The organism is Kribbella monticola, from assembly GCF_003261635.1.
In the GTDB taxonomy this organism is placed as follows: Bacteria; Actinomycetota; Actinomycetes; order Propionibacteriales; family Kribbellaceae; genus Kribbella; species Kribbella monticola.
In genome coordinates, this window is record NZ_QFXK01000035.1 from 561,742 (window position 1) to 604,389 (window position 42,648).

Annotated in this window: 38 protein-coding genes; 25 read left to right on the forward strand and 13 right to left on the reverse strand. The window is 68.7% G+C overall.

Translation table 11 applies throughout. The annotated features are described in order from the left end of the window. Window positions 1-53 precede the first annotated feature (53 nt). Together DIZ26_RS28700 and DIZ26_RS28705 are read right to left on the reverse strand one after the other, a co-directional pair. Window positions 54-836 carry an inositol monophosphatase family protein gene (locus DIZ26_RS28700; RefSeq protein WP_112247026.1) on the reverse strand — a complete coding sequence of 261 codons (783 nt, stop codon included), beginning with the start codon at window positions 834-836 and terminating at the stop codon, window positions 54-56. Window positions 837-1,129: 293 nt separating this feature from the next. Beyond that, window positions 1,130-1,759 (reverse strand): TetR/AcrR family transcriptional regulator, encoded by a 630-nt coding sequence (locus DIZ26_RS28705; RefSeq protein ID WP_112247028.1) that lies wholly within the window; start codon window positions 1,757-1,759, stop codon window positions 1,130-1,132. A gap of 69 nt (window positions 1,760-1,828) precedes the next feature. Between DIZ26_RS28705 and DIZ26_RS28710 the strand changes: the two genes are divergently transcribed. The 3 genes from DIZ26_RS28710 (at window position 1,829) to DIZ26_RS28720 (ending at window position 4,936) form a co-directional block, all read left to right on the forward strand. Then, complete coding sequence (locus DIZ26_RS28710; protein ID WP_112247030.1) at window positions 1,829-3,295, forward strand: flavin-containing monooxygenase; 1,467 nt, start codon at window positions 1,829-1,831, stop codon at window positions 3,293-3,295. A 70-nt stretch (window positions 3,296-3,365) separates the two neighbouring features. Next, window positions 3,366-4,679, forward strand: a complete 1,314-nt coding sequence (locus DIZ26_RS28715; RefSeq protein WP_112247032.1) for a hypothetical protein — start codon at window positions 3,366-3,368, stop codon at window positions 4,677-4,679. Beyond that, window positions 4,676-4,936: a hypothetical protein gene (locus DIZ26_RS28720; protein ID WP_157979839.1), complete on the forward strand. Its 261-nt coding sequence runs from the start codon at window positions 4,676-4,678 to the stop codon at window positions 4,934-4,936. Before DIZ26_RS28715 ends, DIZ26_RS28720 begins: the two co-directional genes overlap by 4 nt. 40 nt (window positions 4,937-4,976) lie before the next feature. Here the strand turns inward: DIZ26_RS28720 and DIZ26_RS28725 are convergent, their stop codons facing one another. After that, complete coding sequence (locus tag DIZ26_RS28725; protein ID WP_232828658.1) at window positions 4,977-5,744, reverse strand: MerR family transcriptional regulator; 768 nt, start codon at window positions 5,742-5,744, stop codon at window positions 4,977-4,979. A gap of 104 nt (window positions 5,745-5,848) precedes the next feature. On the opposite strand from DIZ26_RS28725, the gene DIZ26_RS28730 reads away from it, so the two are divergent. The 6 genes from DIZ26_RS28730 to DIZ26_RS28755 all read left to right on the forward strand — a co-directional run bounded on the left by DIZ26_RS28730 (window position 5,849) and on the right by DIZ26_RS28755 (window position 13,902). Then, window positions 5,849-7,660, forward strand: coding sequence for a hypothetical protein (locus DIZ26_RS28730; RefSeq protein WP_112247037.1), 1,812 nt, complete (start codon window positions 5,849-5,851; stop codon window positions 7,658-7,660). 70 nt (window positions 7,661-7,730) lie between these two features. After that, complete coding sequence (locus DIZ26_RS28735) at window positions 7,731-8,744, forward strand: alpha/beta fold hydrolase (protein ID WP_112247039.1); 1,014 nt, start codon at window positions 7,731-7,733, stop codon at window positions 8,742-8,744. A gap of 165 nt (window positions 8,745-8,909) precedes the next feature. Next, the gene (locus DIZ26_RS28740; RefSeq protein WP_112247041.1) at window positions 8,910-10,073 is read left to right on the forward strand and encodes a CaiB/BaiF CoA transferase family protein; all 1,164 of its coding nucleotides are present in this window, start codon (window positions 8,910-8,912) and stop codon (window positions 10,071-10,073) included. Between the two features lie 196 nt (window positions 10,074-10,269). Further along, window positions 10,270-11,826 carry a sugar ABC transporter ATP-binding protein gene (locus tag DIZ26_RS28745; RefSeq protein WP_112247043.1) on the forward strand — a complete coding sequence of 519 codons (1,557 nt, stop codon included), beginning with the start codon at window positions 10,270-10,272 and terminating at the stop codon, window positions 11,824-11,826. After that, window positions 11,823-12,884, forward strand: coding sequence for an ABC transporter permease (locus tag DIZ26_RS28750; protein ID WP_232828659.1), 1,062 nt, complete (start codon window positions 11,823-11,825; stop codon window positions 12,882-12,884). The genes DIZ26_RS28745 and DIZ26_RS28750 overlap by 4 nt, the downstream gene beginning before the upstream one ends. 10 nt (window positions 12,885-12,894) lie before the next feature. Then, a complete protein-coding gene (locus DIZ26_RS28755) occupies window positions 12,895-13,902 on the forward strand; it encodes a substrate-binding domain-containing protein (protein WP_112247045.1) in 1,008 nt (335 codons plus the stop codon). Window positions 13,903-13,977: 75 nt separating this feature from the next. Here the strand turns inward: DIZ26_RS28755 and DIZ26_RS28760 are convergent, their stop codons facing one another. Then, complete coding sequence (locus tag DIZ26_RS28760; protein WP_112247047.1) at window positions 13,978-14,970, reverse strand: LacI family DNA-binding transcriptional regulator; 993 nt, start codon at window positions 14,968-14,970, stop codon at window positions 13,978-13,980. Window positions 14,971-15,089: 119 nt separating this feature from the next. Between DIZ26_RS28760 and DIZ26_RS28765 the strand changes: the two genes are divergently transcribed. From DIZ26_RS28765 to DIZ26_RS28775, 3 genes are read left to right on the forward strand one after another with little or no spacing between them, the layout of a single operon-like run. Further along, window positions 15,090-16,520 (forward strand): NAD-dependent malic enzyme, encoded by a 1,431-nt coding sequence (locus tag DIZ26_RS28765; protein ID WP_112247223.1) that lies wholly within the window; start codon window positions 15,090-15,092, stop codon window positions 16,518-16,520. 5 nt (window positions 16,521-16,525) lie between these two features. Beyond that, complete coding sequence (locus tag DIZ26_RS28770; RefSeq protein ID WP_232828660.1) at window positions 16,526-16,900, forward strand: VanZ family protein; 375 nt, start codon at window positions 16,526-16,528, stop codon at window positions 16,898-16,900. Beyond that, the gene (locus tag DIZ26_RS28775; protein ID WP_112247049.1) at window positions 16,897-17,454 is read left to right on the forward strand and encodes a YqgE/AlgH family protein; all 558 of its coding nucleotides are present in this window, start codon (window positions 16,897-16,899) and stop codon (window positions 17,452-17,454) included. Before DIZ26_RS28770 ends, DIZ26_RS28775 begins: the two co-directional genes overlap by 4 nt. Before the next feature lie 25 nt (window positions 17,455-17,479). Here the strand turns inward: DIZ26_RS28775 and DIZ26_RS28780 are convergent, their stop codons facing one another. From DIZ26_RS28780 to DIZ26_RS28790, 3 genes are all read right to left on the reverse strand, one after another. Then, complete coding sequence (locus tag DIZ26_RS28780) at window positions 17,480-17,752, reverse strand: DUF3039 domain-containing protein (RefSeq protein ID WP_112247051.1); 273 nt, start codon at window positions 17,750-17,752, stop codon at window positions 17,480-17,482. An 86-nt stretch (window positions 17,753-17,838) separates the two neighbouring features. Beyond that, window positions 17,839-18,480, reverse strand: a complete 642-nt coding sequence (locus tag DIZ26_RS28785) for a response regulator (protein WP_112247053.1) — start codon at window positions 18,478-18,480, stop codon at window positions 17,839-17,841. Continuing rightward, window positions 18,477-19,595 carry a sensor histidine kinase gene (locus DIZ26_RS28790; RefSeq protein WP_157979840.1) on the reverse strand — a complete coding sequence of 373 codons (1,119 nt, stop codon included), beginning with the start codon at window positions 19,593-19,595 and terminating at the stop codon, window positions 18,477-18,479. The genes DIZ26_RS28785 and DIZ26_RS28790 overlap by 4 nt, the downstream gene beginning before the upstream one ends. A gap of 130 nt (window positions 19,596-19,725) precedes the next feature. Here DIZ26_RS28790 and DIZ26_RS28795 point away from each other — a divergent pair, with 130 nt between their 5' ends. Continuing rightward, window positions 19,726-21,555 carry a right-handed parallel beta-helix repeat-containing protein gene (locus DIZ26_RS28795; RefSeq protein WP_198676318.1) on the forward strand — a complete coding sequence of 610 codons (1,830 nt, stop codon included), beginning with the start codon at window positions 19,726-19,728 and terminating at the stop codon, window positions 21,553-21,555. Window positions 21,556-21,614: 59 nt separating this feature from the next. Continuing rightward, the gene (locus tag DIZ26_RS28800; RefSeq protein ID WP_112247057.1) at window positions 21,615-23,417 is read left to right on the forward strand and encodes a DEAD/DEAH box helicase; all 1,803 of its coding nucleotides are present in this window, start codon (window positions 21,615-21,617) and stop codon (window positions 23,415-23,417) included. Window positions 23,418-23,495: 78 nt separating this feature from the next. On the opposite strand, the gene DIZ26_RS28805 is transcribed toward DIZ26_RS28800, so the two are convergent. Further along, window positions 23,496-24,332, reverse strand: a complete 837-nt coding sequence (locus tag DIZ26_RS28805; RefSeq protein WP_112247059.1) for a helix-turn-helix transcriptional regulator — start codon at window positions 24,330-24,332, stop codon at window positions 23,496-23,498. 101 nt (window positions 24,333-24,433) lie between these two features. Between DIZ26_RS28805 and DIZ26_RS28810 the strand changes: the two genes are divergently transcribed. Further along, complete coding sequence (locus tag DIZ26_RS28810; RefSeq protein WP_112247229.1) at window positions 24,434-25,162, forward strand: SDR family NAD(P)-dependent oxidoreductase; 729 nt, start codon at window positions 24,434-24,436, stop codon at window positions 25,160-25,162. Window positions 25,163-25,189: 27 nt separating this feature from the next. Next, window positions 25,190-26,425: an MFS transporter gene (locus DIZ26_RS28815; RefSeq protein WP_112247061.1), complete on the forward strand. Its 1,236-nt coding sequence runs from the start codon at window positions 25,190-25,192 to the stop codon at window positions 26,423-26,425. 30 nt (window positions 26,426-26,455) lie between these two features. On the opposite strand, the gene DIZ26_RS28820 is transcribed toward DIZ26_RS28815, so the two are convergent. Next, window positions 26,456-27,196: a hypothetical protein gene (locus tag DIZ26_RS28820; RefSeq protein WP_232828661.1), complete on the reverse strand. Its 741-nt coding sequence runs from the start codon at window positions 27,194-27,196 to the stop codon at window positions 26,456-26,458. Between the two features lie 55 nt (window positions 27,197-27,251). On the opposite strand from DIZ26_RS28820, the gene DIZ26_RS28825 reads away from it, so the two are divergent. Next, complete coding sequence (locus DIZ26_RS28825) at window positions 27,252-27,896, forward strand: IclR family transcriptional regulator (protein WP_112247065.1); 645 nt, start codon at window positions 27,252-27,254, stop codon at window positions 27,894-27,896. Between the two features lie 87 nt (window positions 27,897-27,983). Here DIZ26_RS28825 and DIZ26_RS28830 read toward each other — a convergent pair whose 3' ends face one another. Next, window positions 27,984-28,472, reverse strand: a complete 489-nt coding sequence (locus DIZ26_RS28830) for an Lrp/AsnC family transcriptional regulator (protein WP_112247067.1) — start codon at window positions 28,470-28,472, stop codon at window positions 27,984-27,986. A gap of 148 nt (window positions 28,473-28,620) precedes the next feature. On the opposite strand from DIZ26_RS28830, the gene hppD reads away from it, so the two are divergent. The 7 genes from hppD to DIZ26_RS28865 all read left to right on the forward strand — a co-directional run bounded on the left by hppD (window position 28,621) and on the right by DIZ26_RS28865 (window position 35,077). After that, on the forward strand, window positions 28,621-29,823 hold the full coding sequence (hppD, locus tag DIZ26_RS28835; RefSeq protein ID WP_112247069.1) for a 4-hydroxyphenylpyruvate dioxygenase: 1,203 nt from the start codon (window positions 28,621-28,623) through the stop codon (window positions 29,821-29,823). Between the two features lie 163 nt (window positions 29,824-29,986). Continuing rightward, window positions 29,987-30,457 carry a DUF2690 domain-containing protein gene (locus DIZ26_RS28840; RefSeq protein WP_112247071.1) on the forward strand — a complete coding sequence of 157 codons (471 nt, stop codon included), beginning with the start codon at window positions 29,987-29,989 and terminating at the stop codon, window positions 30,455-30,457. A gap of 43 nt (window positions 30,458-30,500) precedes the next feature. Further along, on the forward strand, window positions 30,501-31,886 hold the full coding sequence (locus tag DIZ26_RS28845) for an FAD-binding oxidoreductase (protein ID WP_112247073.1): 1,386 nt from the start codon (window positions 30,501-30,503) through the stop codon (window positions 31,884-31,886). A 133-nt stretch (window positions 31,887-32,019) separates the two neighbouring features. Continuing rightward, complete coding sequence (locus DIZ26_RS28850) at window positions 32,020-32,616, forward strand: hypothetical protein (protein WP_112247075.1); 597 nt, start codon at window positions 32,020-32,022, stop codon at window positions 32,614-32,616. A gap of 6 nt (window positions 32,617-32,622) precedes the next feature. Further along, entirely contained in the window at window positions 32,623-33,321 is a 699-nt protein-coding gene (cseB, locus tag DIZ26_RS28855; protein WP_112247077.1) for a two-component system response regulator CseB, read from the forward strand. 4 nt (window positions 33,322-33,325) lie between these two features. Further along, a complete protein-coding gene (locus DIZ26_RS28860; protein ID WP_112247079.1) occupies window positions 33,326-34,570 on the forward strand; it encodes a HAMP domain-containing sensor histidine kinase in 1,245 nt (414 codons plus the stop codon). Between the two features lie 81 nt (window positions 34,571-34,651). Then, on the forward strand, window positions 34,652-35,077 hold the full coding sequence (locus DIZ26_RS28865; protein WP_112247081.1) for a hypothetical protein: 426 nt from the start codon (window positions 34,652-34,654) through the stop codon (window positions 35,075-35,077). Window positions 35,078-35,182: 105 nt separating this feature from the next. On the opposite strand, the gene DIZ26_RS28870 is transcribed toward DIZ26_RS28865, so the two are convergent. From DIZ26_RS28870 to DIZ26_RS28880, 3 genes are all read right to left on the reverse strand, one after another. Continuing rightward, entirely contained in the window at window positions 35,183-38,983 is a 3,801-nt protein-coding gene (locus DIZ26_RS28870) for an endo-alpha-N-acetylgalactosaminidase family protein (RefSeq protein WP_232828662.1), read from the reverse strand. Window positions 38,984-39,175: 192 nt separating this feature from the next. Further along, window positions 39,176-40,375: a fumarylacetoacetase gene (gene fahA, locus DIZ26_RS28875; protein WP_198676319.1), complete on the reverse strand. Its 1,200-nt coding sequence runs from the start codon at window positions 40,373-40,375 to the stop codon at window positions 39,176-39,178. Continuing rightward, window positions 40,372-41,223: a hypothetical protein gene (locus DIZ26_RS28880; protein ID WP_112247085.1), complete on the reverse strand. Its 852-nt coding sequence runs from the start codon at window positions 41,221-41,223 to the stop codon at window positions 40,372-40,374. Before DIZ26_RS28880 ends, fahA begins: the two co-directional genes overlap by 4 nt. Window positions 41,224-41,297: 74 nt before the next feature. Between DIZ26_RS28880 and DIZ26_RS28885 the strand changes: the two genes are divergently transcribed. Then, complete coding sequence (locus DIZ26_RS28885; RefSeq protein ID WP_112247087.1) at window positions 41,298-42,500, forward strand: homogentisate 1,2-dioxygenase; 1,203 nt, start codon at window positions 41,298-41,300, stop codon at window positions 42,498-42,500. The last annotated feature ends 148 nt before the right edge of the window (window positions 42,501-42,648 follow it).

A 42,648-nucleotide genomic window follows, 5' to 3' on the forward strand; every position in this document is an offset into this window, starting at 1 on the left:
CTTCGCCGCCGCCCACCTCCTGGGACCCGCGCCGGCCACGTAGTACGACAGGATCAGCGGAGATAGGGGGCGATGATGTCGAGAAGAGCCCCGTGCGTTCGTGCGTCGGCGGCTGCGATGAGGCCCGGGCCGGAGTGGACGGGGAGTCCGCGCAGGTCGGTGACGATGCAGCCGGCTGCCTGGCAGAGCGCGATCCCGGCAGTGAAGTGGACGCTGTCGCGGAGGTTGCCGTCGGTCACATAGGCGGCGCGTCGTCCGGCCGCGACCCAAGCGACGGCCAAAGTCGTCGACAAGACGCGCTGGGCGAACGTCTCCCGGAACGTCGGATCGGTCAGCAGCTTCGAGCCGAGAAATCCGCCGTCGGTGATCGGATCGAGATTGACGTCGACCAGTCGCGAGTCCGCCGAGGGCGCCAAGGGCGAGTCGGAGCCATTCCGGCGTACGCGGGCGGTTTCGCCGTCGGTCCAGAAGGTCTCGCCGGACACCGGATCGGCGACCGCGGCGACGTCACCCTGCAGTGCCACGTTGACCGAGAAGAGCGGCGTACCGGCGGCGAAGTTGAGCGTGCCGCACAACGGGTCGACCAACCATCGCCTCGGAGCATCGGCATTGCCGCTCGCGCCGTACTCCTCCCCGACGATCGCATCCTGAGGCCGTGCCCCCTGGATCACCTCGAGAATCGCCTTCTCCGCCGCGAGGTCCGCATCGGTTGCGAAGTCCGTCGCCGACTTCACATGCCGCCCCACCGGAGTGCCGTACTGACTCCGCACCACCGCAGCCCCAGCCTCCACCGCCGCAATCGCCAACTCCACATCAGACCCGCTGTGCTCACCCATATCCCCATCCAACACTTGCGCGAGGCCAGCCGGCGGACACCGCCTACCTGTCGGCGCCTGTGTACCGATCGACAGGAGGTAGCCAATCTCGGGCCTGCCTCCCACGCTCCGCCGCGCCTTCTCCGGCAGGCTTTTGAGGAGCACCTCCTGTCGGTAAGAACAACATCCGAGCGGTCGGCGCACGTACGGCTGCACCTTCAGCCGACCGGTGGCGGATCCGCAGTTCCTTCGGCCAACTGAGCGAGACGTCCTTGAGGGCAGGCGCGGAGCGGGCTGCTTTTCCGGCGTACGGGTTAAGCGCGGAGGGTGTTGAGGCCTTGCCAGAGGAAGGTCATCAAGGTGGTGGCGGTTTGGGTGGGGGAGGGTGGGGCGGGGTGTTTGGTGCGCCAGATGGCGAGGCGTTCGGTGGCGCCGGAGATGGATTGGGCGACGATCTGGATCTCGTCCTCGGTGAAGGCGTGGCCCGCGGGGAGGTTGAGGCGGACCATGGTGGCGATCAGTTCGACGAAGTCGGCGCGGACCTCGTCGGCGGCCTGGGCTGCCGGGCCGGCGGCGAGCATGCCTTCGTCGACGAGGACGGACCAGGCGCGTGGGTGGTCGTCGAGGAACGAGAACCATTCGACGAAGCCGGCCTTCATCGCCTCCTCGGCGTCCGGGGCGGCGAGAACGGCCTCGGAGACGGCGTCGAGGAGCTGGGCGCGCAGGCGGGACAGGCAAGCGAGGAAGAGGCCGTCCTTCGAACCGTAGTACTGGTAGATCAGCGGCTTCGAGACGCCGACCTCGGCGGCGATCTCGTCCATCGAGGTGCCCTGGTAGCCGCGCTCGCCGAAGATCCGCTCGGCCGCGTCCAGGATCTCCCGCTCCCGCGCAGCCCGGTCCCGCCGCCGCTTCGGCGGTACTGCGTGGTCAGTGGTCGAGGTCACTTGCGAAGTCTAACTGACTCCGAGTAACTTACTGGGAGTAACTTGACTCCCGACGCTCGGAGGTTCCCGATGGCGACCGTGCAGGACACCTCGACACATCACCGGATCGTGGTGATCGGGACCGGGTTCGCCGGGATCGGGATGGCGGTCCGGCTGAAGCAGGCCGGGTACGACGACTTCGTCGTACTGGAGCGGGCCAAGGACGTCGGCGGGACCTGGCGGGACAACACGTACCCGGGCTGCCGGTGTGACGTCCCCTCGCATCTCTATTCGTTCTCCTTCGCGCCGAACCCGGACTGGTCGTCGACCTTCTCGCCGCAGCCCGAGATCGAGGAGTACCTCCGCAACGTCACCGACGGCTTCGCGGTCCGCCCGCACATCCGCTTCGAGCACGCGGTCCAGGCGGCGCATTGGGAGGACGGCCACTGGCGGATCCACACCAGCCAGGGCGAGTTCACGGCCGACCTGCTGCTGTCCGGAATGGGGCCGCTGGCCGAGCCGTCGTACCCGAAACTCAAGGGAATCGAGAACTTCGAGGGCGACGTGTTCCACTCCGCGCAGTGGAATCACGATCTCGACCTGAGTGGACGCAAGGTCGCGGTGATCGGGACGGGCGCATCGGCGATCCAGTTCGTGCCGGCGATCCAGCCCGAGGTCGAGGAACTTCACCTGTTCCAGCGGACACCGCCCTGGGTGATGCCGCGGCCGGATCGCCGGATCACCGCGGCGGAGAAGCGGATCTACAAGGCGTTTCCCTTTGTGCAGAAGGCGGTTCGCGCCGGTATCTACTGGTCGCGCGAGTCGCTGGTCCTCGGTTTCGCCAAGCTTCCCGGCATCATGAAGCAGGGTCAGAAAATCGCCGAGCGCCACCTCGCCGAGCAGATCCGCGATCCCGAGTTGCGCGCCAGGCTAACGCCCGACTTCACCCTGGGCTGTAAGCGGGTGCTGATCTCCGACGACTACTACCCGGCCGTCGCGCAGCCGAACGTGGAGGTGGTCACCGAGGCGATCCACGAGGTCACCCCGACCGGCATCGTCACCGACGACGGCGTCAAGCACGAGGTCGACACGATCATCTACGGCACCGGGTTCCGGGTCACCGACCTGCCGGTGATGGACATGCTGCACGGCCGCGACGGGCTGACCCTGCGCGAGGCCTGGAGCAACGGGATGGAAGCACACCTCGGTACGGCGGTCAGCGGCTTCCCCAACTTCTTCCTGCTGATCGGGCCGAACACGGGTCTGGGGCACAGCTCGATGGTGTTCATGATCGAGTCGCAGATCGCCTACATCCTGGACGCGATCAAGACGATGGATGCCGAGGGCATCAAAGAGGTCGAGGTCCGGCCGGAGGTGCAGCGCGAGTTCGTCGACGGCGTCCGCTCGTCGATGCGCAACACGATCTGGACCCGCGGCGGCTGCACCAGCTGGTACCTCGACGCCGAGGGCCGCAACACCACTCTCTGGCCGTCCTTCACCTTCTGGTTCCGCCGGCTGACCAGCCACTTCGACCGCAGTCAGTACCGGACCGCCTAGCAGCCCTTCACTATGTGACATCGATCGTGTTACATTCGATCGGTCACATACCTGGTCGAAGGGTGCGCCGATGATCCCGCTGCACGGCATCGGCGGCCGGGGCGACCTCCCGGTCCCGCTGTGGCTGGCCGTGTACTCGGCCGGCGCGGCCGTGGCGGTGTCGTTCTTCGCCCTCGCCGCCTTCTGGTCCCGCCCACGCTTCGAGCCGGCCGGTCGGTCCGCCGGTACGACGCTCGCCCGGCTGACCGCGATCGTCGATGGGCGGCCGGCCAGGTGGTTGCTCAAGGCAATCGGCCTCGCGGCCCTCATGTTGTTGCTGGCGACCGCTTGGTTCGGCAGTTCCGACCCCTCGCTGAACCCGGCGCCGACCTGGTTGTACGTGTGGATCTGGGTCGGCATCATCCCGGTATCGCTGCTCCTCGGGCCGATCTGGCGGCTCGCCAACCCGCTCCGCACCTTGGCGACGGCGATCCCGCGTACGGCGTACCGGCGACTGCCGCAGGGCATCGAGTACTGGCCGGCTGTTGCTGGGCTCGCCGCGTTCCTCTGGCTGGAGCTCGTCTGTCCGGAGGGCTCGGAGCCGCGAGTGGTTGCGATCTTCGTGACCACCTACGCTGTCGCCAACGTTGCTATGGGCATCGTCTTCGGTCCACGCTGGTTCGCGATCGGCGACAGCTTCGAGGTGTACGCCGAAGTGCTCGCCAAGCTGAGCCCGCTCGGCCGCAACGACCAACATCAACTCGTACTGCGCAACCCGCTCGCCGGGCTGGCCACGATCCCGCAGCAGCCGGGCGTCGTCGGTCTGCTGTGCCTGCTGCTCGGATCCACCGCCTTCGACGGCATCAGCCGATGGTCCGCCTGGACAAGCCGCACCGGCCAACTCAGCCATACCGGGCACCTCGTGGTCTACACGATCGGCCTGATCGCGGCTGTCGCGGTGGTCTCCGGCCTGTTCCTGCTGGCGGCGCGATCCACTGGCACCTCGATGGTGCGACCGGGTGCTGTCGGTGACGCCGGGCTGCCTGGCGCGTTCGTGCACTCGCTGGTGCCGATTGCGATCGGGTACGCCGTGGCGCACTACTTCTCCTTTGCCTTGTTCCAAGGGCAAGCGGGCGTACTGCTGGCGTCCGATCCGTTCGGTCGTGGGTGGGATCTGCTCGGGACCAAGGGGATGCAGATCGACTATGCGTTCCTCGGGACCGGTCTGATCGCCGCGGTACAGATCGGTGCGATCGTGCTCGGCCACATACTCGGGGTGGTGGCCGCTCACGATCGCGCCGCTCAGCTGTTCCGGCGTCGCCAGTTGCGGCGCGCGCAGTACCCGATGCTGGCGGCGATGGTCGCCTTCACCGCCGGCGGGATCGCACTGGTGACGGCCTCATGATCGCCCTGCATATGGGCGGCATCCCCGAAACGGCGATGTTCCTCGGGCCGATCCTGCTCATCATCGCCTTCATCCGCATCGCCCGCCGCAACGAAGCCGAGTCCACCGACGAAGACGACTGGGATGCCGACATCGGCGACCTCGGTGATCCCGGCGAGGCAGCCGACGGTGGCGGGCAGACCGACGGCGCGGCAGATTTCAGCGCGGCTGTGACGGACCTGGCCGGAGCCGCCGAGCGCTCGCGAGCGCCGCGCTGACGGCCGCCGTGCGGCGGCGTCTCCTGACCCGTACGCCGGGCTAGCCGGTGGAGGGCACGGTGTCGGGGGCGACCCCGAGTTCCTCGTAGGCGACGGCTTCGATCTCGCGGCCCATCGCTTCGCGGAAGGCAGCGACCAGGGCCTGGCCGGCCAGCGGGATGATGCCTTCGAGGGTGCGCTGAATCTCCGGCCACCCCTCGGCCGGCAGCCCGGCATCGGCGAACTGGCGCCAGACCGTACTGCGGAACAGTTCGACATAGATCTTCGCGACCGCGTCCGCGTGGTCCAGCAGTTTCGGCAGCATCTCGAAGATCGCGTCCAGTGGGACGCCGAGCTTGATCACCTCGAGGCCGGTGCGGAGCAGATCCGGGTTCGAGATCCGGAGCCGGCCGTCGTCCTGCCGTTCGGCGATGCCGAGGTCGACCAGCTTGGCGATGGTGTCGGGGTTGTGCGGGATGCCGGCCCGCTCGGCCAGTTGCTGCTCGGTGATGACCTCGGGTTCGGCCGGCGTCCACGGGCTGACCAGGGTCTCGAAGACGCCGAGCGCGAGGGCGCCGTCGGGGAGTTCGCTCATCATCCGCTCGACCGCGGCCAGGGTGTAGCCCTTGTCGAGCAGTTCGCGGACCAGCGTGAGCCTGGCCACATGGTCGGCGCCGTAGTACCCGGTGCGGCCGGCCAGCCGGGGCGGCGGGATCAGCCCACGGCCGGCGTACGCGCGGACGTTGCGCACCGTCATGCCCACCTTCGCGGCGAGCTGGTCGATGGTGAGCTCCTCGGTGGCCGGCTCGGCCGGCAGCTGTCCTCCCACCCTTGACAGTCTTCCAGACTCCACGTTACATAGCTTATGTAACATCGCCCATGACATATGCGGATCTGGGCGATGCTCAGCCGATCGAACCCAGGGAGTGCCGAATGACCGTCCCACTGGCGGCCTCGACCGGAACCGCGACGTTCGGCCAGATCGCGATCGTCACCGGCCTGGTGTCCCTCATGTACCTCGCACTCGCCGTGCTGCTGTGGCGGGAACGCACCGGCCGGGTCACGCTGGTAGGGCGTCTCGCGGACACCATCGGGAGACTGGACGGAGTCCCCCGATGGGCTGCGTTGACGCCGTACCTGCATGCCGTCTCGCTGCTGGCCTGCGCCTTCGGCGTCTGGTGGGACATCGCCGTGCACATCGACAGGGGCCGCGACACCGGCCCGTTCGGTACGCCGGCGCACTACCCGATCTTCTTCGGCATCCTCGGCGTGATCATTTCCGGTGTGCTGCCGATCGCGCTGGCTCGCAAGCCGCTGCCGGCCCGGACGATCAAGCTGACCAAAGGCTGGCGGATCCCGTGCAGCGCCGCGCTCGTCACGGTCTGTGGAACGTTCGCGTTGGTCGGCTTTCCCCTGGACGACATGTGGCACCGGTTGTTCGGCGAGGACGTGACGCTCTGGGGACCGACGCACCTGTTGATGATCGGCGGCGTCGTGTTCTCGATCTTCGCCCGGCTGCTCGCTTCTGCGGAGGTGGAGCAACTGGCCGGCCTGAACGTGCGGCGCCGGATCCAGGAGATCGTTGCCGTCGGCGCCTTGCTGATCGCCTGGGACCTGTTCAGCACCGAGTTCAATTACGGCGTACCGCAGTTCCCCTTGATTTTGCAGCCGATCCTGATCGTCTTCGGCGCGGCGCTCGCGTTCACGCTGCTGCGAGCCCGGCGCGGCCCCGGTACGGCGTTCGCCGCGCTCGCCGTGTTCCTCGTCATCCGCGGTGCGATCGCCTGGGCGGTCAACCAGCCGCTCGGTGAGATCCTCGGTCACTTCCCCTTGCTGGTCGCCGAGGCCGCACTGGTCGAGCTCACGGCCTTTGCCCTGGGCAACAAGAACCGCTTCCGGCTCGGCGTCGTCGCGGGTGCGCTGATCGGTACGGTCGGCGTCCTGGTCGAATTCTGGTGGAGCCAGGTCTGGATGCCGATCCACTGGCCGGCCTCGATGATCCCGTCCGCCCTCGGATTCGGCGTGGTCACCGGGATCGGCGCTGGTCTCCTGGGTGCCTGGCTCGCCACCCGGTACGCCGAGGTGGCCGGCGAGGTTCGCGAGACACCTCCCGTACGGCGTACGCATCAACTCGGCGCGCTCGGGCTGGTTGTAGTCGTCGCGACGCTGTTCTTCTGCGTGCCGCGTTCGGCGAATCCGGGCGTGAGCGCCACGGTCTCGCTGGAGCGAGTGGCGACCGGCGCCGAGCCCACGGCGTACGTGACGGTGAAGCTGGATCCCGCCGATGCGGCCGACGGGGCGCGCTGGTTCCAGGCGCTGGCCTGGCAAGGTGGCGGGTCGATGACGCATCCGATGAAGAAGATTGCCGAGGGCACCTATCGGTCGACGGATCCATTGCCGATGTACGGAAAGTGGAAGTCGATGGTGCGGTTGCACCAGGGTCCGCGGGATCTGGTCGCGATGTGGGTCTACGCGCCGGAGGATGCCAAGATCGAGAAGCCTGCCGTGCAGGTGTCGGACGGACAGAAGGTCGACTTCATCGGCGAGCAGCAGGTGCTGCGGCGCGAGGAGCGGACCGACGTACCGCGCTGGATGTGGAACGGCGGCTATGCGCTGCTCGCGGTGGTCGGGTCGCTGGAGGTGGCGGGGATCGCCTGGCTGGTGGGTCGTGGCGCTCGTGGTGGGCGGCTGCGGGCTGCGCACTTGCTTGCGCAGGGCAACAAGCGTGAGAAGGAGACCGCATGAGACTGGGCAGCGGCGGTTCGGGGCTCGCAGGGGACGTCCCGGCCGCCGTTGCTCGTAAGGTGGTGGAGCTATGACTGTTCAAGCTGAACGGACCGGGGTGGTCACGCCCGACGGGGTCCGGTTGCATGTTGAGAGCACTGGTTCGCCGGACGCGCCGGTGACGGTCGTGTTGGTGCACGGGTGGACCTGTTCGGTGCGGAGCTGGCATCACCAGTTGAGCGGGCTGCCGCAGGTGCTCGGGCCATCCGCCGTACGGGTGGTGGCTTACGACCATCGCGGGCATGGACGGTCCGCGGCGGCGCCGGCCGGGTCGACGCGGATTTCCCAGCTGGCTGACGATTTTCTTGCGGTCCTGGATTCCGTTGTGGGTGAAGGACCGGTGGTTTATGCCGGGCACTCGATGGGCGGGATGACGTTGATGGCGCTGGCCGATCGGCGACCGGAGTTGTTCGGCTCGCGGATCAAGGCGGCGGCGCTGGTCAGCACCTCGTCGGGCCAGATCTCGTCCCGCGCCTTCGGACTGCCGGCCCGCTTCGACGGTGTGGCGGCCGTGGTCGCACCGCGCGCGATGCACCTGGCCGGCGAGCGAATGGAACGCCGCGCCCAGCGGCGTACGGCGGCGGAGACTGCTGAGGCGGTTGAGGCGGTTGAGGCGGTCGGAGCGGTGGAGGCGGAGACGCGGCAGCGCGCGGTACGGGCGTTGTTGCGGGAGTTGGGGCCGGGGTTGCGGCGGCCGGCGGTTCGGCGGTTGGTGTTCGGGAAGAAGGTCGATCCGGCCGAGGTGGAGATCCTGTTGGCGGACCTGGAGGCGACGCCCGGTCGTTCGTACAGCGGCTTCTTCGAGGCGATCACGCAACACGACCTCGGGCACGCGCTGGAGGTTCTGTCGGACATCCCGGTCGAGATCATGCATGGCACCCGGGATCGCCTGCTCCCGCCACGCCACGCGAACCGGATGGCCGAACTGCTCCCGAGCGCGCGGCTGTGGATGTACCCCGGCGCCGGCCACATGCTCATGCAGGAACGCCCCCGAGACGTCACCCACCGCCTCGCGTCGCTCGCCCGGAAGGCTCGGGAACTCTGACCTTGGGGGGAGGCGGACGCCCAGGCCATCAGTAAGCCGGTTTCTGTGCCTCGCCCCGACGCTCGCCCGCCTGGCGCCGGGTGAGCGCGGCGAGTACTGATGGCCTGGCGGTCCGCCGTGATGCGCACCACCGACGATCCGGGGCCGAACGCCTAGGGTGGCGGGGTGCAGAACCTCCTCTCGGATCTTGTGGTCGTCGATCTCACTCGGGCGCTGGCCGGGCCGCAGGCGGCGATGATGCTGGGGGATCTCGGGGCCCGGGTGATCAAGGTGGAGACGCCGGCCGGGGGTGACGACAGTCGCGGCTGGGGGCCGCCGTTCGTCGGGGCGGAGGACGAGCGGGAGTCGACGTACTTCCTGTCGGCGAACCGGAACAAGGAGTCCGTCACCGCCGATCTGAAGTCGGCCGAGGGCAAGGAGTTCCTGACCAAACTGGTGCGGCGGGCCGACGTACTGGTGGAGAACTTCCGGGCCGGCGTGCTGGATCGGCTCGGGTTCTCCACCGAGCGATTGCACGCGCTGAATCCGCGGCTGGTGATCTTGTCGATCACCGGGTTCGGGCACGACGGGCCGGATGGCGGGCGGGCCGGGTACGACCAGATCGCGCAGGGTGAGGGCGGTTTGATGAGCATCACCGGTGCGGTCGAACCGACCAAGGTCGGCGTGCCGATCGCGGATCTGCTGGCGGGGATGTACGGCGCTTACGGGGTGCTGGCCGCGTTGCACGAGCGCGACATCACCGGCAAGGGCCGAGTGGTTCGGACCAGTTTGCTGGCGTCGGTGGTCGGAGTGCACGCGTTCCACGGGACGAAGTGGACGGTCGCGGGGCAGTTGCCGGAGCGGGTGGGGAATCACCACGCGCAGATCGCGCCGTACGGGATGTATCGCACGCGGGACGACATCGTGCAGGTCGCGGTCGGTAGCGAGGGCCAATGGCGGACGTTCGCACCCGTGGTCGGCCTCGATCCGGCCGATCCGCGGTTCGCGGTCAACTCTGCCCGGGTGGCGCATCGCGACGAGCTGACGGCGGCGATCGAGGCTGCGTTCGCCGTGGAGTCGGCGGATGTCTGGCTGGAGCGGCTGGCGGCTGTCGGGATTCCGGCGGGGAAGGTGCGCGATTTCCAGCAGGTGTACGAGTGGGAGCAGACGCGTTCGCAAGGTCTGCTCATCGACGTCGACCACCCGACCCTCGGCCGGATCCAGCTCCCCGGTCCGCCGCTGCGCTTCGACGACAACCCGTACGCCGGCGCGCGCGAAACGAACCTCCCGCCACCTCGCCTGGGCGAACACAACGCCTCCGTCCAAGCCTGGCTGGACGAAGACGCCTGAGACACCCCAGCCGCCTTTCCATCGTGGTGGAACAGGTGTTGGCCGAGGGCTGTCCGGCCTAGGCTCGTTGCGGGTCGAGCGGCGCAAGCGGTTGGTGGTCTCGATCCAGCGTTCGGTGGGGGTCAGGGGTTGACGGGTCGCGGAGCACAGGTCTAGCGTCCGGGAAATCGATTACTCGCCCGATCGCGGAGGTGTCATGGCCGAGGTCGCCGCGCTGGTCCGGATGTCGGGGATCGGCAAGCGATACGGCGGCGTTCACGCCTGCCGGGAGATCGACTTCACGCTGGGTGCGGGCGAGGTACACGCGTTGCTGGGCGAGAACGGCGCCGGCAAGAGCACGCTGATGAAGATCCTGTCCGGCGACGTCACCGACTACGACGGCCGGATCGAGCTCGACGGCGAACCGGTCACCTTCGCCGGCCCGACCGACGCGCAGGCCCGGGGGATCGCGATGATCCACCAGGAACTCGACCTGGTGCCCGGGCTGTCGGTCGCCGACAACATCTTCCTCGGCCGCGAGCTCCGCACCCCCTGGCGTACGGTCGACCGCCGCCGGATGGAACGCGAAGCCCGCGCCTTGCTCGAACGCAGCGGCGTCCACCTCGATCCCCGCCGCCCGGTCGGCGAGTTGCGCGTCGGCGAGCAGCAACTCGTCACCATCGCCAAGGCGATCTCGCTCGACGCGCGAGTGCTGATCATGGACGAGCCGACCTCCGCGCTCACCACCACCGAGGTCGAGCGCCTCTTCGTGGTGATCCGCGAACTGCGCCGCAGCGGTGTCGGCATCGTCTACATCTCGCACCGGATGGAGGAGATCGCCCAGGTCGCGGACCGCGCGACCGTACTGCGCAACGGGCAGTTCGTCACCAGCTTCGACCCCCGCAAACTCACCACCGCCGAGGTCGTCGAGGCGATGGTCGGCCGCCCGGTGCAAACCATGTTCACCACGCCCGAGACCGCCACGGGGGACGAACTGCTCCGCGTCGAGAATCTCGCGATCAAGCCGCGCCGCCCCCGCCCTGGCCGGCGCGACCCCGACGGCATCTCCCTGTCAGTGCGCGCCGGTGAGATCGTCGGCCTCGCCGGACTGCTCGGCGCCGGCCGGACCGAGCTGCTCGAGACCCTGTACGGCGTGGCGCCGGGCGGGGCGCGTTCGGGGCGGATCGTCCTGCAGGGCAAGGAGATCCAGCCTCGCGGGCCCCGGCATGCGTTGAGTCACGGGATCGGGTTCGTCCCCGAGGACCGGCGAGCTTCGGGGCTGGTGCTGTTCCACTCGATCCTGGCGAACACGGTGGTGTCGAGCCTGCCGGCGTACGGGCGGTTGGGGGTGATCGCGCGTCGCCTGGAGCGCGCGGCGTCGATCCGGATGGCGGACCGGCTGCGGCTGAAGTTCGGCCGACTGCAGGACGACGTCGGCACCTTGTCGGGCGGGAACCAGCAGAAGGTCGTCTTCGCGCGGATGTTGCTGACCGAGCCGAAGCTGCTGCTGCTCGACGAACCGACCCGCGGCGTCGACATCGGCGCGAAGGCCGAGATCTACCGGCTGCTGGGCGAATTGGCCGGCCAGGGCATCGGCGTACTGCTCGCGTCGTCGGAACTGCCCGAACTGGTCGGCGTCTGCGACCGGGTCGTCGTACTGCGGGACGGTCGCGACGTGGCCTCGTTCAGTACTGCGGATTCGGGCGAAGGGGATCTGCTCGCTGCCGCGATGGGAGAGAGCGCTGTGTTCGAAGAGGTCGGAGGGCCGCAGTGACAAACGCACAGGACAAGCCGGTAGCCGCCGAGCGGTCTGTCGAGGTCGTCGGGGAGCCGACGGCGATCGCGGAGAGTTCTGGTGGCGTGGTTGCGACGCTGTTCCGGTTCCAGAGCGTGTTCGGGCTGCTGGCGGTGTTCGTTGCCGCGATCATCTTTTCGCCCCGGCGCGACGGCGCGATCCTCTTCGTCAGTGCGGACAACCTGGCGAACGTCGTCCGGGCGGTCTCGGAGATCGGCATCATCGCGGTCGGGATGACGTTCGTGATCCTGATCGGCGGGATCGACCTGTCCGTCGGCGCGGTGCTCGGCCTGGCGGCGGTCGGGTCCGCGGTGCTGATGGTCGAGAGCGACTGGGGCCTCCTGCCGTCCGTAGTACTGGTGCTTGCCGTCGGGCTGGTTTTCGGTGCTCTGCAAGGGATCGCGACGGCGATGATCGGAATCCAGTCGTTCATCGTGACGTTGGCCGGGTTGCAGATCGCCAGGGGACTGGCCCGGATCTGGTCCGATGGGCAAGGCATTGCGATTGCCTATGGCAACGGTCCGCACGAGGCGCCGGACTCCTTCGCGATCCTGGGTGAGCGGACGTTCGGTGGGCTGGTTCCGATTCCGGTGCTGATCTTCGCCGTCGTCGCGGTCGCGGCCGTGATGTTTCTCCGAGTGAGCGCGTTCTCCCGCCATCTGTACGCCGTGGGTGGCAACGAGAAGGCGGCCCGGCTGTCCGGCGTACCGGTGGTTCGGGTGAAGGTCGCCGTCTTCGCGATCTGCGGGCTGCTCGCGGCGCTGGCGGGGATCGTGCACGCCGTCCAGCTCAACCAGGGCAGCCCGAACGACGGTCAGGGGTACGAACTCGACGCGATCGCCGCGGTGGTGATCGGCGGCACCAGCCTGGCCGGCGGCAGGGGGTCCGTCGCGGGAACGGTGGCCGGCGCGCTGCTCCTCGGCGTACTGAACAACATCCTTGCCCTGAACAACATCGACTCCAACATCCAGCTGCTGATCAAGGGACTCGTGATCGTCGCCGCAGCCGCGCTGCAACGACTCCGCCCCACCTCCTGAAAGGCTCGTCATGCGAAACCTGAAACTGCCCCTGGCCGCCGCGGCCGTCCTTGCCCTCGTGCTGGCCGGCTGTGGGACCACCAACGAACGCACGTCCGACAACCCGCAGGCCGCCAGCTCCAAGAAGTGCAAAGGTGCCGACGGCAAGTATGTGATCGGGATGAGCCAGGCGAACGTCGCCGAGCCGTACCGGCAGCGGATGGACGACGACATCAAGGCCGCCGCGAAGGACGTGCCGCAGTTCGAGGTGAAGTTCGCCGACGCGGCCCAGGACAACGCCAAGCAGGTCGCCGATGTGGAGAACTACATCACCCAGCAGGTCGACCTGCTGATCATCAGCCCCAACGAGGCCAAGCCGCTGACCGCGGTGGTCAAGAAGGCGTACGACAAGGGCATCCCGGTGCTGGTGCTGGACCGCAAGGTCGAGGGCGACGCGTACACCGGCTTCATCGGCGGCGACAACGTCGAGATCGGTACCCAGGCCGGCAAGTACATCGCCGAGAAGCTCCTGCCGAACGGCGGCAACGTGGTCGAACTGAAGGGCCTGGCCGGCGCTACACCGCAAGCCGAGCGGCACGAGGGTTTCCTGGCGGGGATCAAGGAGAATCCGAAGGTCAAGGTGATCGCGGCCGCGAGTGGCGACTGGCTGCGGGAGAAGGGCCAGGCGCAGATGGACGCGCTCCTGAAGGCCAACCCGAAGATCGACGTCGTCTTCTCCCACAACGACCCGATGGCCGAAGGCGCGTACCTGGCCGCCAAGGCGGTCGGCCGCGAGAAGGAGATGAAGTTCACCGGCATCGACGCCCTGCCGATCCCGTCCGGCGGCATCAAAGCAGTCGAACAGGGCCGCCTGAGTGCCACCTTCACCTACCCGACCAACGGCAAGGAAGCCATCGCCGCCGCCAAGAAACTCCTGATCGACTGCGGCACCATCGAAAAGACCCAAACGCTCCACACCCGCCTCATCGACAAGTCCAACGCAACCCAGATCTACGCCGAGGAAAACCCGAACGGCTGACACCAGCTAGTACCCCGTCCACGCAGCTCCCGCGTCGCACTCCGCTGCTGCGACGTAGGAGTCGCGTGGGCGGGTTTACCTGCGGGAGCTGCCGCGTTCTATCAGGCGTGCGCCGAGGGTGGTGGTTGTGGGTGGGCGGGTGTTGTCGGATATTCTTGCCAAGAGCAACCTTGCAGCGACGGTGCCGATTTCGTAGGCCGGTTGGGCGACGACTGACAGAGGTGGGTCTACGAGTTCGGCCCAGGGGGCGTCGTCGAAGGCGACCAGGCCGACGTCGTGGCCCGGGCGGATGCCGTGTTCTTGAAGGGCACGCAGTACGCCGACTGCCATGGCGCTGTTGGCGATCAGCAGCGCATCGGGCGGCTCCGGCTGGCCGAGCAATTCGACGGCGGCGCGGTGGGCGCCGGTTGCCTTGTACTCCGTGCGGCGTACCAGCTTCGTCGTACTGCGCCGCTTCGCGGACTTGAGCGCATCCCGGTAGCCCGCGAGCCGGTCGTCGGCCGTACGGACTCCGGATGGCCCGGTGATGCACCCGATGCGTTCGTAGCCCTGGGCAACGAGGTGGGCGGTGGCCTGGCGAGCGGCGACGCGAGTGTCGACGAGGACGAGGTCGCTCTCCTGGGAGGGCAGCGGCCGGTCGACGGCGACGAACGGCGTACCACGGTCCGCCAGCTTGCCGACCGACGATGTCGTCGCGGTGGGGGAGAGGATGACGCCGGCGACACGCTCCTGGATCGCGATGTCGATGTAGCGGTTCTCCTTCTCGGCGCTCTCGTCGGAGTTGCAGAGGACCACCGAGTAGCCGACCTCGTGCGCGACGTCCTCGACGCCGCGGGCGATCGCGGTGAAGAACGGGTTCTCCACGTCGGAGATGATCAGCGCGACCACGGCGGCCTCTTGACGGCGCAGGTTCCGGGCCGGGCCGTTCGGTTGGTAGCCGAGTTCGTCGGCGGCCTTCTGCACCCTCGCGACCAGTTCGCGGTCGACCGTGGACTTGCCGTTCAGAGCCCGTGACACGGTGGCCGTCGAAACCCCTGCCCGGGCCGCGACATCGCTGATCCGTGCCACCGCGCCTCCCTTCGCCTGGGGTCACCCTAGCGGGCGGGTAATGGATTACCCAGCGACCGCGCGTGGACGCAACGTACGGAACCCCCGGCGGCCGGTGCGGACGTGAGAAGATCGCGGGCGTGACTGCCTTGCCGAGTGTTTCGTACTCCATCACCGTCCGCCTCGAGGTCCCTGCCGGTGGCTCGACGGTGAGCAAACTGACGACCGCGGTCGAGCAGGCCGGCGGCCTGGTCACCGCGCTCGACGTGACCGCGTCCGGCCACGAGCGGCTCCGGATCGACGTGACCTGTGCGGCCGCGGACACCGAGCACGCCGGCCGGCTGGTCGAGGCGATGCGCGCGGTGCCCGGCGTCGAGATCGGCCGGGTCTCCGACCGGACCTTCCTGATGCACCTCGGCGGCAAGATCTCGATGGAGGCCAAGCACCCGATCCGCAACCGCGACGACCTCTCGATGATCTACACCCCGGGTGTCGCCCGGGTATGCCTCGCGATCGCGGCCAACCCCGACGACGCGCGGCGGCTGACGATCAAGCGCAACAGCGTCGCGGTGGTCACCGACGGTTCCGCCGTGCTCGGTCTGGGCAACATCGGCCCGAAGGCCGCGCTGCCGGTGATGGAGGGCAAGGCCGCGCTGTTCAAGCGGTTCGCCGGGATCGACGCCTGGCCGCTGTGCCTGGACACCCAGGACCCGGACGCGATCGTGCAGATCGTGAAGGCGATCGCCCCCGGTTTCGCGGGCATCAACCTGGAGGACATCTCCGCGCCGCGCTGCTTCGAGATCGAGGCCCGGCTGCGCGAGGAGCTCGACATCCCGGTCTTCCACGACGACCAGCACGGTACGGCGATCGTCGTCCTGGCCGCGTTGTTCAACGCGTTGCGGGTGGTCGGCAAGGACATCAGCGAGGTCCGGATCGTGCTGTCGGGTGCGGGCGCGGCCGGTACGGCGATCCTCAAGTTGCTGATCGCGGCCGGGGTGAAGGACACGATCGTGGCCGACGTCGCCGGCGTCATCCACCTCGAGCGCGACGGGTTGTCGCCGGAGCTGCGCTGGATCGCGGAGAACACCAACATCGCGAAGTACAGCGGGGATCTGAAGGGTGCGCTCAACGGAGCCGACGTGTTCATCGGGGTGTCCGCGCCGAACATCCTCAACGGCGACGACATCGCGACCATGAACGAGAACTCGATCGTCTTCGCGCTGGCCAACCCCGACCCCGAGGTCGATGCGGCCGCCGCGCACGAGCACGCGGCCGTCGTCGCGACCGGCCGGAGCGACTTCCCGAACCAGATCAACAACGTTCTGGTCTTCCCCGGTGTCTTCCGGGGCCTGCTGGACGCGCAGTCGTCCAAGGTCTCGATCGAGATGGAGCTCGCGGCAGCCAAGGCGCTGGCCGGCGTCGTCACCGACGACGAGCTGAACGCGGACTACATCGTGCCGAGCGTGTTCCACCCGGAGGTGCACACGATGGTGGCCCACGCCGTACGGGACGCCGCCGGGGGCAAGGCTCCGGCGGCCGAGCAGTTCCCGGACGACTCGCCTGCGCTGTAATGCGGGTGGGCCGGGCAGAACTCTTGTGGCGGGTCGGCTTCGTGCTGGCCTGCCTGCTCCACCTGTACGGCGTGTACTCGCCGGAGCAGGCCGGTCCTCAGGTCACGTTCCCGGAGGCCGACAAGCTCGCCCACCTGTTCCTGTTCGGTTCCGTCGCCTTCCTCGGCCTGCGCGTCGGGGTGCCGCCCCGCTGGCTGCTCGGAGCACTGGTCGCGAATGCCGTGGTCAGCGAGCTGATCCAGCACTTTCTGCTGCCGGATCGCAGTGGTGATCCGCTCGACTCGGTGGCCGATCTGATCGGCGTCGCGCTGGGCGCCTGGCTCGGCTTCCGGCTCCTGCGGTCCAAAAAGGTTGCCGAGCACGACATGATGGAACCATGACGGCCTCGACCCTGACCGGTTCGCTGCTGATAGCGACACCGTTGCTCGACGAGCCGCCCTTCCGCCGCTCGGTGATCCTGCTGCTGGATCACGACGAGGACGGCGCACTCGGGGTGGTGGTGAACCGCGCCGCCGACCTGGAGGTCGAGCGCGTGCTGTCCGACTGGTCGAAGACCGTGACCGAGCCGGGCGTGCTGTTCATGGGCGGTCCGGTCGGCACCGACAGCGCGCTCGCGGTCGCCGAGGTGATCGAGTCCGCCGACCCGCCGGGCTGGCGGGAGTGCTTCGGCCGGATCGGCCTGATCGACCTCGACGTCCCGCCGGCGCTGCTCGAAGGGGCGATCCAGCGGATGCGGATCTTCGCCGGGTACGCGGGCTGGAGCAGTGGTCAGCTGGAGGGCGAGATCACCGAGGGTGCCTGGTACGTCGTACCGTCCGAGCCCGACGACGTGTTCAGCCTGCAACCCGAGGGGTTGTGGCGGCGCGTCCTGCACCGCCAGCGCGACCAGATGGCCTACCTCGCGACGTACCCGGACGACCCGACCCAGAACTGAGCCGTCCGCGTACGCCGTCCGTCGGCTACTCCTCGCCGCCGTCGCCACCCTCGTCGTCGGGGTTGAGCGAATCCCAGATCTCCTTGCACTCCGGGCAGACCGGGAACCGCTGCGGGTCGCGGCTCGGCACCCACACCTTGCCGCACAGGGCGACCACCGGGGTGCCCATCACCATCGCCTCGGTCAGCTTGTCCTTCGGCACGTAGTGCGAGAACCGCTCGTGATCGCCCTCGTCCAACTGCGGCTTGGTGCGCTCGTCGACGACCGTCTCCGCGCCGGGGCTCAACTGAGTACTCATGCCCCCGAGTGTAGGCGGCCCGCGCGCCCGACTCCCGAAGTTTCTCCCCAGGCGATCACAAGGCGATCACCGGTGCTGCCCGGCGATCAGTCGAGCCGGGCGTCGCGGACGAGCAGGGCGGCCTGGACCCGGTTGGTGAGTCCGAGCTTGGCCAGGGCGCGGCTGACGTGCGCCTTGACGGTGGTCTCGCGCATGCCGAGCTCGCGGCCGATCTCGGCGTTCGACAGGCCGTGACCGACCGCTTTCAGTACCTCCAGTTCACGGTCGGTCACCACACAGAGGCGACGGCGGGCCTGCGCGGAATCGGTCCGTTCGGCGAACTCGTCCAGCAGCCGGCGGGTCACCGCGGGAGCGAGCATCGCCTGGCCGTCGTGGACCACGCGGACGGCGGCGGCGAGTTCGGTCGGCGGGGTGTCCTTCAGCAGGAAGCCGACCGCGCCGACGCGCAGCGCCCGGTGGACGTATTCGTCGAGGTCGTACGTGGTCAGCATGACCACCTTGGGCGGGTCAGGTTCCGCGGTGATCCGGGCGGCCGCGGCCAACCCGTCGAGGCGGGGCATCCGGACGTCGAGCAGGATCACGTCCGGACGGTGCCTGCGGACGGCCGCGACCGCCTCGTCCCCGTCGGCGGCCTCCGCAACCACACTGAGGTCCGGGGCCGCCTCGAGAATCCGCCGTAGCCCGGACCGGATCAGGTGTTCGTCATCGGCCAGCACCAGCCGGATCATCGCAGCGGCACCCGGGCGCGCACGACGAACCCGTCGCCGGCCGGCCCCGCGGTCAGTACGCCGCCGACCAGCGCGACCCGCTCCCGCAGACCCAGCAAGCCGTACCCCGTACTGGTGCCCGCGCTCGCCGATGTACCGCCCGTGTTCGAGATGACGACCTCAACGGCGTACTTGTGATAGCCCAGGGTGACCTCGACCTCGGCGCCGGGCGCATGTTTGTGGACGTTGGTGAGCGCCTCCTGGGTCACGCGGTACAGGACGCGCTGGGACGTGTCGGGCACCTGCACCGGCTCGCCGAGGTCATACCGCCTGACCACCAACCCTGTTGCCCGGGACGACTCCAGGAGCGAGTCCAGGTCGACCAGCGACGGCGGCGGACCGAGCACGGCGGCGGTTTCGTTCGGAGTTCGCAGTACCTCGACGACCTCGCGAAGGCCGGCCAGGGCTTCACGGCCGGTGGACCTGATCAAGGCGGCCGCCTCGGCGGTCGTACGGTCGGGCGGCTGCACTTCCAAAGCGCCGGCGTGAACCACCATCAGCGCGACCTTATGGGCGACGACGTCATGCATCTCGCGAGCCAGCCCGGCCCGTTCGGCTGCGCTTGCCCGGGCGGCCAGGGCCCGCCGCTCCCGCTCCCGCTGAGCCGCCTGCTCCACGAGGCCCGCCGCAAGCTGTCGCCTCGCTCGGACCCACAAACCGGCCATCGTCGGCAGCGCGACGACAACGGCCGCGAGGATCACCAGTTGCGACGCCGGAACCGAGTCTCCCTCCAGTGGCAGATCGTTGCCCAGGGCATCGAGTACGACGGGAAGCCCGGCCAGCGCGGCGTACGCGGTCAGGGCGGTAGCGATCACACGAGTCGCCTGCGGCGATTTCAGTGCGACGTAGTAGCAAGCGACGATGACCAGCGGCCAGACCGAGAAGACCAGCGTTCCGGCCGCGGCGGCCACCAGCAGCGGCCAGATCGTCCGGCGCGCAAGAGCAGCGGTCACCCCTGCGACGAGCGCGGCGAGCCCGATGCCGGGGGACCAGCCGTAGTCGACCACCACGAACCCGGCGATCCCGGCCCCTAGGACGAGCGGGACGGCCCGCTCGTGCCACGGCTCGGTGTCCATGAAGCGAGCGTAGGCCCGGAACGGCCGACGGCAATCGTCCTCTGGGGCGGGCGCAATGTCACTTAAGTAGCAGGCCTCCGTCATCCTCCGGCCGATGGCAGCTCGCGCCAGCGGCAAGAGGCTGGCGGACATGAGACGACAACTCGCAACTCTCGGCATTTCGCTGGCCTTGATGGCTGCGCTGCCCATGACGGCAGCTACTGCCACTCCACCCGCCGCCCATCGCGTCATCGTCGCGCTGTGGGGTGACGACACCAACCCGGGCACGACGACCCGGCCGTTCCGGACCATCGAGCGGGCGCAGCGGGAGGCTCGAACCGGCCGGCCGTTGGTGATCGACCTGCGGGGCGGCACGTACCGGCTGAGCGCCACCTTGAAGCCGGCCTCGTCCGCCACGTACGAAGCCTTCGGTTACGGCACTCCCAGACAGGAGGAAGTCGTCCTGAGTGGTGGCCGGGTGATCACCGGCTGGACCGAGACGCCCAGTGGCATCTGGGAGGCGCCCGCGGGCGGAATCCAAACCAGACAGCTGTACGTCGATGGCCGCCGCGCACCGCGGGCGCCGCTCGGTGCCGGCTTGCCCGGCGAGGTGACCGCTACGGACACCGGGTATGTCCTGGCCAGTCCCGTTCCGGCCGGCTGGTCGCGGCCGGCCGACATCGAGTTCGCCTACACGTTCCCTTTCTGGGTCGACGCGCGGTGTGGCGTGGACTCGATCCGCCGGGCGCACGGCAAGACGGTGATCACGATGGACCAGCCCTGCTGGTCTCTGGCCCGCAAGCTCTACGGCGCTGACGGGGAACCGCTGCCTGCTCCGACCGCGATCGACAACAGTCCGAGCTTCCTGACCAAGCCGGGAGCCTGGTACCTCGACAGTCGGCGGGACAAACTCCTGTACCACCCGCTGCCCGGCGAGGACGTGCGGAAGGCCGAGGTGGTGGCGCCCGTCCTCCAGACTCTCGTCGAGGGGGACGCGCACACGCACGACGTGGCGTTCCGCGGCCTGACTTTCGCCGATGCCACCTGGTTGGCGCCGAGTGAACCGGCCGGTTTCGTGTCGGCCTGGAGCAACTATCAGCGGCCCGGGGTCGACGGCTGGCTCACGGTCCCCGGTAACGTCGCCTTCCGCGGTAGCCGGCGCATCATGCTGTCCGGGAACACGTTCCGGCGGCTCGGCGGCCAGGCCCTGGAGCTGTCCCGCGGCGTACGGGACGCGGTCGTCGAGGCCAATCTGTTCACCGATGTCTCGGACGGCGGTGTGGTCCTGGGCGCGGTCCTGCCCGACCGGACCGGGATCAGCCGAAACGTCGTACTGCGGCGCAACCGGGTCCACCGGACCGGGGTCGAGTACCGCGGTGCGTCGGGGATCTGGCTGGTCACCGGCGACGACACGACGATCGAGCACAACCAGGTCGACAACGTTCCGTACACCGGAATCCTGGTCGGGCCACCCGGGGAGGACGGCGGCAGTTCCCACCGGACGAGGATCCTGGCCAACCGGGTCTTCGCGACCAACCAGGTGATCGAGGACGGCGGCGGGATCTACCTGCGCGGCAAACAGGGCGACGGGTACGCCGACGGCGCTCTGGTCCGCGGGAACGTGGTCACCGATGCGGGCACCCACAACTTCGACCTCGGGATCTACACCGACGACACGAGCGAGTACGTCACGGTGGACCGCAACGTGGTGCACGGGTACCCGGGCTCGATCGGCGGCTGTGCCAATCCGTATCTGCGTGACCTCCGGTTCCGCGGCAACTTCTGGGACGATCACGTCCCGGAAGGCATCGCTCGCCGTGCCTACCCGGGGACCTGGCCGACCGCCGCTGCCGACGACTGCGGCGACCCGCAACACCTGACTTTCGAGCACAATCGGCTGCTGTCTCCGGACCGCCCCGCTCTCGAGTGCGCCAGGATTCCCGCCTGCGCCCGGATCGCCGCGGCCGCGGGGCCGATCTGATTTTGGCGGGGTTGTCGGGTAACGTTCCTGCACGGCCGACAGTCGACTATCGGGGGAGTATGCCGTCCGTGGATTCGCACGTGCCAGCACCACCCGCCGTGCTACCTCCGGCCTACCCGGACCGCGCTGCTTGGGGTACTGCGAGCAAGTTGCGGGCGTGGCAGGCGGAGGCGCTCAAGCTCTACCTCGACAAGCAGCCGAAGGATTTTCTCGCGGTCGCGACGCCGGGGGCGGGTAAGACCACGTTCGCGCTGACCGTCGCGGCCGAGCTGCTGCAGCGCCGGCTGATCGAGCGGATCACCGTGGTGACACCGACCGAGCACCTCAAGGTCCAGTGGGCGGACGCGGCCGACCGGGCCGGGATCGCGATCGACCCCGCTTTCGCGGGCCGGCGCGGGCGGACGAACAAGGACTTCCAGGGCGTCGCGGTCACGTACGCCGGTGTCGCGGTGAACCCACTGGCCTTCCGGGTCCGGACGGAGAAGTTCCGCACGCTGGTCATCCTCGACGAGGTGCACCACGGTGGTGACGCGCTCAGCTGGGGCGAGGGCGTGCGAGAGGCGTTCGAGCCGGCCACCCGCCGGCTGGCCCTGACCGGTACGCCGTTCCGCAGCGACGACAACCCGATCCCGTTCGTCACCTACGAGCACGGCCACGACGGCGTCGCCCGGAGCAAGGCGGACTACACCTACGGCTACGGGCACGCGCTGCGCGACCACGTCGTACGGCCGGTCATCTTCATGTCGTACTCCGGGGAGATGCGCTGGCGGACCAAGGCAGGTGACGAGGTGGCTGCCCGGTTGGGTGAGCCGCTGACCAAGGACCTGACCGCGCAGGCGTTGCGGACAGCGCTCGATCCGACTGGCGAGTGGATGCCTGCGGTGCTGTCGGCCGCGGACAAGCGGCTGACCGAAGTACGGCGGCACATGCCGGACGCCGGCGCGCTGGTCATCTCGGGTGATCAGAACAACGCTCGCGCGTACGCGAAGGTGCTGCGGGAGCTGACCGGCGAGGCGCCGACCGTGGTGCTGTCCGACGAGAAGGCGGCGAGCAAGAAGATCGCCGCGTTCTCCGAGGGGAACCAGCGGTGGATGGTCGCGGTCCGGATGGTGAGTGAGGGCGTCGACGTACCGCGGCTGGCGGTCGGGGTCTACGCGACGCCGACCTCGACGCCGCTGTTCTTCGCGCAGGCGGTCGGCCGGTTCGTCCGGGCCCGTAAGCGCGGCGAGACGGCGTCGGTCTTCGTGCCGTCGGTGACGCGGTTGCTGAGCTTCGCCGCCGAGATGGAGGTCGAGCGCGACCACGTGCTGGGCCGGAAGAACAGCAACGAGGACGGCGACATCTTCGCCCTCGAGGACAACCTGATCGCCCAGGCCAACCAGGCCGAGGGTGCCAGCGACGACCTGGAGGCGAAGTTCGAGGCGCTCGGGTCGGACGCGAGCTTCGACCGGGTGGTGTTCGACGGCGGCGACTACGGCACCGGTGGTGATCTGGGCTCGGACGAGGAGCTCGACTTCCTCGGGCTGCCCGGACTGCTCGAACCGGATCAGGTCCGCGAACTGCTTCGCAAACGCCAGGCCAAGTCGATCGCGGCCCAGAAGCGCACCAAGCGCGCCAGCGGTCCGGACAGCGACGACCCGACCCCGACCGAGCTCGCGACCCACGAGCAGGTCTCCCTGCTCCGTCGCGAGCTGAACGGTCTCGTCGCGGCGTGGCACCACCGCACCGGCCAGCCGCACGGCGTCATCCACAACGACCTCCGCCGCAAGCTCGGCGGCCCCGCCGCCGCGCACGCCTCGTCGACCCAGCTCCGCGAACGCATCGAGCTCATCCGCGACTGGGCCACCCAACGCAGAGCCTGACCTGGGCCTGGTCACGCCGGTCCGGTTGTTGCGCCACCACCGGGGGAAACCGCTCCGGAGGAGCTCCTCGACGACGGCTCAGGACGGCGTGAGCGACTGCGTGCCGACGACGTCGAGAAGTCGCAGGGCCTGGTCGGAAGGCGAGTCGGGCTCGGCGGTGTAGAGCACGACGCGCTGGTCGCGCTCGGGGATCACGAGGATCTCGCAGGTCACGTCGATCCGGCCGACGACCGGGTGATGGATCGTCTGGCACATCCGCTGTTGCGTGCCGACCTCGTGCCGCGCCCACAACCCGGCGAACTCCTCGCTCCCGGCGAGCAGGTCCTGCACCAGCGCCCCGATCGACCGGTCCTCCGGGTACTTCGCGGTTGCCGCGCGCAGATCGGCCGCCGCCTCCCGGGCGAACTGCTCGGTCGCCGCCGCCCCGAACCGCTGCGTGGTCCCGCTGAGGAACCGCAGCCGCAGCAGATTCCGCTCGCGAGGCCGAAGGGCGCTGAAGTCGGTGATGAGCGCGGCCGCCAACGGGTTCCACGCAAGGACGTCGTACTTCGCGTCGAGGACCAGCCCGGGGACATCGAGGCGCGCCAACATCCGCAGTACGCCGGACCGCACGTCGGCGGGCGGACCGGGTGGGGGACCGGGTTGCTCACCGGCCAGCCGGAAGAGGTGGTCGCGCTCGTCGTCGGACAGCCGCAACGCCCGGGCGAGTCCGCTCAGCACCGGCCGGGACGGTCGCGGGCCGCGGCCCTGCTCTAGTCGCGTGTAGTAGTCGGTGGACATCGTCGCCAGACTCGCGACCTCCTCGCGCCGCAATCCCGGCGTACGGCGACGCAGTCCCGCGGGCAACCCGACGTCCTCCGGGCGCAACCGGTCCCGCCGGGTGCGCAGGAATTCCGCGAGCTGAGGTCTGTCCACGTCTTCAGGATCTCAGCCGGCCCGGACCGCAACCAGGGACTCCCGGTCCCTGGATCGGCTCGCTCTGCCAACGCCTCGTGATCGCGGCGAACCTGGAGCACATGAACACCGACAAGATTGCGCTCGTCACGGGCGCCACCAAGGGAATCGGCCGGCAGATCGTCCAGCAGCTGGGCGAACTCGACTACACCGTGCTGGTCGGATCGCGAGACCTCGCGCGCGGCCAGGCGGTCGTCAAGGAACTGGTTGCCGATGGCATCGATGCGACAGTCGCCGAGCTGGAGGTGACCGACGAGAGCTCGATCCGCGCGGCCGCCGCGGAGATCGAGCGAGCGTACGGGCGACTCGACGTCCTGGTGAACAACGCGGCGATCATCGCCGAGGGCGACACGGCCGCTTCCGAGATCGGCCTCGACGTACTGCGGCGCGGCTACGAGACCAACGTCGTCGGCCTGGTCGCGACGACCCAGGCGATGCTTCCGCTGCTGCGGAAAGCGGACCGGGCCAGGATCGTGAACCTCTCCACCGAGCTCTCCTCGCTGACCCGCGTCGGCGATCCTGCCGCGCGAGCCTCCACGGTCCGCATGCTCGGCTACAACTCGTCCAAGGTCGCGGTGAACATGGTCACGGTCATGCTCGCCAACGAACTCCGCGGCACCGGCATCCTGGTCAACGCCGCCGACCCCGGCAAGTGCGCCACCGAGATGGGCGGCCTCGACACTGCACGGACGCCGGCCCAAGGCGCCGCCGTCGCAGTCCGCCTTGCCACCCTCCCCGCGGACGGCCCCACCGGCGAACTCCACAACGAAGACGGCCGCCTGCCCTGGTGAATCAGGTCGTGACATAAGTTCAAGAGCGTGGCTCGTCTGTTGACCGATATCCGTCCGCTCAAGGAGTCGGCAGATTTCCGGCGGTTGTGGATCGGGTCGACGGTGTCGCAGCTCGGGCAGCAGATGACCGCGGTGACCGTGTCGATCCAGGTGTACGCCCTGTCGCACTCGACCTTCGCGGTCGGCCTGGTCGGGCTCTGCTCGCTGGTCCCGCTGATCGTCTTCGGCCTGTACGGCGGTGCGATGGCCGACGCCGTCGACCGCCGTACGCTGGCCCTCGTCTCGTCCAGCGGCCTGTGGTTGCTCTCGATGCTGCTCGTGGCCCAGTCGGTGCTGCACTGGAACCGCGTAGGCGTCCTGTACGCCGTGGTCGCAGCCCAATCCGCCTGCTTCGCGGTGAACAACCCGGCGCGCTCCGCGATCATCCCGCGTCTGATCCGGCCCGCGCTGCTGCCGGCCGCGAACACGTTGAGCCAGGCGGCCTTCAACCTCGGGTTCACCGCCGGCCCGCTGCTCGGGGCGGTCGTGATCGCGTGGCAGGGGTTCGGCGCCGCCTACCTGGTCGACGTCATCACCTTCACCGCAGCCCTGTACGCGCTGTTCCGCCTTCCGGCCGTGCCGCCGACCGGCGAAGTACGCCGAGCCGGGCTGCGCTCTGTCCTGGAAGGCTTCACCTTCCTCAGGGCGGCGCCGGCTCTGCTGGCCACCTTCGTGGCGGACATCCTGGCGATGGTGTTCGCCCAGCCGCGGGCGCTGTTCCCCGCTGTGGCAGGCGGGTTCTTCGCCGGCGGAGTACGGACGGTCGGTTTGCTGCAGGCGTCGCCGGCACTGGGCGCGCTGGTGGGAGTGCTGTTCTCGGGCTGGGTCAGCCGGGTCCGTCGGCAGGGCGTGGCGATCGTGGCGGCGATCACCGTGTACGCCGCGGCGGTCGGCCTCTTCGGCTTGTCCCGCACGGTCTGGCTCGGAGTGGCGCTGCTGGCGACGTCGGGTGCGGCCGACATGGTCAGTTCGGCGTACCGGAACACCGTGCTGCAGTCGGCCGCGCCGGACGCGATGCGCGGGCGGCTGCAGGGGGTGTTCATCGTGGTGGTCGCAGGTGGGCCGAGGCTCGGGGACTTCGTCGCCGGTACGACGGCCTCGCTCACCACTCCCACGATCGCGCTGCTGGCGGGCGCGGGCGTCTGCATCACGGGGCTGTTCGTCCTGCTCGCCTGGAACAAGCCCTTCCGCGACTACGACTCCGAGGTGCGTGCGCTGCGCTGAGACTCCGAGGTGCGGGCGCTGCGCTGACCGTCAGCCGCCGGTGGCCAGCTTCTTGACCACGGTCCACCAGGAGTCCATGTCCGGGTTGATCTCGCGCATCGGCTGGTCGCCGACGGTGACGATCTTGCGGTCGCCGAGCGGCTTCTTCAGCTCGATCGGCAGCAGCGAGATGTCGTTCTCGGCCGGACACGGTTCGAGCGCGTCCAGGACGACGGTGATCTTGGTGTCCTCCTGGGCCACGTTCACGTCCGATCCGCAGCTGCCCGGCACCCCGATGAGCAGATCGGTGTCGTCGTACGAGGGCCTGTTCTGAATCCACTTCAGATACTTCGGTTTCTTGCCGTGCACCAACTGGTACGCCGGCAGCGGCTGCTGCTTCTTCTCCAGCACCTCGCCCGAGCCGTCACCGATGAAGTTGCCGTAGATCATGTCGATACACGGGTCCGCGGTCTGGGTCTTGTCGTCGAAGGCGCCCCAGGCCTTGGCGGCGATGTAGCAGCCGTTCGCCTCGCGGTTCAGCGAGACGTTGAACCCGATCAGCGCGAGCGCGCCGATGATCAGGGCGCCCGCGAGCATCCGGCGGGCCTGCAGCTGCTGCGGGCCGAGCCGGGCCGGCTCCTCGGCCGCCTCGCCGTCGCCGGCCGGCTGCTGCCGGAACAGCCCCAGCACGTTGCTCGTCCACTGCGGGTTGATCAGCGTCGGGATGGCATAAATCGCAATCAGGACGACACAGACCGCGATGGCGGGGAGGAGCGTCCAGTAATTTCGCACGGCAGCAAGATACGGGGCCATCGGGCCGCGGCCGAAAAACGGTTACGCTTCCGCTGTGCCTGCAGAGACGTCCCAGACGCTCGACAGAGGACTGACGGTTCTCGAGTTGCTGGCGGACGCCCCCGACGGCCTCTCCATCACCGAACTCGCCGTCTCGCTCGGCGTCAGCCGGACGGTCGTCTACCGCCTGGTGAACACCTTGGAGCTGCATCGACTCGTCAGGCGAGACAGTGAGGGCCGTGCCCGGCTCGGGCTCGCGGTGCTCCACTACAGCCGTCGCGTGCAGCCGACCCTGCGCGACGCGGCACTGCCGGTACTACGTTCCCTCGCCGAGGACACCGGTGCGACGGCGCACCTGACGGTCGCCGACGGCGAAGAGGCGCTCGCAATCGCCGTGATCGAGCCGAGCTGGACCGACTTCCACGTCTCGTACCGGATGGGCTCGCGGCACGCGCTCGACCAGGGTGCGGCCGGGAAGGCGATCCTCGCCGGCCGCCGCAAGCCCGACCCAGCGGGCCGCCCCTTCGTCATCACGGCCGGTGAGCTCCAGGCGGGTGCGCAGGGCGTGTCGTCGCCCGTGCTCGGCGTACCGGGGGTAGAGGCGTCCATCGGCGTCGTCGTCCTCGGCAAACTCGACCGCGACTTCGTCGGCCCTCGCGTCGCTCGCGCGGCGGTCGAGGTGGCGAAGCGCCTCGCGTGAGGTCGGCGGACCGCCCCCACTGATCAACTGACCCGCAGCGGCGAGACGCACGTCTGGAGCACTTGCTTCGACCGGCCTGATGCCGGGTTACTGAGTGTTGGAAGTGCGGGAAGTCGCGGCGTGGAGGAGTGGGAGAACGCGGTGCGGGATCTGCTCGGCTAGGGCGATCACCGTGGAGGCGCGCTGGATACCGCGGACGATGACGACCTGGTCGATCACCCGCTGCAGGTCGGCGTTGGAGCGCGCCACGATCCGGCACCACAGGTCCTCGGCGCCGGTGATGGTATGCACCTCCAGCACCTCGGGGATCCTCGCCAGCGCTTCGGCCACCGTCGTGTGGCCTGAGCCCTGCTCGATCTGCAAGGTCGCGAACGCCGTCACCGGATAGCCGATCGCCGTCGTGTCCACATCCGGTCCCCAGCCGCGGACGACACCGTCGCGCTGGAGCCGGTCGAGTCGCGCCTGGATCGTCCCCCGGGCGACGCCGAGCCGGCGCGAGGCCTCCAGCACGCCGACCCGCGGTTCGGCCGCGAACAGGTCGAGGATCCGGGCGTCCAAAGCGTCGACGGCTGCCATGGCTGCTCCCTGGGAGTAGTAAGAATGACCGAATAGTCCAACAGAACCCTGAGAATACTGCACAACCTGTCCAGTGAAATTTCAAAGTGTTGCGCAACCTGTCCTCACCCGGCGAGGCTCACGACAAGCCGATCCCTGGAGGAGACCGATGACCAGCACCGACCTCACCCCCGCAGAGCTCGACGCCGATCTCGACCTCGAGCAGCTGAAGCAGCTCGTCGGACTGGTGCCTTACGACGAGAGCACCGACCCGTTCCCGGTGACCGCGATGGACGCCGTCGTCTTCGTGGTCGGCAACGCGACCCAGACCGCGAAGTACTACCAGCTCGCCTTCGGGATGGACCTGGTCGCGTACTCCGGCCCGGAGACCGGCAACAAGGACAGCAAGGCCTTCGTCCTGAAGGCCGGCTCCGCGCGCTTCGTCATCACCGGCGGCGTGCACCCGAACAGCTCGCTCAACGACCACCACCGCAAACACGGTGACGGCGTCTCGGACATCGCGCTCGAGGTCCCGGACGTGGACAAGTGCATCAAGCACGCTCGCGAGCAGGGCGCGATCGTGCTGGAGGAGCCGCACGACGTCACCGACGAGCACGGCACGGTCCGCCGAGCCGCGATCGCGGCGTACGGCGACACCCGGCACTCGCTGATCGACCGCAGCCGGTACGACGGCCCGTACCTGCCCGGCTTCGTCGAGGCGAAGACCGCCGTCACCCGCCCCGAGGGCCACCCCAAGCGGCTGTTCCAGGCGGTCGACCATGTGGTCGGCAACGTGGAGCTGGGCCTGATGGACGAGTGGGTCGGCTTCTACAACAAGGTGATGGGCTTCGTGAACATGGCGGAGTTCATCGGCGACGACATCGCCACCGACTACTCCGCGCTGATGAGCAAGGTGGTGGCCAACGGCAACCACCGGGTCAAGTTCCCGCTGAACGAGCCGGCCATCGCGAAGAAGAAGTCGCAGATCGACGAGTTCCTGGAGTTCTACGACGGAGCCGGCGCGCAGCACATCGCGCTCGCCACCAACGACATCCTGCGGACCGTCGACATCATGCGCGCCAACGGCGTGGAGTTCCTGGACACGCCCGACTCGTACTACGAGGACCCCGAACTGCGCGAGCGGATCGGCAACGTCCGGGCGCCGATCGAGGAACTCCAGAAGCGCAAGATCCTGGTCGACCGCGACGAGGACGGCTACCTGCTGCAGATCTTCACCAAGCCGATCGGCGACCGGCCGACGGTGTTCTACGAACTGATCGAGCGGCACGGCTCGCTGGGCTTCGGCAAGGGCAACTTCAAGGCCCTGTTCGAGGCGATCGAGCGCGAGCAGGAGCGCCGCGGCAACCTCTGATTCGTGGCCGCCGGCCCGCCTCGCGGTGGCGGGCCGGCGCGACACGCCGTGAGTTGGCGAAACCTTTGCGTCCGATTACCGGATTGACTGTCAGGTCAGGGGCGGTTGGACTACTGTGCCTGATGAGTGCGCGTCGGGGCGTGCATTCAGGAAGGGTTTTCCGATGAAGACACTGGGCATTCTGCTCAGCACCGCGGGACTGGCCGGAGCGGGCGCTATCGCTTTGGCCCAACCAGCACAGGCGGTCGAACTCGCCAACTGCCCGGGTGCCAGAACCATCTCGTCAGCGCAGCTTTTCCGCGACCACAAACCACCGGGCTGGGGCGACGTCAGACTCGTCCGCGACAGCTGTTCGCAGTACTGGGCCGAGGTCACGATGGACTCCCGGCTGCCCGCGCACGCGCTGACCAGCGCGTACCTGGTGCAGTACGGCGGCTCCAACAACGGCCGCACCCTGTCCTGTGACAGCAGCGGTGGGACCGGAGCCGTGGTCGCCGGGCAGCGGACCTGCCGGACGCCGAAGGTGAGATCGCTGGACACCAGCACCACCTTCGTCGCGGTCGCGCGGGAGTTCCACGACTACGGCGGCGGCTTCCAGCAGATCTCCGAGAACAGAACGTCCCGGACCCGCTGACTCGTCCTGACGCGGCTGCGGCACACGATTAGGCTCACCAGGTATGAGTGAGGTTGTCGAGCGGCTGCGACAGGTCCTGCCACCGGAAGCCGTGGTCACCGACCCGGACCGGATCCAGAGCTATCGGTACGACCGGGCGATGTTCTGCCCGGCCGGTGAGCCGCTGGCGGTGGTACTGGCCCGGGAGACCGCGCACGTCCAGGCCGCGGTCCGGATCGCGGCCGAGGCCGGCGTGCCCGTCGTACCGCAGGGGGCCCGGTCCGGGCTGTCCGGTGCCGCGAACGCGCTGGACGGCTGCATCGTGGTGTCGCTGGAGAAGATGGACCGGATCCTGGCGATCGAGCCGGTCGACCGGTACGTCGTGACGCAGCCCGGTGTGTTCAACGCGGTGCTGTCGCGCGCGGTCGCCGAGCAGGGGCTGTTCTACCCGCCGGACCCGTCCAGCTGGGAGTTCTGCTCGATCGGCGGCAACCTGTCCACGAACTCAGGCGGCCTGTGCTGCGTGAAGTACGGCGTGACGACCGACTACGTGCTCGGGCTCGAGGTCGTGCTCGCCGACGGCCGGGTCCTGCGCACCGGGCGCAAGACCGTCAAGGGCGTCGCGGGGTACGACCTGACCAAGCTGATCGTCGGCAGCGAGGGGACGCTCGGCATCATCACCGAGGCGACCCTGGCGCTCCGGCCGGCCGCGGCCCGGCCCCGGACGATGGCTGCGCTGTTCGACAGCGGGGTGGCCGCGGGCGAGGCGATCGTCGAGATCATCCGCAGCGGCGTCTCGCTGAGCCTGCTGGAGATCATGGACCGGACCACGATCAAGGCCGTCAACGACTTCAAGCGGATGGACCTGCCGACCGAGGCGGCCGCGATGCTGATCGCCCAATCGGACGCCGGTGGCGAGGCCGGCGCCGCGGACGTGGCGATGGTGGCGAAGCTGTGCCGCCAGTACGGCGCGATCGAGTGCATCGAGGCCGACGATCCGGCCGAGGGGGAGTTGCTGCTGGAGGCGCGTCGCGCGGCCCTGGTCGCGCTGGAGCACCTCGGCACGACCATGATCGACGACGTCTGCGTACCGCGGTCCAGGCTGGCCGACTTCATCGGCGCGGTCGAACAGATCGCGACGGAGGTCGACATCACCGTCGGCGTGCTCGGCCACGCCGGGGACGGCAACATGCACCCGACCGTGGTCTTCGACGCCACCGATCCCGAGCAGGCCCGGCGGGCACAGGTGGCGTTCGACCGGATCATGGAGGTCGGCCTCGAACTCGGCGGCACCATCACCGGCGAGCACGGCGTCGGGGTGCTCAAACGCGACTGGCTGGCGGAGGAGATCGGCCCGGTCGCGGTCGACGTCCACCGCGCAATCAAGGCCGCCCTGGACCCGCAGAACATCCTGAATCCGGGCAAGGTCGTCGCAGTGGGAAGCCTGTGACTCAACCGCAACGGAACTGCCGGGGCCACAGGACGTCGGTGGCCGTCGAATGTGACGTCCTGGCCGCACTATGGAAGGCAGTTGACTGAAACCGCCCGGGGGATTGTGGATGAGGCACGGTAGGAGGCGAGCCATGCGAGCCAAGCGGGTGTTGCCTGCTGCCGTGATGCTGCTCGCCCTGCTGACCTTCACCGGCTGCGCCAACGGCGGTGGCCTGCGGGTCGAAGGTGCCGAGGCGCCGTCGACGACCACCCCGGCCGCCCCTTCGACGAAGACCCCGCAGGGGTTCGGCAAGACCGACCGCACACCGGTCACGGTGAGCCTGTCGCAGGTGCGGCAGACGCTGCTTGCCGACCCGAGCCTGGACCAGTACTCCCGGACCGTGCTGCGGGGATGCCTGATAGTCGAGCGTTGCCTCACCCGTGGCGCGACGGTGAACGTGATGCGGAGCGCGCAGCCGCAACTCGTCGTACTGATCCACACCGTGGACAACTTCACCTTCGGTGCGTTCCTGATCGCGGTCGAACCGGGGGGTCCGCGCCGGGTTTGGAGTTTGAAGGCCGATCAGTTGAAGATCAGTGCCAGCCGGCAGGGCGACCTGGTGGTGGAGTCGGAAATCTTCGCCGTCGACGACAAGCCTTGCTGCCCATCTGTAACTCGGGTCGAGGTCTACCGTTGGACAGGTCAACAGATGATCAGGGTGAGTTCGCAGGACCAAAAGGGAGACTGAGTTTCGGTGGTACCGGAAGAACCGGCAGCGCGCATCCTGATGGTCGAGGACGACGCGGTGATCCGTGAGGCAACCCAGTTGACCCTCGAGCGGCACGGGTACGACGTCACCACAGCCGAGGACGGGCTGGAGGCGATCGAAAGTTTCGAGAAGATCCATCCGGACGCGGTGATGCTGGACATCATGTTGCCCGGGCTGGACGGCATCTCGGTGTGCCGCCGGATCCGCGAGACCAGCACCGTGCCGATCGTGATGGTGTCCGCCCGCGGCGACGCGCTGGACGTCGTACTGGGCCTGGAGGCCGGGGCGGACGACTACGTCACCAAGCCGTTCGACACCCAGGTGCTGGTCGCTCGGCTCCGAGCCGTACTGCGGCGCGCGGTGGCCGACCCTGAGCGTCCGGCGCCGTCGACCGGGTCGACGGTGGAGTCGTTCGGCGACCTGGAGCTGGACCGGGAGGCGCTGGAGGTCCGGCGGGGCGGCAGCACTGTGCAGCTGACCCCGACCGAGCTCAAGCTGCTGATCGAGTTCGCCAACAACCCGGGCGTGGTGCTCAGCAGGTCGACGCTGCTGCAGCGCGTGTGGGACTACGAGTGGGGCGGCGACGGCCGGCTGGTCGACGTCCACCTGCAGCGGCTGCGGACGAAGATCGGGGCCGATCGCATCGAGACCGTCCGCGGATTCGGATACAAGCTGCGGGCCTAGCGGCATGGGCCTCAGGAGCAAGCTCGGCCTGATCTTCCTGCTGGTTTCCTCGCTCGCGATCCTGGTGCTCTGCGTGGCGGTCTACACGCAGGCCCAGTCGTCGCGGCTGGACCGGACGCGGAGTTTCGCCGACGAGCGGATCCAGCTCGCGGCGGAGAGCTACGACCGCAACGACGTCCCGCTGTTCGGATCCCGGCTGGACGACCCGGACCTGCCGCCGCAACTGCGGGACGCCGTCAAGAACGGGAAGCGGGCCACCTTCAAGACCGGTTCGCCGAACGCGAAGATGTGGGCCGCGGTCGCGGTCAAGGACGGCCGGATCCTGTCGATCGTGCAGGACTACGACGTCAACGACCCGTCGATGAACGCGCTCCGCCGCGCCTTGATCCTCGGCGGTATCGGCACGGTCGCACTGGTCGCGCTGGCAAGCGTCGTCCTGGCGGGCAGCCTGTCCCGCCGGATCGTCGCGGTCGCCAGTACGGCGCGTCGCATCGCCGCCGGTGAGCTCGACGCGTCGGCGGCGGAGGCCGCGGGCAAGGGCAAGGACGAGGTGCAGTCGCTCGCTCTGGCGCTCGACACCATGGCCAGTTCGTTGCGCGGTCAGTTGGAGGCCGAGCGCCGGTTCACCGCCGACGTCGCGCACGATCTGCGGACGCCGGTCACCGGCCTGCTGACGGCTGCGGAACTCTTGCCACCGGGACGTCCGAGCGAGCTCGTCCGGGACCGCGCGAAAGTGCTGCGGCGCCTGGTCGAGGACCTGCTCGAGATCGCCCGGTTCGACTCCGGCGTCGAGCAGGCCGACCTGGAGAACGTCGGGCTCGGCGCGTTCGTCGGCTCGGCGGTCGGCCGGTTGCGGATGCAGCAGTCGCTCGCGCCGGACAGCGTCGTGGTGCACCGGGTCGGCCCGGAGGAGACCGTGTCGACCGACTCCCGCCGGATCGAGCGGATCCTGGCCAACCTGATCGTCAACGGCCTGCGGCACGGCAAGCCGCCGATCGAGGTGACCGTGCAGGGCCGGGTCATCGAGGTGGTCGACCACGGCAGCGGCTACCCGGAGGAATTGATTGCCGAGGGCCCCCGTCGGTTCCGGTCCGGGATGGCCGAGCGCGGCGTCGGGCATGGCCTCGGCCTCACCATCGCCGCGGGGCACGCGAAAGTGCTCGGCGCCGAACTCACCTTCGGCTCCGCGCTGTCGGGCGGAGCCCTGGCCAGGCTGGTACTTCCGCCCACACCCGAGACGGAGCTGTAACACAACTTCTCGCTGCGGGCCGGCGTCTCTTCGTACGTCGGGTTCACAAGAACCCTTACATACGAGGGGAAACCAAGGATCATGCGTATTCAGCTTGTTCGTCGTTCTGCCGCCGCCGTCGCGGGTGTCGCCCTGGCCGTCGGTGCGATCGGTGTCGCCGGTGCCCTGCAGGCCAGTGCGACGCCGGACACCACCCGGATCACGGCGGCCGCCGCCGGTTCGGTCGCTGCGGCTCCGACGATCAGCATCAAGTCGGACCACACCACCGCCAAGGCGTGGGCGAAGGTCTCGCTGACCGGCAAGACCACCGGCCTGGCCCGGAACACCACCGTTCAGGTGCAGCGGCTGGAGAGCGGCAAGTGGGTCAACTTCCCGGCCACCACCAAGGTGACGTCGGCGTCGACGTACTCGGTCTGGGTGAAGAGCGGCCGGGTCGGCGTGAACAAGTTCCGCGTCGTCGCGGGGAAGGCCGCCAGCGCCGCCGTTTCGGTCACGATCACCAAGTGAGCCACCGGTGTGCGGGGGAATTTGATCCCATCGTGCACACTGGGACAGACCAGCGGCGCCACTCCCGGGGCGGGGTGTGGCGCCGCTGTTCCTTTGCTGATGCGCTCAGCGCGTGCCGTACACGTTCAGTTCGGCTGCCGACCCGAAGACCGCTCCGTTCAGCGAACTGGTGCCGACGAACTTCACGTACCGGCCGGCCTTCGCGGTGAAGTCGACCCGCTGGGTGTCCCGCGAGTTCGGGAACTCACCGGTCCTCACCGGCGAACCCCACGTCTGGCCATCGGTGCTGACGTAGATCTCGTAGCCCTTGAACATCCCGTTCGTCCCGCTCTGCCGGGGCAGGTAGCTGAATCCGTCCACCTGGTACGTCGTACCGAGATCCAGCGTGATGTGGTGCGGATAGCCGGCCGGAGTCGGTACCTCCGACCAGGCCGAGTGCCACAGCGTGCTGGGGTCTCCGTCCAGCGCTCCGACGGCCGCGCCGCCGGTAGCCACGTCCTCGCTGCTGACGTCGGCCACCGTGATCCGGGACTGCGGCACGATCCCTGGCGGCAGCAGTGTCGCCTCGGCCGACGTGCTCGCTGTCCCACCTGTTGCCGTGAGCCCGTATTTGCCTTCCGGCGTTCCGGCCGGCGGGATCACCGACCATGAGGTGGTCACACTGGTGCCGGCGGCAACAGTCGCGTGGGTCGCGGGCGTCGTCGCTTCGACGGTCCAGCCGGCCGGGGCCTGCAGTGCCATGGTGATGTCGTTCACGGCGACCACGTCGTTGTTGGTGAATGTGGTGACCACCGTGTTCGCCTCACCGGAGACCATGCCGTTGAGGCCGGCGCCCGACAGGCTGATCGACGTACAGTCTGCCTTCTCGTCGGACTGGCCGAGGTCGGTGACGGCGAAGTTGTCGATCACGAAGTCGGCCTGGTCGCCGCCGGAGGAGAGTTTGCGCAGGCCGACCCAGTAGTCGCCGCCACAACCCGCCACGAACTCCTGCGAGAACGCCGTCTTCGTCCGCTGCGCACCGATCGGCGTCGAGTGCACCTCGACCGAGTCGGGCCGGTCGACGCCCTGCACCCAGGTGTACTGCCCGGCCTGGCCGGACTCGTAGTCGAAGTCGACCTTGTACTTGTGACCCGGCTTGAACTCGACCGTCCACGGCGCGGTCCGGTAGACCAGGCCCTCGTTCTCCTCGTGCGACTTCAGCGACCAGTCGCCGTCGAGCGCGTCGTCGACCAGCTTCCCGTTCCAGCCTGCCTGCGTGTACGGCGCATGCTTGCGAGCCAGCACGGTTCGGGGGTCCGTGGTGCCGCCCGCATCGCCCTTGACGAACGGTCCCCAGCCTTGGTCGGTGTGCTCGAAGTCGTCCACCAGGCCGGCCGCAGGCCGAGTCGACTCCACGACCCGGACGTCGTCGACGCGGACCCGCGCAGTACCGTCGGCCGCGCTGATCTTCAGCGTGGCATTGGTGCCCTTGGCATCGAAAAGGACGCGGGCCCGCTGGTAGTAGGCGTCCTGCTTGTCGTCGGACGCGACCCTGTTCTGCGCGGTCGATCTGGTGACGGTCACCTTGTTGCCGTTGACATCGATGCTGGTCGGCCGCGACTTGCCCGGCTCGACCTCGATCCAGGCGGAGGCGCTGTAGGTGTGGCCGGCGGTCAGACCGGTGAGCTGCTGCTGCAGCGACGCCGTTCCCGGACCGAAGGCGGCGACGTGCTGACCGTTGGCCAGGGTGTCGATCTTCGCGAAACCGGTCGGCCGCCAGACGTTCAGGTTGCCTGCGTTGAACCCGGGATCCTTGACCGGGCTGCCCTCACCCCACTGAGCCGCCGGCTGCTTCGGCGCGACCTCGGGGTACAGCACGTACGGCTGGCCGGGCTCGGCGTCGAGGGTGACGACACCCTTGCGTACGGCGGCGGTGGTCACCTTGACCCGGCCGGTGTCGGTCAGCTTGTAGACGGTGAACTTGCTCGTCGCGGCCAGCGCGGCAGGTACACGCCAAGCGGTGAGGCCGCCTTCGGGGTTGTAGTGGTAGAGCTTCTTGTTGTTGTCCCAGGGCAGCAGGTACTTGTCGCCGTCGAGCACCTTGGCGGTACCGGCGTACAGGGTCCGCCTGCCGTTCTCGACGGCGCCACGGATGCCGCCGGTGAAGGTGATGTCGTTGGAGTTCCAGTCGAGGATCTTCTGCTGCTGCAGGAACTTGGCCGGCAGGTTGCGCTGCCAGACGTTGGCGTAGAACTTGTTCCAGTCGGTCTCGCCGGTCCAGCCCTCGAACTCGACGATGGACGCTTGGCCGAGGATCGGGTCGGCGTTCCAGACGTCCTTCTCGTGGTTGCGCGCGAACCGGATGATCTTGCTGTTCAGCCCTTTGTTGGTGGGACCGCCGTAGTCGAGGTCGTTCGCCCAGTGCGACCACAGCGAGGTGCGCTCGTGCCGGTCGGCCCACTCGGTGGCGATCTGCCAGCCTTGGTCCGCCAGTTGCCGGGTCAGGCCGTCGGCCAGCCAGCCGGACTGGTAGTACACGTCGATGTACAGCTCCTGCAGGTTCTTGTCCGTCTCGTCGCGCAACTGCTGGAACCGCTTGACGATGTTGCCGGAGGCAAGGTCCGGTCGCTGCTTGATGTAGTAGCTCTGGTTCAGCCAGTTCCAGCCCTTGGCGGACTTGTCGACCAGGTCTTCGCTGAAGGCGTTCGCCTCGGGGTACGACTCGGTCGCGTTCACGTGCACCCCGAACGCGGCGTTCCAGCCCTTGCCCTTCTTCAGCAGCGTGTTCAGGTCGGTCAGCCCGCCGGCACGCACGTTGTAGTTGCCGCCGTAGTCGGGGTGCGCGGAGTCGTGACCTTCGGACCCGTAACCCTTCAGCAGCGCCAGTTGGCCGAGTCCGTCGGTGGCCAGCGAGATCCGCTTGACGTCGTCGAGCGTGCGCAGGAACGGGTGCGTCGCCTGGCTGGCGAAGTTGAACGGGATGTGGGTGATCACCCGGTCCTTGACCAGGTCGCCACCCTTGGGCTCGACCATGATCGAGCGGAACGCGATCGCGCCGTCCTGCCAGTCGACCGTCTTGTCCCCGTTGGCGTCCGGGGTCACCACAACCTTTGCCCACGGCAACGGCTCGGTGTACGGCGAGGTGTCGGCGCGGTAGGTCCATTGACCACTCCAGACCCCGACCCGGCTCGTCCCGTCGGCAGCCTTCCGTGCGCGATGCCAGAACCGGGCGCCGTCGTCGACGGACTGCCCAGACGGCTTGTCGTACGTCGAATTCGTCTCGATCCCGGCCGCGAGTCCGCTCGTGTTCACGAACGCGTACGTCGCTCCGGTGGGCGCGGCCTCGGCTGCGGTGGCAGCGGTGACCGGGGTGATCTTGTCGGCCGTGCGAGTGGAGTCCGGATCGAGCGTCGTGAACGCGGTGGTCGCGCCGTCGTCACTGCTCGCCACGGAGACCAGGTCCTGGTCCGGGATGTCGATGGTGTTCACCCGGGTTGTCTCGGTGTCCCGGACGGCGTCGATCTTGAACGTGGTGATCCGGCCGGCGAGCGTGAGGCTGGCGTCGAGCTCGACACCGGGGAGGGCGTCGAAGGCGAGCTTGTAGTCGGCTCGGCTGCCGTCGGTGCTGACGGTCGGTAGGTCGGTGAGCCGGGCGGTACGGGCCGTCCCGTTGATGGTGACGGTGGAGATGGCGTCGGGCTGACCGCCGAGCGTCTTGCCGGACGCGTTGTCGGCGTACTGGATGACGCGCGGGAAGTCGCTGCCGACGGTCACGGTCAGGTTGGCCGAGTGCAAGGTCAGCGGCGCTGCGGTCGGCGCGGTCGGCGCGGTCGGCGCGGTTTGGGAGGCCGTGGCCGACGGTGCCAGTAACAGGCCGCCGGTCAGGGCGAGAGCAGCGGTCAGGGCCGCTGGGCGGAGGGGAATCACGAGCGCACTCCTCGGTGGACGGAAGGGGCGATGTCGGATTCTGTGCGCAGGAGCGAGCACGAGTCAAGAGAAACGAACACCAATGAACAAAATTAGTGAACGTTTAAGCCACCCCAAGCCGCTTGCGTCCGAAGGGTCGAGGGGCGGGACCCTCAGTTGTTCGGACGCAAGGGGCTGGTGGAGGAGGTGCGGTTAGACGGCGGGGAGGATTTTGCCGGTGACGTCGCCGAGGCCGATGCGGGGGCCGTGGGGGGTGGCGGCCCAGCCGGTGATGGTGATCTCGTCGCCGTCTTCGAGGAAGGTGCGCTGCTCGCCGTTGACCGTGATCGGCTCGCGGCCGCCCCAGCTGAGTTCGAGGAAGGAGCCGCGCTGGTCCTTCTCGGCGCCGCTGACCGTGCCCGAGGCGAACAGGTCGCCGGTTCGCACGGAGGCGCCGTTGACCGACAGGTGCGCGAGCATCTGGGCGGGCGACCAGTACATCTCCTGGTACGGCGGGCTGCTGACCAACTGGCCGTTCCAGCGGACCTCGAACGTGATGTTCAGGTTCGTCAGTTCACCTGCCAGGTAAGGCAGGACGGCCGGTTCCTGCTTGCCGAGCGGCAACTCGGCCGCTTCGAGCGCATCGAGTGAGACCACCCAGGGCGAGATGGAGGTGGCGAATGACTTGCCGAGGAAAGGACCGAGCGGGACGTACTCCCACGCCTGGATATCCCTTGCGGACCAGTCGTTCACGAGCACCACGCCGTACACGTGGTCCTTGAAGTCGTCGACACGGACGCGGCTGCCCAGGGCGGAGGGGGTGCCGACGACGTACCCGAGTTCGACCTCGATGTCGAGGCGCTGCGACGGCCCGTACGTCGGTGCGTCGTCCGCCGGCGCCTTGCGTTGACCGCTCGGGCGGACGATGTCGGTGCCGCTGGCAACTACTGTGCCGGCGCGGCCGTGATAGCCGACTGGAAGGTGTTTCCAGTTCGGGAGCAGGGGTTCCGCGTCGGGCCGGAAAAGCCTGCCCACGTTGGATGCGTGGTGCTCCGAAGCGTAGAAATCAACGTAGTCGGCCACCTCGAACGGGAGCAGCATGGTCACCGCGTCTTGCCGGATCAGGTGCGGCTCGACGGCTGTCTTGTTGGCTTCGTTGCCGACCAGATCGAGCAGCCATTCGCGAGTCGACTGCCAGGCCGGGCGGCCGAGAGCCAGGAATGCGTTGAGCGACGGCGCTGTGAAGGTCGGTGCGACGTCTGGCAGTCGGTCGGCGGCGAGCGGGGCCAGGTCGATGAGGTGGTCGCCGATCGCGGCTCCCACCCTCGGGGCTTCGTCGCCGGTCCGGAAGATGCCAAGCGGCAGGTTCTCGGGTCCGAACGGGGAGTCTGCCGAGATGTCGAGCCAGGTCACTTCGCCTCCAGCAGGCCTAGTGCGGTCAGGTCGTGGCGGGGTTCGTCGATGCTGCAGGAGCCGAACGAGGTGAACCATCGCCGCGTGCTCGCAGCCTGATCCTCGGTCAGCTCACGTGCCTTCGCGGCAAGGCTTTCGCCGTCGCGGCTCTCCAGAATCGCCGCCTGTTCGTCCTGGCTCGAGCCATCCAGCGATGCCCGCGTAGCAAGCAGCACATTCAAGAAGCCGTGATGCTCGAATCCGGTGTCGGCCGCTGTGTGGCGTACTGCGTTGTGGAGGCCGGCGGTGCACTTGAAGGCGACCTCGCGATCGAGGCAGGCGGTGATGAAGGCTGCAATCTGCTCGGCGGTCGGGAAGAGCGACGGGTCCAGGCCGCCGGTCCGGAGTTTCGCGGCGTAGCCGGCGTCCGCGACGACGTCGAGCGCCCGCTCCCACGCGCCGTCCAGACCGATCTCGACGAAAGCGTTCTCCTCGTCCAGGCAGTCGTCGCAGGCGCGGACCACCCGGAGCGCGTTGCGGGACAGGTCGTCCTCGGCGCGCAGGCGGACCTCGATGGCCTTGACGACCACGTCGGCCGAGCGATCGCCGTACCGGACGGCGGGCTCGATGCCGCCCGCCCCGCCGGTGATGACGACGGAGACCTCGAGCGGGCCGCCGGTCGCGCGGGCCTCGGCGGCGACCTTCATCAGGTTCTCGTCGGTGCAGACGAACGGTCCGACCAGGTCGGCGTACTCCGCCTGGCGGTGCTCCCGGTGCGCGGCCACGGCTTGGGCCAGGGGCAACTCCCCGGGCGGGAACATCGCGGCGTCGTCGACCAGGTGCCGGAACAGGGCAGGGGTGGTTGACATGGCCCCGAGCCTAACGGATGCTTTCGGTAAGCGGACACATGTGTCCGATAAACGTACTAGATCTGGATGGGGTCATGGTGTTCTACCGGCAGGTCGGGCAGGTTCCGCCGAAGCGGCACACCCAGTTCCGCAAACCGGACGGCGGGCTGTACTACGAGGAACTGATGGGCGAGGAGGGGTTCTCGTCGGACTCGTCACTGCTGTACCACTCCGGGGTGCCGTCGGCGATCGTCGACTCCCAGGTGTGGGACCTGCCCGACCTGGCCACGACACCGAACCACCCACTGACCCCGCGGCACCTCAAACTGCACGACCTCTTCGCTCCCGAGGCGGCCGCCGCGGCCAACGTGGTCGAGCAACGGCGACTGGTGCTGGGCAACGGCGACGTCCGGATCTCGTACGTGGCGGCCGGCCGGCCGTCGCCGTACTACCGGAACGCGATCGGCGACGAATGTGTGTACGTCGAGAAGGGCTCGGCGACGGTCGAGACGGTCTTCGGTGTACTCGAGGCCGCCGAGGGCGACTACGTGCTGATCCCGCGCGCGACGACGCATCGCTGGCTGCCCGGGCCGGACGGCGTCTCGGCGTACTGCATCGAGGCCAACAGCCACATCGCGCCGCCGAAGCGGTACCTCAGCCGCTACGGGCAGTTCCTCGAACATTCGCCGTACTGCGAACGTGATCTCGTCACACCCGCGTCGGTGTTCGTTGTTGAGGGCAACGATGTCGAGGTGCTAGTGAAGCATCGCGGGCACGGGGCGGCGGGGATCGTCGGCAGCCGGATGACGTACGCGACGCATCCCTTCGACGTGGTCGGCTGGGACGGCTGCCTCTATCCGTACACGTTCAACGTGAGCAACTTCGAGCCGATCACCGGCCGCATCCACCAGCCGCCGCCCGTGCACCAGGTGTTCGAGGGAAACAACTTCGTCATCTGCAACTTCGTGCCGCGCAAGGTGGACTACCACCCGCTGTCGGTGCCGGTGCCCTACTACCACTCGAACGTCGACTCCGACGAGGTCATGTTCTACTGCGGCGGCGACTACGAGGCCCGCAAGGGGTCTGGTATCGGTCTTGGTTCTATCTCGCTTCACCCGGGCGGCTATGCGCACGGGCCTCAGCCGTCCGCGATCGAGGCGTCGCTGGGTGCGGAAAGCTTCGAAGAGCTGGCGGTCATGGTCGACACCTTCCGCCCCCTCGAACTGGGCGAAGGCGGCGCGGTGGTGGACGACGGCGCCTACGCCTGGACCTGGTCCGGCCGCCGCCTGAACGACTAACTCCCCTCGAGGCACAGCGCCGGCGCAACTACCCCCGGCGCCGACCCCCGCGGCCCACTCCGGCACCCCCGCACGCCGGCACTCCCGCACGCCGGCACGCCCGCACCCGGCGCCCCCGCACCCCGGCACCCCCGCACCCCCGCACCCC

Coding starts and splice junctions, on each gene's coding strand:
- DIZ26_RS28795 (WP_198676318.1), top strand. CDS start 19,726: ATGAGACGACAACTCGCAACTCTCGGCATTTCGCTGGCCTTGATGGCT.
- DIZ26_RS28880 (WP_112247085.1), bottom strand. CDS start 41,223: ATGTCAACCACCCCTGCCCTGTTCCGGCACCTGGTCGACGACGCCGCG.
- DIZ26_RS28785 (WP_112247053.1), bottom strand. CDS start 18,480: ATGATCCGGCTGGTGCTGGCCGATGACGAACACCTGATCCGGTCCGGG.
- DIZ26_RS28780 (WP_112247051.1), bottom strand. CDS start 17,752: ATGAGTACTCAGTTGAGCCCCGGCGCGGAGACGGTCGTCGACGAGCGC.
- DIZ26_RS28865 (WP_112247081.1), top strand. CDS start 34,652: ATGCGTATTCAGCTTGTTCGTCGTTCTGCCGCCGCCGTCGCGGGTGTC.
- DIZ26_RS28715 (WP_112247032.1), top strand. CDS start 3,366: ATGATCCCGCTGCACGGCATCGGCGGCCGGGGCGACCTCCCGGTCCCG.
- DIZ26_RS28745 (WP_112247043.1), top strand. CDS start 10,270: ATGGCCGAGGTCGCCGCGCTGGTCCGGATGTCGGGGATCGGCAAGCGA.
- DIZ26_RS28860 (WP_112247079.1), top strand. CDS start 33,326: ATGGGCCTCAGGAGCAAGCTCGGCCTGATCTTCCTGCTGGTTTCCTCG.
- DIZ26_RS28790 (WP_157979840.1), bottom strand. CDS start 19,595: ATGGACACCGAGCCGTGGCACGAGCGGGCCGTCCCGCTCGTCCTAGGG.
- DIZ26_RS28810 (WP_112247229.1), top strand. CDS start 24,434: ATGAACACCGACAAGATTGCGCTCGTCACGGGCGCCACCAAGGGAATC.
- DIZ26_RS28850 (WP_112247075.1), top strand. CDS start 32,020: ATGCGAGCCAAGCGGGTGTTGCCTGCTGCCGTGATGCTGCTCGCCCTG.
- DIZ26_RS28710 (WP_112247030.1), top strand. CDS start 1,829: ATGGCGACCGTGCAGGACACCTCGACACATCACCGGATCGTGGTGATC.
- DIZ26_RS28735 (WP_112247039.1), top strand. CDS start 7,731: ATGACTGTTCAAGCTGAACGGACCGGGGTGGTCACGCCCGACGGGGTC.
- DIZ26_RS28755 (WP_112247045.1), top strand. CDS start 12,895: ATGCGAAACCTGAAACTGCCCCTGGCCGCCGCGGCCGTCCTTGCCCTC.
- DIZ26_RS28730 (WP_112247037.1), top strand. CDS start 5,849: ATGACCGTCCCACTGGCGGCCTCGACCGGAACCGCGACGTTCGGCCAG.
- DIZ26_RS28845 (WP_112247073.1), top strand. CDS start 30,501: ATGAGTGAGGTTGTCGAGCGGCTGCGACAGGTCCTGCCACCGGAAGCC.
- DIZ26_RS28800 (WP_112247057.1), top strand. CDS start 21,615: ATGCCGTCCGTGGATTCGCACGTGCCAGCACCACCCGCCGTGCTACCT.
- DIZ26_RS28840 (WP_112247071.1), top strand. CDS start 29,987: ATGAAGACACTGGGCATTCTGCTCAGCACCGCGGGACTGGCCGGAGCG.
- hppD (WP_112247069.1), top strand. CDS start 28,621: ATGACCAGCACCGACCTCACCCCCGCAGAGCTCGACGCCGATCTCGAC.
- DIZ26_RS28885 (WP_112247087.1), top strand. CDS start 41,298: ATGGTGTTCTACCGGCAGGTCGGGCAGGTTCCGCCGAAGCGGCACACC.
- DIZ26_RS28700 (WP_112247026.1), bottom strand. CDS start 836: ATGGGTGAGCACAGCGGGTCTGATGTGGAGTTGGCGATTGCGGCGGTG.
- DIZ26_RS28720 (WP_157979839.1), top strand. CDS start 4,676: ATGATCGCCCTGCATATGGGCGGCATCCCCGAAACGGCGATGTTCCTC.
- DIZ26_RS28830 (WP_112247067.1), bottom strand. CDS start 28,472: ATGGCAGCCGTCGACGCTTTGGACGCCCGGATCCTCGACCTGTTCGCG.
- DIZ26_RS28775 (WP_112247049.1), top strand. CDS start 16,897: ATGACGGCCTCGACCCTGACCGGTTCGCTGCTGATAGCGACACCGTTG.